At 53.8% G+C, this 57,671-nt stretch carries 40 protein-coding genes, 13 tRNA genes and 3 rRNA genes (2 of these 56 running past the window's edge); 41 read left to right on the forward strand and 15 right to left on the reverse strand.

What is annotated here, in order from left to right; translation table 11 throughout:
* Positions 1 to 365, forward strand: the 3' portion of a protein-coding gene (locus tag NST26_RS03545; protein WP_340978556.1) for a hypothetical protein. 208 nt of this gene lie to the left of the window's left edge; the window shows 365 of its 573 coding nt (coding positions 209–573); its start codon lies off the left edge, out of view; its stop codon occupies positions 363 to 365.
* A 137-nt stretch (positions 366 to 502) separates the two neighbouring features.
* Here the strand turns inward: NST26_RS03545 and NST26_RS03550 are convergent, their stop codons facing one another.
* Entirely contained in the window at positions 503 to 2,041 is a 1,539-nt protein-coding gene (locus NST26_RS03550) for an acyl-CoA synthetase (RefSeq protein WP_209875536.1), read from the reverse strand.
* A 281-nt stretch (positions 2,042 to 2,322) separates the two neighbouring features.
* Here NST26_RS03550 and NST26_RS03555 point away from each other — a divergent pair, with 281 nt between their 5' ends.
* Both NST26_RS03555 and NST26_RS03560 read left to right on the forward strand, forming a co-directional pair.
* Entirely contained in the window at positions 2,323 to 2,880 is a 558-nt protein-coding gene (locus NST26_RS03555) for a GNAT family N-acetyltransferase (RefSeq protein WP_209875231.1), read from the forward strand.
* Between the two features lie 107 nt (positions 2,881 to 2,987).
* Entirely contained in the window at positions 2,988 to 3,704 is a 717-nt protein-coding gene (locus NST26_RS03560; protein WP_340978557.1) for a hypothetical protein, read from the forward strand.
* Positions 3,705 to 3,803: 99 nt separating this feature from the next.
* On the opposite strand, the gene NST26_RS03565 is transcribed toward NST26_RS03560, so the two are convergent.
* On the reverse strand, positions 3,804 to 3,929 hold the full coding sequence (locus tag NST26_RS03565) for a DUF4023 family protein (protein ID WP_076081926.1): 126 nt from the start codon (positions 3,927 to 3,929) through the stop codon (positions 3,804 to 3,806).
* Between the two features lie 396 nt (positions 3,930 to 4,325).
* Between NST26_RS03565 and NST26_RS03570 the strand changes: the two genes are divergently transcribed.
* The 18 genes from NST26_RS03570 (at position 4,326) to NST26_RS03655 (ending at position 13,713) form a co-directional block, all read left to right on the forward strand.
* Positions 4,326 to 5,886 (forward strand): 16S ribosomal RNA (locus tag NST26_RS03570).
* Between the two features lie 235 nt (positions 5,887 to 6,121).
* A 23S ribosomal RNA gene (locus NST26_RS03575) occupies positions 6,122 to 9,048 on the forward strand.
* 145 nt (positions 9,049 to 9,193) lie between these two features.
* Positions 9,194 to 9,310, forward strand: a 5S ribosomal RNA gene (gene rrf, locus NST26_RS03580).
* The 16S, 23S and 5S rRNA genes sit together here with 13 tRNA genes alongside, the layout of an rRNA operon.
* A 51-nt stretch (positions 9,311 to 9,361) precedes the next feature.
* Positions 9,362 to 9,437 (forward strand) — tRNA-Asn (locus NST26_RS03585).
* A 3-nt stretch (positions 9,438 to 9,440) separates the two neighbouring features.
* A tRNA-Ser gene (locus NST26_RS03590) sits at positions 9,441 to 9,530 on the forward strand.
* A gap of 37 nt (positions 9,531 to 9,567) precedes the next feature.
* Positions 9,568 to 9,642: transfer RNA gene (locus NST26_RS03595), tRNA-Glu, on the forward strand.
* A gap of 20 nt (positions 9,643 to 9,662) precedes the next feature.
* A tRNA-Val gene (locus NST26_RS03600) sits at positions 9,663 to 9,738 on the forward strand.
* A gap of 32 nt (positions 9,739 to 9,770) precedes the next feature.
* Positions 9,771 to 9,847, forward strand: a tRNA-Met gene (locus tag NST26_RS03605).
* Positions 9,848 to 9,851: 4 nt separating this feature from the next.
* Positions 9,852 to 9,929: transfer RNA gene (locus NST26_RS03610), tRNA-Asp, on the forward strand.
* A 95-nt stretch (positions 9,930 to 10,024) separates the two neighbouring features.
* Positions 10,025 to 10,099: transfer RNA gene (locus tag NST26_RS03615), tRNA-Gln, on the forward strand.
* Positions 10,100 to 10,125: 26 nt separating this feature from the next.
* Positions 10,126 to 10,201 (forward strand) — tRNA-Lys (locus NST26_RS03620).
* Positions 10,202 to 10,217: 16 nt separating this feature from the next.
* A tRNA-Leu gene (locus tag NST26_RS03625) sits at positions 10,218 to 10,301 on the forward strand.
* Between the two features lie 7 nt (positions 10,302 to 10,308).
* A tRNA-Gly gene (locus NST26_RS03630) sits at positions 10,309 to 10,383 on the forward strand.
* Between the two features lie 10 nt (positions 10,384 to 10,393).
* Positions 10,394 to 10,470: transfer RNA gene (locus tag NST26_RS03635), tRNA-Arg, on the forward strand.
* A 132-nt stretch (positions 10,471 to 10,602) separates the two neighbouring features.
* Positions 10,603 to 10,676 (forward strand) — tRNA-Pro (locus NST26_RS03640).
* 17 nt (positions 10,677 to 10,693) lie between these two features.
* Positions 10,694 to 10,764, forward strand: a tRNA-Gly gene (locus NST26_RS03645).
* A 977-nt stretch (positions 10,765 to 11,741) separates the two neighbouring features.
* Positions 11,742 to 12,695 (forward strand): helix-turn-helix transcriptional regulator, encoded by a 954-nt coding sequence (locus tag NST26_RS03650; RefSeq protein ID WP_036731198.1) that lies wholly within the window; start codon positions 11,742 to 11,744, stop codon positions 12,693 to 12,695.
* 175 nt (positions 12,696 to 12,870) lie between these two features.
* Positions 12,871 to 13,713 (forward strand): hypothetical protein, encoded by an 843-nt coding sequence (locus NST26_RS03655; protein ID WP_051478491.1) that lies wholly within the window; start codon positions 12,871 to 12,873, stop codon positions 13,711 to 13,713.
* 195 nt (positions 13,714 to 13,908) lie between these two features.
* Here the strand turns inward: NST26_RS03655 and katA are convergent, their stop codons facing one another.
* Both katA and glgP read right to left on the reverse strand, forming a co-directional pair.
* Positions 13,909 to 15,363 (reverse strand): catalase KatA, encoded by a 1,455-nt coding sequence (gene katA, locus NST26_RS03660; RefSeq protein ID WP_340978559.1) that lies wholly within the window; start codon positions 15,361 to 15,363, stop codon positions 13,909 to 13,911.
* Positions 15,364 to 15,711: 348 nt separating this feature from the next.
* Positions 15,712 to 17,328, reverse strand: coding sequence for an alpha-glucan family phosphorylase (gene glgP / locus NST26_RS03665; RefSeq protein WP_340978560.1), 1,617 nt, complete (start codon positions 17,326 to 17,328; stop codon positions 15,712 to 15,714).
* Between the two features lie 292 nt (positions 17,329 to 17,620).
* Between glgP and rbsK the strand changes: the two genes are divergently transcribed.
* The 6 genes from rbsK to NST26_RS03695 all read left to right on the forward strand — a co-directional run bounded on the left by rbsK (position 17,621) and on the right by NST26_RS03695 (position 23,189).
* Positions 17,621 to 18,559, forward strand: coding sequence for a ribokinase (gene rbsK / locus NST26_RS03670; RefSeq protein WP_340978562.1), 939 nt, complete (start codon positions 17,621 to 17,623; stop codon positions 18,557 to 18,559).
* Positions 18,560 to 18,922: 363 nt separating this feature from the next.
* The gene (aroD, locus tag NST26_RS03675) at positions 18,923 to 19,687 is read left to right on the forward strand and encodes a type I 3-dehydroquinate dehydratase (protein WP_340978563.1); all 765 of its coding nucleotides are present in this window, start codon (positions 18,923 to 18,925) and stop codon (positions 19,685 to 19,687) included.
* A 173-nt stretch (positions 19,688 to 19,860) separates the two neighbouring features.
* Positions 19,861 to 20,553 carry a response regulator transcription factor gene (locus tag NST26_RS03680; RefSeq protein ID WP_340978564.1) on the forward strand — a complete coding sequence of 231 codons (693 nt, stop codon included), beginning with the start codon at positions 19,861 to 19,863 and terminating at the stop codon, positions 20,551 to 20,553.
* Positions 20,550 to 21,917, forward strand: coding sequence for a sensor histidine kinase (locus NST26_RS03685; RefSeq protein WP_340978565.1), 1,368 nt, complete (start codon positions 20,550 to 20,552; stop codon positions 21,915 to 21,917). The genes NST26_RS03680 and NST26_RS03685 overlap by 4 nt, the downstream gene beginning before the upstream one ends.
* On the forward strand, positions 21,914 to 22,516 hold the full coding sequence (locus NST26_RS03690) for a PepSY domain-containing protein (protein WP_340978567.1): 603 nt from the start codon (positions 21,914 to 21,916) through the stop codon (positions 22,514 to 22,516). The genes NST26_RS03685 and NST26_RS03690 overlap by 4 nt, the downstream gene beginning before the upstream one ends.
* A 112-nt stretch (positions 22,517 to 22,628) precedes the next feature.
* Positions 22,629 to 23,189: a PepSY domain-containing protein gene (locus NST26_RS03695; RefSeq protein ID WP_340978569.1), complete on the forward strand. Its 561-nt coding sequence runs from the start codon at positions 22,629 to 22,631 to the stop codon at positions 23,187 to 23,189.
* Between the two features lie 78 nt (positions 23,190 to 23,267).
* On the opposite strand, the gene NST26_RS03700 is transcribed toward NST26_RS03695, so the two are convergent.
* Complete coding sequence (locus NST26_RS03700; protein WP_340978570.1) at positions 23,268 to 24,032, reverse strand: MerR family transcriptional regulator; 765 nt, start codon at positions 24,030 to 24,032, stop codon at positions 23,268 to 23,270.
* Positions 24,033 to 24,275: 243 nt separating this feature from the next.
* Positions 24,276 to 25,028, reverse strand: coding sequence for a 3'-5' exonuclease (locus tag NST26_RS03705; RefSeq protein ID WP_340978571.1), 753 nt, complete (start codon positions 25,026 to 25,028; stop codon positions 24,276 to 24,278).
* Positions 25,029 to 25,241: 213 nt separating this feature from the next.
* On the opposite strand from NST26_RS03705, the gene NST26_RS03710 reads away from it, so the two are divergent.
* The 6 genes from NST26_RS03710 (at position 25,242) to NST26_RS03735 (ending at position 38,245) form a co-directional block, all read left to right on the forward strand.
* Positions 25,242 to 25,661 carry a hypothetical protein gene (locus NST26_RS03710; protein ID WP_340978572.1) on the forward strand — a complete coding sequence of 140 codons (420 nt, stop codon included), beginning with the start codon at positions 25,242 to 25,244 and terminating at the stop codon, positions 25,659 to 25,661.
* A 13-nt stretch (positions 25,662 to 25,674) separates the two neighbouring features.
* Positions 25,675 to 30,660 carry a DUF4132 domain-containing protein gene (locus tag NST26_RS03715; protein ID WP_340978573.1) on the forward strand — a complete coding sequence of 1,662 codons (4,986 nt, stop codon included), beginning with the start codon at positions 25,675 to 25,677 and terminating at the stop codon, positions 30,658 to 30,660.
* A gap of 611 nt (positions 30,661 to 31,271) precedes the next feature.
* Positions 31,272 to 33,383 (forward strand): LuxR C-terminal-related transcriptional regulator, encoded by a 2,112-nt coding sequence (locus NST26_RS03720; RefSeq protein WP_340978575.1) that lies wholly within the window; start codon positions 31,272 to 31,274, stop codon positions 33,381 to 33,383.
* Positions 33,384 to 33,670: 287 nt separating this feature from the next.
* Positions 33,671 to 35,242, forward strand: a complete 1,572-nt coding sequence (locus NST26_RS03725) for a methyl-accepting chemotaxis protein (protein ID WP_340955969.1) — start codon at positions 33,671 to 33,673, stop codon at positions 35,240 to 35,242.
* Positions 35,243 to 35,256: 14 nt separating this feature from the next.
* On the forward strand, positions 35,257 to 35,685 hold the full coding sequence (locus NST26_RS03730; protein WP_340978576.1) for a chemotaxis protein CheW: 429 nt from the start codon (positions 35,257 to 35,259) through the stop codon (positions 35,683 to 35,685).
* A gap of 34 nt (positions 35,686 to 35,719) precedes the next feature.
* Complete coding sequence (locus NST26_RS03735) at positions 35,720 to 38,245, forward strand: chemotaxis protein CheW (protein ID WP_340978578.1); 2,526 nt, start codon at positions 35,720 to 35,722, stop codon at positions 38,243 to 38,245.
* Here the strand turns inward: NST26_RS03735 and NST26_RS03740 are convergent.
* From NST26_RS03740 to NST26_RS03750, 3 genes are read right to left on the reverse strand one after another with little or no spacing between them, the layout of a single operon-like run.
* Entirely contained in the window at positions 38,208 to 38,948 is a 741-nt protein-coding gene (locus tag NST26_RS03740; protein ID WP_340978579.1) for a spermidine synthase, read from the reverse strand. The genes NST26_RS03735 and NST26_RS03740 overlap by 38 nt on opposite strands.
* Positions 38,926 to 39,051: a hypothetical protein gene (locus NST26_RS03745; RefSeq protein ID WP_268748485.1), complete on the reverse strand. Its 126-nt coding sequence runs from the start codon at positions 39,049 to 39,051 to the stop codon at positions 38,926 to 38,928. The genes NST26_RS03740 and NST26_RS03745 overlap by 23 nt, the downstream gene beginning before the upstream one ends.
* 17 nt (positions 39,052 to 39,068) lie before the next feature.
* Positions 39,069 to 40,421 (reverse strand): MATE family efflux transporter, encoded by a 1,353-nt coding sequence (locus NST26_RS03750; RefSeq protein ID WP_340978580.1) that lies wholly within the window; start codon positions 40,419 to 40,421, stop codon positions 39,069 to 39,071.
* Positions 40,422 to 40,554: 133 nt separating this feature from the next.
* Here NST26_RS03750 and NST26_RS03755 point away from each other — a divergent pair, with 133 nt between their 5' ends.
* Positions 40,555 to 41,253 carry a TetR/AcrR family transcriptional regulator gene (locus tag NST26_RS03755; protein WP_340978581.1) on the forward strand — a complete coding sequence of 233 codons (699 nt, stop codon included), beginning with the start codon at positions 40,555 to 40,557 and terminating at the stop codon, positions 41,251 to 41,253.
* A 75-nt stretch (positions 41,254 to 41,328) separates the two neighbouring features.
* Here the strand turns inward: NST26_RS03755 and NST26_RS03760 are convergent, their stop codons facing one another.
* The 5 genes from NST26_RS03760 to NST26_RS03780 all read right to left on the reverse strand — a co-directional run bounded on the left by NST26_RS03760 (position 41,329) and on the right by NST26_RS03780 (position 47,923).
* Positions 41,329 to 42,828, reverse strand: a complete 1,500-nt coding sequence (locus NST26_RS03760) for a response regulator (RefSeq protein ID WP_340955959.1) — start codon at positions 42,826 to 42,828, stop codon at positions 41,329 to 41,331.
* Between the two features lie 50 nt (positions 42,829 to 42,878).
* A complete protein-coding gene (locus NST26_RS03765) occupies positions 42,879 to 44,690 on the reverse strand; it encodes a sensor histidine kinase (RefSeq protein ID WP_340955957.1) in 1,812 nt (603 codons plus the stop codon).
* 25 nt (positions 44,691 to 44,715) lie between these two features.
* A complete protein-coding gene (locus tag NST26_RS03770; protein WP_339253713.1) occupies positions 44,716 to 45,549 on the reverse strand; it encodes a carbohydrate ABC transporter permease in 834 nt (277 codons plus the stop codon).
* A 2-nt stretch (positions 45,550 to 45,551) separates the two neighbouring features.
* Complete coding sequence (locus NST26_RS03775; RefSeq protein WP_340955951.1) at positions 45,552 to 46,445, reverse strand: carbohydrate ABC transporter permease; 894 nt, start codon at positions 46,443 to 46,445, stop codon at positions 45,552 to 45,554.
* Between the two features lie 125 nt (positions 46,446 to 46,570).
* Positions 46,571 to 47,923, reverse strand: a complete 1,353-nt coding sequence (locus NST26_RS03780; protein WP_340955950.1) for an ABC transporter substrate-binding protein — start codon at positions 47,921 to 47,923, stop codon at positions 46,571 to 46,573.
* 195 nt (positions 47,924 to 48,118) lie between these two features.
* Between NST26_RS03780 and NST26_RS03785 the strand changes: the two genes are divergently transcribed.
* On the forward strand, positions 48,119 to 50,743 hold the full coding sequence (locus tag NST26_RS03785; RefSeq protein ID WP_340955949.1) for a beta-mannosidase: 2,625 nt from the start codon (positions 48,119 to 48,121) through the stop codon (positions 50,741 to 50,743).
* A gap of 437 nt (positions 50,744 to 51,180) precedes the next feature.
* Here the strand turns inward: NST26_RS03785 and NST26_RS03790 are convergent, their stop codons facing one another.
* The gene (locus NST26_RS03790; RefSeq protein WP_340955948.1) at positions 51,181 to 52,098 is read right to left on the reverse strand and encodes a DsbA family protein; all 918 of its coding nucleotides are present in this window, start codon (positions 52,096 to 52,098) and stop codon (positions 51,181 to 51,183) included.
* Positions 52,099 to 52,218: 120 nt separating this feature from the next.
* On the opposite strand from NST26_RS03790, the gene NST26_RS03795 reads away from it, so the two are divergent.
* The 6 genes from NST26_RS03795 to NST26_RS03820 all read left to right on the forward strand — a co-directional run.
* Positions 52,219 to 52,563 carry a winged helix-turn-helix transcriptional regulator gene (locus NST26_RS03795; protein ID WP_340955945.1) on the forward strand — a complete coding sequence of 115 codons (345 nt, stop codon included), beginning with the start codon at positions 52,219 to 52,221 and terminating at the stop codon, positions 52,561 to 52,563.
* A 121-nt stretch (positions 52,564 to 52,684) separates the two neighbouring features.
* Positions 52,685 to 53,179 carry a CYTH domain-containing protein gene (locus tag NST26_RS03800; protein ID WP_209877087.1) on the forward strand — a complete coding sequence of 165 codons (495 nt, stop codon included), beginning with the start codon at positions 52,685 to 52,687 and terminating at the stop codon, positions 53,177 to 53,179.
* Positions 53,180 to 53,278: 99 nt separating this feature from the next.
* Positions 53,279 to 54,667: a threonine synthase gene (gene thrC / locus NST26_RS03805; RefSeq protein ID WP_340955940.1), complete on the forward strand. Its 1,389-nt coding sequence runs from the start codon at positions 53,279 to 53,281 to the stop codon at positions 54,665 to 54,667.
* Between the two features lie 679 nt (positions 54,668 to 55,346).
* The gene (locus NST26_RS03810; RefSeq protein WP_340978583.1) at positions 55,347 to 56,333 is read left to right on the forward strand and encodes a Gfo/Idh/MocA family protein; all 987 of its coding nucleotides are present in this window, start codon (positions 55,347 to 55,349) and stop codon (positions 56,331 to 56,333) included.
* A 49-nt stretch (positions 56,334 to 56,382) separates the two neighbouring features.
* On the forward strand, positions 56,383 to 57,258 hold the full coding sequence (locus tag NST26_RS03815; RefSeq protein ID WP_339253732.1) for a radical SAM/SPASM domain-containing protein: 876 nt from the start codon (positions 56,383 to 56,385) through the stop codon (positions 57,256 to 57,258).
* Positions 57,259 to 57,376: 118 nt separating this feature from the next.
* Positions 57,377 to 57,671 carry the 5' end (the start) of a response regulator transcription factor gene (locus NST26_RS03820; RefSeq protein ID WP_036731256.1) on the forward strand. Its footprint extends 380 nt past the window's final position, so 295 of the gene's 675 nt are visible here — the first part of the coding sequence; the start codon lies at positions 57,377 to 57,379; its stop codon lies off the right edge, out of view.

The following is a 57,671-nucleotide window of genomic DNA, read 5'->3' on the forward strand; positions in this document are numbered from 1 at the left end:
CGGGCTACCGGCTGATTCATATCGGGGAATACGGCCATGAAGTGAAGATACTGTCAGGGATTCTGCAGGAGAAGGGATATACCGGCGGTGGAACCGTGTTGCCGCTGCTGACCAACTATGGAAGTGATTATATCTGCTATTACCGCTCTGAAGAAGGGGTGGAGCGGATCTGCGATCTGCTGCACGACTACGGCGATTTGGTGGTAATGTACGATTCGCCGGAGAAGTTTCTGGAGACGCTGTGCGAATTCTATAAGCAGGAGGTCTACTTTCTGGATGAGGAAGGCTACCTGGACTGCGATCTGGTAAAAGAAGGCGAAGTAGGCACAGCGCTCAACCCGGAGGCGGAATATTGGTCCGAGTAAGGTACGCACTGCACGCTTAGGCGTCCAAAAACACAAAAATCCCCGTCCTGCATCACTGTAGGAACGGGGATTTTAAGGTTCTAAGCTGGTGGGGAGAGCTACCTGCTTGCAGTACTCCCTTGACTGAAGAGCTTCTGCTACTGGTTAGCCTTCTTCTCCTGCTCACGCAGCTCGATTCTGCGGATCTTCCCGGAAGTGGTCTTCGGCAGATCCGTAATGTATTCGATTTTGCGCGGATACTTGTAGGGAGCGGTCTGCTCCTTGACATGGGCTTGCAGCTCTTTGGTCAGCTCCGGTGTTCCGGCATGGCCGTCCTTGAGTACGATAAAAGCCTTAACGACCGACCCGCGGATTTCATCCGGGCTTGCGACCACGGCACATTCCTTAACGAGGGTATGCTTCATTAGCGCCTCTTCGACCTCGAACGGCCCGATCGTGTAGCCCGAGCTGATGATGATGTCATCGCCGCGCCCCTCGAACCAGAAATAGCCGTCCTCATCCTTGCGCGCCCGGTCGCCGGTGACGAAATACTCTCCATGTGAGCAGTTCGCTTTGCGCTCGGGATCTTTATAGTAGTTCTGGAACAGAGCAGGCATGCTCAGATGTACGGCGATATCACCGACCACTCCGGCCGGCAACGGATGTCCGTCCTCGTCGATCACCTCGACAATGCCCGGAGCAATCGATTTGCCCATGGAGCCGACCCGGATCGGTTCATCCTTCAGCGCTGCGATGATGAGTGTGCTCTCTGTTTGTCCATAGCCGTCACGGATTGTAATATTGAAGTGTTGCTGGAATGTATGAATGACTTCCTGATTCAGCGGTTCACCGGCGGATACGGCGCAGCGCAGATTGGACAGATCGTATTCTGCCAGGCCCTCAGTCTTCGCCATCAGGCGGTATTCAGTCGGAGTGCAGCATAATACCTGAATCTTCTCGTCTTGCAGCAGCTGCAGGTAGCGCTCCGGATGGAAGGCTCCGTTATAGACGAAGCCAGTGGCCCCGTTGCCGAGTACCGTCAGGAATGGACTCCAGATCCACTTCTGCCAGCCCGGTGCGGCTGTAGCCCAGACCGTATCTGATTCACGGATATCGAACCAGAGGGAGGAAGTGATCCGCAGATGGGCATATCCCCAGCCATGCGTGTGAACTACTGCTTTGGGATTGCCGGTGGTTCCGGAGGTATAGGCCAGAATGGCGATATCATCGCGGCGGCTGGCAACCGTAGGGTAAGAATCAGCTTGTCCTTCCATTAGACCTTCCAGGTCAATCCAGCCTTCTTCAGCCTCAGCCTCACCGCTGGAGACGGACAAGCGATAGTCCAGTGCGGGCAGATCGTCGGAGATTTTGTTCACTTCTCCGGTAACCTCAGACCAGACAATAACAGCCCGCGCTTCGGAATGGCGTAGCCGGTACGAGAGATCCTTCGCCCGCAGCATTTCAGACGAAGGAATAACAGCCAGTCCCAGCTTCAGGCAGGCCAGATATATCGCATAGGCGATGATGCGGCGGGGGACCATGACCAGGACCCGGTCGCCTTGCGTAAGTCCGAGACCGGCCAGTCCGCCGGCGAGACGGTTAGCCTGAGCCATGAGCGCACCATAGGTGATTTGCTCCAGGCTGCCATTTTCATGTAACCATTTAATTGCAAGCTTATCTTCAGGATGCTGCTCCATTTCCGAAGTGAGATTGTAGAATTCAGGTGCGATCCAACGTTGATTATCCAAATGAACCTCTCCTATATAAGTGTGATGATGTATCTGTTGACTACAGTATAGCACGTTCTCCTAGTACCAGATGCTAATCGGCTCATAGGGAAGCGGAGAATGTTCTGTGACAGTCTTTATTTTGAAGCATCTTGATGCATACAGAATCCCTGAAGGTATTTTTAACCGGATAAGGGAACCATACATTAGAGCCCTTCACGCAGCGAAGCGGCAGAAAGCAGGCCATTGCAATGGACGAGAATACAGTAATCGATGAGACATTTATTAATGAAGGAAGTATTAGTGAAGCAGAATTCAATGAAATATTCGCTATCATGGAAGCCTCTTTTCCGGTAAGTGAGCTTAGAACCCGCAGCGGGCAGCAGGCTTTGCTGGATCAGCCGAATTATCATCTGTATACCAGCAAGGATACGGAGGGGCAGATACTGGCTTTTCTGGCGGCATGGGAATTACCCGAACTGCGGTTCATCGAGCATATTGCCGTGAATCCCCAGCGCCGGAGCGGAGGGATCGGCCGCAAGCTGATGAGCAGCTACCTTATGCGTTCGGACAAGCCGGTGCTGCTTGAGGTAGAGCCGCCGGACGGGGAGCTGGAGCAGAGAAGAATCGGATTCTATGAGCGGCTGGGCTTTTACCTGAATCCCTATGACTATATGCAGCCGCCGCTGCGTACGGGGCAAGCCGATCTTCCGCTGCGCATTATGACCTACCCGGAGCCGGTGACGATGAAGGAGTTCCTCCATTTCAGAGATGTTTTGTACACAGAGGTGTATGGGGTGAGCATTTGAATTACTTCTTTACAATCCGGATACAAGTTAGAAACAAGTTAATGGTTTAATAAGTCTATAGCAAGGAACACGCACAACAACATCACAACTAAGGGAGACGATATTCAATGAAAAGCAAAAAAATGATCATAGCAACGATGGTATTCGGAATGGCCGTTACAGGTTCAGCAGGGGTCTACGCAGGAACGAACATGCAGAAGATCAGCGCTTATCTTAATCACGGAATCGGGTTCAAAGTGAACGGAGCGGCCTATACCCCAGTCGATAACAACGGCAAAACGATGGCGCCAATCACTTATAAGGATACAACGTATCTTCCGGTCCGGGCGATGGCAGATGCACTGAAGGTGCCGGTGACATTCAATGCCTCCACGAATGAAGTTATCCTTGGGACTGGAACAGGGGCCATAGCGCCTGATAATGGTTCATCTGTGAAGCTGACGGCGGTACAGTACAGTGCAGCGCAGAAGGAGCAGATCGCTAAGGCGTTTGCGAACTTCCAAGGTTTTGAGACAGCCTATGCCCCGACACAGATGGTCAGCGGAGATGCCTTCCAGAAGGTTGCGGGCGGCGATGACGGCGTAAGCTTCCTGTTTAATAAAATGCGTGTAAATGTCTCGCCGCGTGACTATTCCGATGGTTACGACAGCACTACAGTGAAGCTCTCCAATGGAACAGAAGCGAAATGGTACACTCCTTCGGATACGCCAATGCTGACCTTCAAGCTCGCAGACCGTTTTGTAACCATCAGCTCCGCTGACAAAGCTCTTAGCAAAGCACAAATCGAGAAAGTGGCTGTAGGCGTAACGAAACTAAGCAAATAATTAATACTGCTTCTATAGAATAGAATGCAAAAGGGATGTCCGCAGAGCCGTAACTGGCCGCTCAGACATCCCTGCTTTGTTTTGAAATGCTTGTCACTGTTATTTGTTAGAGCTATGCTGTTTATTGGCCAGTCTTGCTCCAGGAGTTCCTTTACCGCGTTTTCTGTTCTTTAGCGCTTTACGCTGATTCTCCTGGAATTTCTCCACGAATTCATGAGTGTCCATAACAAATCCCCCTAGAAGGTTAGATGACGTAGGCTTGAGGCTTCCAAGCATACGTTTAGATATTCGGTTATTCTCTCCATTTGCGGTGAATATCATTCTAAACTTATGGTTGAAAAAATGCTTGCAATGAATATCTATCCGTGATATATTCTATTTCTGGCCGCGAAACATCAACGCCTGGCTCGAACAAGAAGTTAAAAAGAGCTTGCATTGATCGGCTGGATGTGATATATTATAAGAGTTGCTGGTGACGAAAAAAACGACACTAACAACGAGCTTGATCTTTGAAAACTGAACAACGAGTGAGTATCGGAGATCGCTTCGGCGAGATCCAAAAATGAGAATGTAAATTCTCGTCAGATGTTTCAAAATGAGCAATCGCTCTTTCTAAATACCAATTTGGAGAGTTTGATCCTGGCTCAGGACGAACGCTGGCGGCATGCCTAATACATGCAAGTCGAGCGGAGTTTGAAAGGAAGCTTGCTTCCTTTCAAACTTAGCGGCGGACGGGTGAGTAACACGTAGGCAACCTGCCCTCAAGCCTGGGATAACTACCGGAAACGGTAGCTAATACCGGATGATTTCTTTTTTCTCCTGAGAGAAGAATGAAAGGCGGAGCAATCTGCTGCTTGGGGATGGGCCTGCGGCGCATTAGCTAGTTGGTGGGGTAACGGCCCACCAAGGCGACGATGCGTAGCCGACCTGAGAGGGTGAACGGCCACACTGGGACTGAGACACGGCCCAGACTCCTACGGGAGGCAGCAGTAGGGAATCTTCCGCAATGGGCGCAAGCCTGACGGAGCAATGCCGCGTGAGTGATGAAGGTTTTCGGATCGTAAAGCTCTGTTGCCAGGGAAGAACGTCCGGTAGAGTAACTGCTGCCGGAGTGACGGTACCTGAGAAGAAAGCCCCGGCTAACTACGTGCCAGCAGCCGCGGTAATACGTAGGGGGCAAGCGTTGTCCGGAATTATTGGGCGTAAAGCGCGCGCAGGCGGTTATTTAAGTCTGGTGTTTAAACCTTGGGCTCAACCTGAGGTCGCACTGGAAACTGGGTGACTTGAGTACAGAAGAGGAAAGTGGAATTCCACGTGTAGCGGTGAAATGCGTAGATATGTGGAGGAACACCAGTGGCGAAGGCGACTTTCTGGGCTGTAACTGACGCTGAGGCGCGAAAGCGTGGGGAGCAAACAGGATTAGATACCCTGGTAGTCCACGCCGTAAACGATGAGTGCTAGGTGTTAGGGGTTTCGATACCCTTGGTGCCGAAGTTAACACAGTAAGCACTCCGCCTGGGGAGTACGGTCGCAAGACTGAAACTCAAAGGAATTGACGGGGACCCGCACAAGCAGTGGAGTATGTGGTTTAATTCGAAGCAACGCGAAGAACCTTACCAGGTCTTGACATCCAACTAACGAAGCAGAGATGCATCAGGTGCCCTTCGGGGAAAGTTGAGACAGGTGGTGCATGGTTGTCGTCAGCTCGTGTCGTGAGATGTTGGGTTAAGTCCCGCAACGAGCGCAACCCTTGACTTTAGTTGCCAGCAGGTTGAGCTGGGCACTCTAGAGTGACTGCCGGTGACAAACCGGAGGAAGGTGGGGATGACGTCAAATCATCATGCCCCTTATGACCTGGGCTACACACGTACTACAATGGCCGGTACAACGGGAAGCGAAGCCGCGAGGTGGAGCCAATCCCAGCAAAGCCGGTCTCAGTTCGGATTGCAGGCTGCAACTCGCCTGCATGAAGTCGGAATTGCTAGTAATCGCGGATCAGCATGCCGCGGTGAATACGTTCCCGGGTCTTGTACACACCGCCCGTCACACCACGAGAGTTTACAACACCCGAAGTCGGTGGGGTAACCCGCAAGGGAGCCAGCCGCCGAAGGTGGGGTAGATGATTGGGGTGAAGTCGTAACAAGGTAGCCGTATCGGAAGGTGCGGCTGGATCACCTCCTTTCTATGGAGAATCGTCTTCTGCAATGAAGACATTCAAATCTTAAATCTAGCCGGTCGGCTAGTTACTCACTCGTTGGTCAGTTTTGAGAGTTTAAGCTCTCATCTTTAAACTTGATCCTTGAAAACTGGATACCGAAACGAATTTGCGTTTTAGAACATCTTTTAGCTGAAACTTGTGTAAGCAAGTGGAAATAGTTATTAGTTGCTACCGTGATTTTCCTAACGGAAAACACATTGGTTAAGCTACTAAGAGCACACGGAGGATGCCTAGGCGCCAGGAGCCGACGAAGGACGTGGCGAACAACGAAACTGCCTCGGGGAGCTGTAAGCAAGCTTTGATCCGGGGGTGTCCGAATGGGGAAACCCAGCTGTGGTAATTCGCAGTTACTCATTTCTGAATACATAGGAAATGCAGAGGCAGACCAGGGGAACTGAAACATCTAAGTACCCTGAGGAAGAGAAAACAATAGTGATTCCGTCAGTAGCGGCGAGCGAACGCGGAACAGCCTAAACCAAGGGGCTTGCCTCTTGGGGTTGTGGGACGTCTCACATGGAGTTACAAAGGAATAGAGTAGGCGAAGAGGTCTGGAAAGGCCCGCGATAGAGGTAAAAGCCCTGTAGCCTAAACTGTGTTCCCTCCGAGACGGATCCCGAGTAGTGCGGGGCACGTGAAACCCCGTATGAATCCAGCAGGACCATCTGCTAAGGCTAAATACTACCTGGCGACCGATAGTGAAACAGTACCGTGAGGGAAAGGTGAAAAGCACCCCGGAAGGGGAGTGAAATAGAACCTGAAACCGTGTGCTTACAAAAAGTCAGAGCCCTCTTTATGGGTGATGGCGTGCCTTTTGTAGAATGAACCGGCGAGTTACGTTTAACATGCAAGGTTAAGGTGAGAAGCCGGAGCCGCAGCGAAAGCGAGTCTGAATAGGGCGACTGAGTATGTGGACGTAGACCCGAAACCGTGTGATCTACCCCTGTCCAGGGTGAAGGTGCGGTAACACGCACTGGAGGCCCGAACCCACGCATGTTGAAAAATGCGGGGATGAGGTGGGGGTAGCGGAGAAATTCCAATCGAACTCGGAGATAGCTGGTTCTCCCCGAAATAGCTTTAGGGCTAGCCTCGGTGAATGGAGTGGTGGAGGTAGAGCACTGATTGGGTGCGGGGCCCGCAAGGGTTACCAAGCTCAGTCAAACTCCGAATGCCATTTACTTCTTGCCGGGAGTCAGACAGTGAGTGCTAAGATCCATTGTCAAAAGGGAAACAGCCCAGACCATCAGCTAAGGTCCCCAAGTGTGTGTTAAGTGGGAAAGGATGTGGAGTTGCACAGACAACCAGGATGTTGGCTTAGAAGCAGCCACCATTGAAAGAGTGCGTAATAGCTCACTGGTCGAGTGACTCTGCGCCGAAAATGTAACGGGGCTAAACACACCACCGAAGCTATGGCTAGATGCTTTGCATCTGGGGTAGGGGAGCGTTGTATGTAGGTTGAAGGTGTACCGTAAGGAGCGCTGGACAGCATACAAGTGAGAATGCCGGTATGAGTAACGAAAAGATCAGTGAGAATCTGATCCGCCGAAAGCCCAAGGTTTCCTGAGGAAGGCTCGTCCGCTCAGGGTAAGTCGGGACCTAAGGCGAGGCCGACAGGCGTAGTCGAAGGACAACAGTTTGAAATTACTGTACCACCGTAATCCGCTATGAGCGATGGGGTGACGCAGGAGGGTAGTGACGCGGACTGATGGATGTCCGTCTAAGCAGTGAGGCTGGTGTGCAGGCAAATCCGCACATCATTAAGGCTGGGCTGTGATGGGGAGCGAAAATTATAGTAGCGAAGGTCATGATCTCACACTGCCAAGAAAAGCCTCTAGTCAGGAGAAGGTGCCCGTACCGCAAACCGACACAGGTAGGCGAGAAGAGAATTCTAAGGCGCGCGGAAGAACTCTCGTTAAGGAACTCGGCAAAATGACCCCGTAACTTCGGGAGAAGGGGTGCCTCGGTAGGGTGAATAGCCCGAGGGGGCCGCAGTGAAAAGGCCCAAGCGACTGTTTAGCAAAAACACAGGTCTGTGCGAAGCCGCAAGGCGAAGTATACGGGCTGACGCCTGCCCGGTGCTGGAAGGTTAAGGGGAGCGGTTAGGAGCAATCCGAAGCTGTGAACCGAAGCCCCAGTAAACGGCGGCCGTAACTATAACGGTCCTAAGGTAGCGAAATTCCTTGTCAGGTAAATTCTGACCCGCACGAATGGCGTAACGACTTGGGCGCTGTCTCAACGAGAGATCCGGTGAAATTTTAATACCTGTGAAGATGCAGGTTACCCGCGACAAGACGGAAAGACCCCATGGAGCTTTACTGCAGCTTGATATTGAATTTGGGTACGATCTGTACAGGATAGGTGGGAGCCGGTGAGGCAGGAGCGCAAGCTTCTGCGGAGGCGCCGTTGGGATACCACCCTGATCGTATCTAGGTTCTAACCTAGTGCCCTCATCGGGTACGGGGACCGTGTCAGGCGGGCAGTTTGACTGGGGCGGTCGCCTCCTAAAGAGTAACGGAGGCGTTCAAAGGTTCCCTCAGAATGGTTGGAAATCATTCGCAGAGTGCAAAGGCATAAGGGAGCTTGACTGCGAGACCTACAAGTCGAGCAGGGACGAAAGTCGGACTTAGTGATCCGGTGGTACCGCATGGAAGGGCCATCGCTCAACGGATAAAAGCTACCCTGGGGATAACAGGCTTATCTCCCCCAAGAGTCCACATCGACGGGGAGGTTTGGCACCTCGATGTCGGCTCATCGCATCCTGGGGCTGAAGTAGGTCCCAAGGGTTGGGCTGTTCGCCCATTAAAGCGGTACGCGAGCTGGGTTCAGAACGTCGTGAGACAGTTCGGTCCCTATCTGTCGTGGGCGCAGGAAATTTGAGAGGAGCTGTCCTTAGTACGAGAGGACCGGGATGGACGTACCGCTGGTGCATCAGTTGTTCCGCCAGGAGCATGGCTGAGTAGCTACGTACGGACGGGATAAGCGCTGAAAGCATCTAAGCGTGAAGCCCCCCTCAAGATGAGATTTCCCAGTATGTAAGACCCCTTGAAGACGACGAGGTAGATAGGTTGGAGGTGGAAGTGCAGCAATGCATGGAGCTGACCAATACTAATCGGTCGAGGGCTTATCCAAAAGTTACCCCAAAAAGTGAAGATGAAGCTGACGAAGCGGATTCCGAGTACTTTCCGGGGGCCCCGTAAGAAGGGCAAACGCAGATTCGTTTCGGATTCAGTTTTCAGGAATCAAATTCCTGAAGCATTTACGCTGTAAATGCCCGTTTGGTGGCGATAGCGGAGGGGTTCCACACGTACCCATCCCGAACACGACCGTTAAGCCCTCCAGCGCCGATGGTACTTGGACCGAAGGGTCCTGGGAGAGTAGGACGCCGCCAAGCGGACCATCCACACACATTGTGGTATTTTTTTTGCCCTGATTGGTTACATATTCCCTGATAGCTCAGTTGGTAGAGCACTCGACTGTTAATCGAGTTGTCACAGGTTCGAGTCCTGTTCGGGGAGCCATATGGAGAGGTGTCCGAGTTTGGCCGAAGGAGCACGATTGGAAATCGTGTAGGCGCCACAAGCGTCTCGAGGGTTCGAATCCCTCTCTCTCCGTAGCGTTACTTTTCATTGAATACTTTTTACACAGCATGGCTCGTTGGTCAAGGGGTTAAGACACCTCCCTTTCACGGAGGTAACATGGGTTCGAATCCCATACGAGTCACCATTTTTTTGGAACTGATACATGGAGGCTTAGCTCAGCTGGGAGAGCATCTGCCTTACAAGCAGAGGGTCGGGGGTTCGAACCCCTCAGCCTCCACCATCTATCTTAACCGAATAGATTTTGTTCAATGACGCGGGGTGGAGCAGCCCGGTAGCTCGTCGGGCTCATAACCCGAAGGCCGCAGGTTCAAATCCTGCCCCCGCAACCAATTTGGAACCGTGGTGTAGTTGGCCTAACATGCCTGCCTGTCACGCAGGAGATCGCGGGTTCGAATCCCGTCGGTTCCGCCATTTTAATTGGTATTAAGACATGAGGGATTGAGCATCCTATATCTCGAAGTATAGAGTATCCATCCGATTCCGTAGTATTTTGCTAATTATAATATTGGGGATTAGCCAAGCGGTAAGGCAACGGACTTTGACTCCGTCATTCATAGGTTCGATTCCTATATCCCCAGCCATCTTTTTTGGATTGTTTCTCTTATGAGAGCCATTAGCTCAGTTGGTAGAGCACCTGACTTTTAATCAGGGTGTCGAAGGTTCGAGTCCTTCATGGCTCACCATTTTCTTGTAACGTGTGCGCGTGTGGCGGAATGGCAGACGCACCAGACTTAGGATCTGGCGTTTCACGACGTGGGGGTTCAAGTCCCTTCACGCGCACCATGTTTTTGCGGACGTGGCTCAGCGGTAGAGCATCGCCTTGCCAAGGCGAGGGTCGCGGGTTCGATTCCCGTCGTCCGCTCCATATAGATTTTGCGCCCTTAGCTCAGCTGGATAGAGCGTTTGACTACGAATCAAAAGGCCGGGAGTTCGAATCTCTCAGGGCGCGCCATATATTGCTTCATTGAATTATCTAAGTGTCCGTCAGATTCGAACGAGTTCGTTGGAGCATAAGCTTCGATAGCACAACTTCGCAATCGGATGCGTAGCATCCGTATCTCTCAGGGTGCGCCATTTTTATTAACGGGATGTAGCTCAGCTTGGTAGAGCACCTGGTTTGGGACCAGGGGGTCGCATGTTCAAATCGTGTCATCCCGATATTTCATTTCACCTATGCGGGTGTAGTTCAATGGTAGAACTTCAGCCTTCCAAGCTGATAGCGTGGGTTCGATTCCCATCACCCGCTTATATCTGTATCACGTGAGTCCGTCATCCCTATGGGGAAGGCGGACTTTTTTTGCTATTTGGAAATGTATGCGAAAAACAGAACACATTGGGCTGATATAAGTGCGCGTGTCCCATTGTATGCGAAAGTCCGAATACAATCGCTCCTTTGCGATGAAAGGATGGGGCCCCATGCTCCACAGCTCGTAACATTGTTTAGAATTCCTGCAAGAAATGCAGCAATACTGCCCAATAGAAGCGACCGATGCTGAAATCCTGCAAGAAATGCAACAAAGCCAGCGCTAAGTTGCTCTAATCACCGGAATTCCTGCAATTGATGCAACAATATAGCGTAGCCCGTAACATTTTTAGAGAAATCCTGCAAGATATGCAACAATGCGGCTCAATTCAAGCGGTCGGTGAGAGAAAATGCTTAGAATTGGTAAGAGATAGGAGGTGGAAGCATCGCCATTATCGCCATTAAAGTAAGAAACAAATCAGAACGTGTGCGGAAAACCGAATACATTTGCTGCGGAGGAACTAAACGGGGCGGATGTATGCGAAAAACCGAACACAATGTGATTCAGGGAAGGCGAAGGGGGCAAGTGTGTGCGGAAAACCGAATACATTTGCTGCGGAGGAGCTAAACGGGGCGGATGTATGCGAAAAACCGAATACATTTGGACTGGGAGCGCCATGAAGGCCGAATGTAATCGAAAAACCGAACACATAGAAACCAGAATATCTGTGAGCCAGAGCGCTAAGGGCTGTAGTTGTCAAACGGCCGCCAGAAGGCAGAGAGATGGAGAAAAGTGAGCTTCGTATACGAGTGTATAGAGGCACCAGTAGTATCATTCAGCCGCTAGGGTGATTTGTTGTAAGGGCTGGAATGTTGCAATAGTATGGGAGGGCGTTATGTTTCTATAGAACTGATATAGTATAACTATTGGACTATTGGATCATAGGCAACACTTACTTGGAAGCTGAGGAGCATTTGTTATGACAGACAAAGTAATACGGATTTTCAGAATTATTAACGCCATTCAGTCGAACCCGGGGATTACCGCAGCAGACTTGGCCTTTAGGTGCGAGGTGAATATTAGAACGATCTACAGGGATCTTGAGGTGATCAGCCACTTTGCACCGGTTACGAATGAGGGAAGAGGCACGGGCTATCGGTTCATGGGCAAATTCTTTTTATATCCGCTGGATTTCTCGGAGCAGGAGTCGCTGGCGTTCTCTTTGCTGCCTTCTGTGCTGAATCCGGATAGAATCCCGCCGGGTTTTCATTCTGCTTATGACAAGGTGATGGGGACTCATCTGAAGGAGAAATCGCGGCAGAATGGTCTGCTGGAGAATATCGCGGATATTATTCAAATGGGTACCCCTGCCTACCGCAAGGAGAGCCGGAACTTCCTGCAGCCGCTTATTGGAGCCATTCTGGAGCAGCGCAGCATCCGGACGGTATACCACTCGCAGTCACGCAACGCCACTACAGCGCGGAAGATTGATCCTTATTATCTGATCCCGCGGGATCAGCGCTTTTATCTGATTGGCTATTGCCATCTGAAGGGCGCAATTCGTACGTTCCGGATCAGCCGGTTTGAGCAGGTCGAGATGACGGCTTCCACTTTTGATAAGGGAAATTTCAATATTAAAAAATATCTGAAAAATACCTGGTCGATCAACCGGGGGACCCGGAATGTCACGTTCAAGGTACGGTTCGATCCGGAGGTGGCGCGTTACATTAAGGAAGAGGAGCTGTTCGTACAGCCGCGGATGAGCGAAGAATGCGATGGAACGCTGCTGTTCGAAGTCACGGTTAATAATGAGAAGGAGTTCATCAAGTGGATTCTGCAGTATGGCCCGAATGCTGAGATTTTGGAGCCGGAGTCGGCCAGGGAGCGCTTGAAGGAGCAGCTGGAGCAGTGGCTGGATGTGTATCAGCAGTAGCCGCAGACTACAATATTACATAATATGGAATAAAAATGTCGAAAAGGTTAGATTGAATAGCTCAACTGGAGAATAAAGGCTTTTTTAGAGATATATATGTCGGGAATGAATTGACCGGAGCGGTGAAGCAGGTTATTATTGGAATATAATGGAATGATAGGAGGCAAGATAGAAATTGCTGGAACTGGATGGGATGAATGAAGACTCTTTGACAGACATGCTTAAAGTCTCGTTCTCATGGGAGAACTGGACGGCAATTCTCGAGATTTCAGACAAGCTCTTTGAACTTGCAGTTCTAACCTACGGCTCCCATCGACAGGGTGCAAAGAAGTATTATTTGAAAAAAAATATAGCGTATTATCTCGGTTACAGTGCGTGCATGAAGGGGATTGCCTATCAAAAGCTCGGTAACCTCGCTGAATCAAGAAAGTGTATAGGCTTGTATTCGGATTTGAGTTGGATCACGGATGTGGATCAGGAAGCTGCCGTAGAAGTGGAATACTACAGGAACATTGCGATTGCCAACACCTTCGTCATTGATCTGCTGGAAGGAAAGGTTGAAGTTCTCCCTGATTATGTTGAATTCATTCGTACAGGGGACCAGGAGGAACTGCTTGCCTGCTTGATTACTGTGCTGGAATCGGCCATTAAGTACAACTTTTCTATCGACTGGGTACTGGATGAATTCAATGAGCCATTGAAGGAACTAAGCTGCAGAGAGAAGCAGGAAGATATCAGATACTACATAGACTACATGCATCTTAGTGCAATTTATTTGTATAAAAGGGAGAAAATTCATGATGCAATTAATCTGACTCTCTATATTTTGGTAATAAGTAGTAAACTTTATGACGGGACAGGCTTTAGGAAGATTGTGTCGTTTTATGAACATATCCGAAGCCATGCGACCGCAGAACAACAAGAATCTTATCAAAATGTAATGAAAAATATCTTAGAGAGGGAGTTTTTAAAAGATGAAAAAGGCGATCTCGTTATTAACAGCCGTATTGCTGATTAGTGCAAGCGTAGTGGTAACAACGGCAAGCGCAGGCGGCCACTTATCCGCATCCTCTGGCAATATCTCTATTAACAATCACGGAGCAGGCCACTAGTCTAAAATCTCTCTGTCTCATGAATCTGGAAATATAAGCTGCATATCATGCAAAAAAGGGGTAAGCGACGATGCTTATCCCTTCTTTGCTGTGGATAGAGGTTACTCTGTTACAGCCAAACCCAGTCCTTCTGCAATTCGCCGGCCAAACTCCGGATCGGCTCGGTAGAAGTGGCCAATCTGGCGGAGCTTGATCTCCTCGGACTCCACTGGAGTCATCGCGCCGACAATATTGCTCACGAGCCGGGCACGCTCCTCTTCACTGAGCAGACGGTACAGGTCACCCGGCTGAGTGTAGTGATCGTCATGGTCATAAGACACGCTGTCCGCCTGGCCGGAGACTTCAAAAGCAGCCGCTTTATGCGGCGCTGACTCGGTTGCCCCGCCGGAGCTGTTGGGCTCGTAGTAGACGGAGCCTCCCCCGTTATTCGTAGCATTCATCGCGCCGTCGCGCTGATTATTGTTGACCTCTGCGATAGGCCGGTTAATCGGCAGGTGGTTATGGTTCGCTCCTACCCGGTAGCGGTGGGCATCCCCGTATGCGAACAGGCGGCCCTGAAGCATTTTATCTGGAGAAGCTTCTATGCCTGGAACGAACGAGCCGGGGGAAAAGGTAGCCTGCTCCACTTCGGCGAAGTAATTCTCAGGATTGCGGTCCAGCACCATGCGGCCTACCTCAATCAGCGGATAATCCTTCTGCGACCATACCTTGGTTACATCAAATGGATCGAAGCGGTAGGTGTCGGCATCCTCCACAGGCATAATCTGGACATGCAGCCTCCAGGCCGGGAAGTCTCCAGTATCAATGGCGTTGAACAAATCCTCTGTATGATAATCCGGGTTCTCCCCGGCTAGCTGTGCAGCCAGCTTAACATCGAGGTTCTTGACGCCCTGCTCTGTCTTGAAGTGATATTTCACCCAGACGGCTGCACCTTCGGCATTCACCCACTTGAACGTATGGCTGCCGAAGCCATGCATATGGCGGAGAGTAGCCGGGATGCCGCGGTCGGACATCAGAATCGTCACCTGGTGCAGAGACTCGGGGGAGAGAGACCAGAAGTCCCAGACGGCATTAGGGTTCTTCAGATGGGTCTGCGGATGGCGCTTCTGGGTATGGATAAAGTCCGGGAACTTGATGGCATCACGGATGAAAAAGACAGGCGTGTTATTGCCGACCAGGTCGTAGTTGCCTTCCTCAGTGTAGAATTTCACAGCAAAGCCGCGCGGATCGCGCACCGTATCGGATGAACCCAGCTCCCCGGCTACGGTAGAGAAACGGATGAACATCGGGGTGCGTTTGCCGACGCCCGACAAGAAGGCAGCCTTCGTATATTGGGAGAGATCATTGGTGACTTCAAAATAACCATGGGCACCGGCGCCTTTGGCATGAACGACACGCTCAGGCACACGCTCACGGTTGAAGTGGGCCAGCTTCTCCAGCAGATGGACATCCTGCAGCAGCACGGGGCCACGGGCACCGGCGGTCATTGAATTCTGGTTGTCACCTACGGGGGCGCCCCAGCTTGTCGTTAGCTTGTTGTTATGGTTTGTGGTCATGAACACAATCACCTCGTATAGGATTTGATTTTAGAATAAGTATAAATATTATAATAGCAAGAATTTAAATAAAATCAATCCTTTTTTATAATTATTATAATTAAGTGTATGCGGGAGAAGATAGATTCATGATATGAGCGATGGTCTGCGGGTGAGAAATAAAGCTCCATTAAGAGCAGCGTGAAGATGGGCATAATGAGGCCGGCTGAAGCTACAAGTAGCGGTATGGGAAATGTCAGGAGGGCCTAAAAAACTCCCGCCCGCAGCAGCGGACAGGAGGGGGATTCGTGAACAGTAACAGAGCATCAGCAACTGGATGCGGGTGACAGGAGCAAAAACTACTGTAAGTTAGATTGGGATATACATACGGTTATAGTATTCATCCAGCATGCGCTTGGTGGCGAACTCGGTGCGGGTGGTCTCGATGCTGCGGTGCATCATCTGCACCCACTTGGCCTGATTCTCATAGAAGACCGGGAGGACGCGGTTCAGAAGGGTCTCGTACAGTGCATCGCTGTCATGCTGGTCAAGCACCGCAAAGTCGGTAGTCTCGAAGCCGTCGCCGATCTGCCAGCCGTTCTCGCCGTCGATGCAGGCCTCCGGCCACCAGCCGTCCAGGATGGAGCAGTTCAGAACGCCGTTCATGGCGGCCTTCATCCCGGAGGTTCCGCTGGCTTCGAGCGGTCTGCGCGGATTGTTCAGCCAGATGTCAGAGCCGCGGGTCAGCTGGGCTCCGATGGTCATATCGTAGTTCTCCAGGAAGACTACGCTCTTCGGATATTTGCGCATCATGGCTACAAGGTTGCTGACGATCCGCTTGCCGTTGTCGTCCAGCGGGTGCGCCTTGCCGGAGAATACAATCTGAATCTTGCCGCTCTCCAGGTACGGCTCTATAATGTCCGGCTGGGAGAAGATCAAGTCACTGCGCTTGTAGGGAGCGGCGCGGCGGGAGAACCCGATCAGCAGATGCTCTGGATTCAGGGCGATCCTGGAGCGTTCTTCGATGAAGCTGATCAGCTCCTGCTTGATCTCCTTGTGGACGGCCCACAGGTCGCCGCCCTCCTCAAAAGCACGGGTCATCCGCTCATCTACCCAGGTAGGGGTGTGAATCGCATTGGTGATGCCGATGATCTCGGATCTGCCGGCGACTTCCTTCCACATCTTGTTGGCAGTATCGGCATGAAGCTGGGCGACCGCATTCGAGATCCGCGACAGCCTTAGACCGGCGACGGTCATATTGAACGGCTCCCCGCCAATCCGCTCCATCTGCGCCCGGGTTAAGCCATTAAAGGCCCCCATGTACTCCAGCCGGTCCAGCGGATGGGTCTCGTTGCCTTCCTTAATCGGTGTATGTGTAGTGAACACAACCTCTTCCCGTGTAGCCTTCCAGGCTTCTTCAAAGGTACTGCCGCCGGACATCTTCTCCCGGATCAGCTCGATTGCAGCGAGCGCCGCATGTCCCTCGTTGAAGTGATAGACATCGATCTTAATTCCTAGAGCGCGCATGGCTTTGACGCCGCCGATGCCCAGCACGATCTCCTGGGCAATCCGCTCCTCCCCGAACCAGCCGTAGAGCTGGCCGGTAATCCAGGCATCACTGTTCTCCGGGATATCGGTGTCGAGCAAATAGAGCGGACGGTTACCGAAATGGTCGGTTCTCCACACTTTGCAGACCACATCGGTCTTTCTGACTTTTACCGTGACCTTGACACCCGTATCTTCCAGGAAGTCGTACACATAGTTGTGGTAAGAGTCGTAGGGGTTACCGTCCGCATCAATCTTCTGGTCCGTGTAGCCCTGTTTCCATTTGAGTCCGATGGGGATGATGGGTGCCCCGATATCCTGCGCGCCCTTGATGTAATCTCCGGCCAGAATGCCGAGGCCTCCGGCGTACATTTTGAAATCGGAATGCAGTCCATACTCCATGCTGAAATAAGCAACTGACGGTAAGTGGTTCTCGCTCAAGTGATAAGCCTCCTAAATGCGATTTAGATAATAACGAGTTGCTGCAGGCTGTATCTAAGATGCAAACGTTTGCTCAATGAGGCAGGACGGGCTCTGGAAGCGATTGCACCATCATTCTAGCATATTTATCCTTAAAAAGCACAGCGGAGTTTCGGTGACAACTGGCTGCCTGCGGAGCCGATAAATAAAATTTGATAAACCTGCTGGAAGGCCATAAGATAAGGGGAGTAAAAATGTACAAGCTTCATCTAAACCATAAAGCAAACAATAAACCAAGTGGTGGTGTAAAGGATTGAGTATAGTCGTAATTGGAAGTCTGAATATGGATATGGTCGTGCGGGCAGAGCGCGCGCCAGAGGCGGGTGAGACCCTGTTCGGTCAGGGGTTCGCTCTGTCTCCGGGCGGAAAAGGGGCGAATCAGGCCGTTGCGGCGGCCAGGCTGGGCGCGGATGTGACGATGATCGGCAGAGTGGGAAAGGATGCTTTTGGCAGCGGGCTGATGGAGATTATGGAGCAGGAGCGGGTTCATACCGAGTATATCTCACAGAGTGAATCCCAGGCTACAGGGGTGGCTTCCATTGTGGTCGACGGGTCCGGTGAGAACCGGATCATCGTAGTGCCTGGCGCGAATGTGGAGATGAAGCCGGAGGATATTGAAGCACTTGAGACAGTGATCAGCGGAGCCGGGATCGTGGTGATGCAGCTGGAGACGGATCTGGCGATGTGCGGGGCTGCGGCAGTCCTGGCGTACCGGCATGGGATTCCGGTGATTCTTAATCCGGCTCCGGCCCAGCCGCTGAGCGATGAGCTGCTGCACCATATTACCTACCTGACTCCGAATGAGACAGAGGCGGGGATTCTGGCCGGTATCGCTGTGGAGAGTGTGGAGGATGCAGAGCGTGCGGCCCGGATAATGCTGTCAAAAGGGGTACGGCACGTCATTGTAACGCTGGGCTCCAAAGGAGCGCTAATCGTGGATGCTGCCGGAAGCCGGCATGTTCAGGGGTTCCCTGTGCAAGCGGTAGATACGGTGGCAGCCGGAGATTCCTTCAACGGGGCGCTGGCCTGGCAGCTGACCTGCGGCAGGACGCTGGAGGAAGCAGTCCGCTTCGCCAATGCAGTCGGTGCGCTGGCGGTGGGCAAGACGGGGGCGATTGCTTCTCTGCCCAGACTGGAAGAGGTGGAGCAGTTCCTGCGGACAGCTGCTAATGCAGAGCCACAAGACCTGTAGATCCCAGTAGATTCCGTGTGTGATAGAGGAAGCAGATGGTATATAAGACGCACTAAGAAATTAACGAAAAGCAAAAAGAAGCGGAGGGGAAATTTGGAACTGTAGGAGCGGTAGCGTCCGCCTGAAAGCTTTCCGAAGGAAAGCTCGCATCGTAAGCATCAGCTAATCAACGGATTTCAACCGCGAGTAGCGGATTAAATCAAGAAATCTGTTGACGGGCAGCGGCCGGAAGTCCAAATGTTCACCGCAGCGACGACCAAGCTTCGAGTTCAAACCTTAAGTGCGTTTTATATAACAGACAAATTCAGCGGGGAGCGTCAGAGGAAGCTCTGACGCTCCGGGTCCGCTAAGGAGCTGACACGTTTGAGCGGTACAGTAACCGTCAAGAATATAACCCTCGGAGAAGGGATGCCCAAAATCTGTGTTCCGCTGGTCGGAACGACGCGGACGGAGTTGCGTGAAGAAGCTGAGGCGCTAATCGCACTGGCGCCGGATGTGGTGGAGTGGCGCAGTGATTTCTTCACGGAGGTGGAAGATATTAATGCAGTGACCCAGGTGCTGGAGGACATCCAGCGCCTGCTGCCGGAGATTCCGCTGATCTTCACCTTCCGCAGCGCCAGGGAAGGCGGCGAGAAGGAAATCTCCACAGCCTATTACTTCCAGCTGATCCAGGCGGCGATAGAGAGCGGGCTGGTGGATATGGTGGATGTGGAGCTGTTTCAAGAGGAAGCAGAGGTCCGCAGACTGATTGCAGCAGCGCATGCGCAGGCGGTGTTCGTGATTGTCTCGAATCATGATTTCCACGGGACGCCGTCCGAGGAGGAGATTGTCTCCCGGCTGCGCCGGGCGCAGGAGCTGGGCGGCGATCTGCCCAAGATTGCCGTAATGCCGCAAGGTCCAGCCGATGTGCTGACCTTGCTGGCGGCGACGAACCGGATGCAGGAGCAGTATGCGGACCGTCCGATCATTACGATGTCGATGGCCGGGGAGGGCGTGATCAGCCGGCTGGCCGGAGAGATCTTCGGCTCGGCGCTGACCTTCGGTGCGGCGCATAAGCCTTCGGCACCGGGGCAGGTGGCAGTTGCCGAGCTGCGCGGTGTGCTTACGCTGCTGCACCGCAGCTTGTAGCGGCTGCCGGTACAGACGCAGCAGGAATGGGGATAGACAGGGTGTTTCCGGCCGGGATTACGGTGGAAGCACCCTTTTGCATATAGAGAGATAGCAAATAGCGGGCGGAGTTTGAAAGTGTAGCTGCCCATGCCCTACAATGGAGGCAATCAAGTAGAAGGGGCGGAGCGCCGATGACAGAATTGATTCTGGTTGTGGAGGATGAGGTGAGAATTGCCCGTCTGCTGCAGATAGAGCTGGAATGCGAGGGATACCGTGTGTCCATTGCCGGGAGCGGCCATCAGGGGCTGGAGATGTACCAGGAGCAGCAGCCGGATCTGTTATTGCTGGATGTGATGCTGCCTGGATTCAGCGGCATAGAGCTGCTGCGGCGAATCCGGGCGGGTGATTCCGATACGCCGGTGCTGCTGCTTACAGCCAAAAGCTCGGTAGAGGATAAAGTATCAGGCCTGGACCTTGGGGCCAATGATTATATTACGAAGCCGTTTCAAATTGAGGAGCTGCTGGCGCGTGTCCGTGCTGCGCTGCGGCTGGCCTCGGGGCGGAGGAGAGAGGAAGCCGTCAACCTGCTGATGGCAGATGATCTGGAGCTGAACGAAGCTACGCGGGAGGTGAAGCGGGCAGGCCGGAGCATCGAGCTGACTCCCCGGGAGTTCGACCTGCTGGTCTACCTGCTGAAGAATAAGCGCCAGGTGCTGAACAGGGAACAGATCATGGCTGCCGTCTGGGGGTACGATTATTACGGCGATACGAATATTGTGGATGTCTATATCCGCTATGTCCGCAAGAAAATCACGCTGGACCACCAGCCTGAATTGATTCATACCGTGCGGGGCGTTGGTTATGTGCTGAAGGATGCCCCATGAAGCTGCGGAGCACCATTCATCTGTATTCCAGCGTGCTGTTTGCCGTGCTTCTTGTCCTTATGAATCTGTTCATCTACGCCGTGTTCAGCCGGATGTCACTAGACAGCCAGCTCGGGCAGGCTTCTGCCGAGACGGTTAGAATCGCTGCCGCGATTAGAAAAGCCGGAGACGGGGTAACGGCACCGGAGCTGCTCCGGGCTTATGTGCCGGTGGAGGGAATGCTGCGGCTGCTCTCTGCGGACGGTAGCGGACCGGCGCCAGTCACCTCAGTCTCCGGGCAGGAGATCAGCCGGGTGAAGCCGGTCTACCATTCCGGGAAGCAGGCGGAGCGGGTCCGGGTGGACGGACGCTTGTACGCGTTCGTAAGCATTCCCGTCATCTGGACGGACGGGAACGTCCTGAATCTCCAGATGACCAAAAGTCTGGAGAGCACGATGGATACGCTGCGGGTGCTGCGGCTGGTCCTGGCCGGGGCTGCGCTTGCGGCGCTGCTTCCGCTGCTGCTCTCCAGCCGCCTGTTGTCGGGCCTGATTATGCGGCCCATCGTGCAAATGACGGCGACTATGCGGGAGATTCAGCGCAGCGGGAAATTCCGCAGGCTTCCGCTGGAAGCACACTCGAAGGATGAGCTGGTGGAGATGGGGCATACCTTCAACGAAATGATAGGCCTCCTGGAGAGTAATTATGTGAAGCAGGAGAAATTTGTGTCGGATGCCTCCCATGAGCTGCGCACACCGCTGACGGTTATTGAGAGCTATGCCAGTCTGCTGAAGCGTAGAGGGCTGGATCACCCGGAGCTGTTTGATGAATCGGTTGAGGCCATACACTCCGAAGCTGTGCGGATGAAGGAAATGACGGAGCAGCTGCTATTGCTGGCAAAGCACCCGGAGCAGTGGGATCTGGAGCTGAAGGTGATAGATCTGGAGGAGCTGGCCCGTTCTTCGGCGAAGGCTTTTCATAATGCGTACGGGAGAGAGGTCACGGTTCAGGTCAAGGGGCCGGCTGAGGGCTACAGCGATGAAGCGAAGCTCCGGCAGTTGCTGTTCATCTTCCTGGACAATGCCCGCAAATACAGCGATGAGCAGATAACCGTGCGTATTGAGGCTTCCGGGCAGGAACGGATGATTGTGATTACCGACCGCGGCATTGGAATTCCGCCGGAGGAGCTGCCGAAGATATTCGACCGTTTCTACAGAGTGGATGAGGCGAGAACCCGTGAGAATGGAGGGGCAGGCCTGGGGCTGTCGCTTGCCGCAGAGATCGCGGGGGCGATCGGAGCGGAGCTGTCCATGGATAGTACGGTAGGCCTGGGAACCTCGGTGACGATCCGTATGGCTGCGGACCGCAGGGGAGGTGGACAATGAACCAGCATCCAAGGAACAAGAGCAAAATGTACAAGGCAGTCATAGGTATGGTTGTCTTCCTGTTGCTGGCTTGGGTTGCCTTCTGGATATTCGGGAAGGATTCGGAGCCGCTGTTATCCAGAGATCAGGCGGAGCAGGCCGTGCTGAACGAATATGCCGGTAAGGTAGAGAGTCTGAAGCTGCAAGCTGGAGCTTATGTAGCAGAGCTTCAGACGGAGCAGGGACGGTATGAGCTGAAGCTGGACGGGGTTAGCGGCGAGATTCTCTCCATCGTGCTGTTGAAGCGCGCGGACGAACCGGCGGTGCAGCCTACGTCTGCCGCTACTCCAGCGCCATCTGGAGGAGCTGAGGCTACCCCGTCACCAGCACCTACCCCGGCGGCGCAGAGCGTAGTCTCCGAAGCGGAGGCTGTCAGGCTCGCTCTGCTTGAGGTACCGGGGAAGCTGGACGATGTGGATACGGGAATCGATGCGGCGGGCGCTTTTTACCTAGTGGAGATTCATACTTCAGACGGGCGTGAGGCCGTAGTTCAGGTCAACGCAATCTCGGGTCATATTATGTCTGTGACCTGGGAAGAGCCGGATGGGGAGGATTCCTAGGTTATCTGTTTTTTTCTCAGCGAATTCTAATGTTACTCCCGCTGTTCTCTCAGATTGTAGCGTTATAGTTACTACATGAAGCAGCGAAGAATGAACTTAGGAGGCGTTAACATTGAAGACAAAGATATGGAGCAGTATCACGGCGGCAGCACTTATTCTCGGTGGCGCTTATGGTATAGGCGAGCTGAAGGGCAGTACGGCTGAAGCAGCCGCAGCAGTGAAGCGTCAGAGCACAACGTTGATTAGTGTAAGCCAAGCCGAGCAGATTGCCTTGAAGGCAGCTCCGGGACAGGTGGAGAGCATCGATCTGGAGAAGAAGGCCAGCGGCACGTATTACGATATCGAAATTCAGCAGACCAAGCAGGAAATAGATGTCCGGGTAGATGCCTATTCGGGAAAAGTGATCAGCCTGCGCAAGGATGCAGACAATGATGACTCTCATAAGGCAGCTCCGGCCTCAGGCGGGAAGATGATTACCGCAGGCAAGGCGGCTGAGGCAGCCCAAGCTGCTGTGAAGGGGACGGTCACCGAGATTGATCTGGACCGGGACCATGGAGGAGCTGTCTACGAGGTTGAAATCAGGAACGGGCAGGTCAAGACAGAAGTAGGTGTCGATGCGTATACTGCCAAGGTTGTGTACACCGATACCGATTCCGACGAGGATGATGATTGAGCTGGAATAACGTTTCAGCATAAAAAAGAGAGGCAGCCGTTAATCCGGCTGCCTCTTTGCTATGCCAAACGATTACGTCTACTGCTTCGCTCCAGTATACACATGCACCGCATCCCGCAGGAATGCGGCCATCCCCGGGCGGTGCTGGTCGTAATAAGCGGTGAAGCGCTCATCCTGGACATACATCTGGGCGACACCGGCATGGGCTTCCTTGGTGTACGCATCCCAGTAGAAGCTTAGCCACTGGCGGTGCAGATCGGCGGCCTTTTGCGCCAGTTCGCTTGCCGGGTTACCTTCCACCATCGCCTGCTCCAGTGACGCGAACATATCGGCCTCCAGCTGTTGAAGGGCAGCGTACTGCTCCTCCGTCATATGGCTGAGCTTGCGGTTCGACTGCTCCACAGCTTCCGCGCCGTATTGCTCCCGGATCTCCTGGCCGTACTTCTGCTCGTTATCGTCAATCAGCTTCTGCTTGAAGCCTGTGAATTTCTCCTGATTGCTCATTATACTTCTCCCTTCTGTGTGTGCAATGGTCTGCTCGACGTTCGCGATGAGCCGGTCCAGCTGCTGTCTCCGCTGAAGCAGCTGGTCATGGTGCTCGCGCAGGGCGCGGGCGCCGTCGAAGGAGGGCGAATGGACAATATCCCTGATCGCCTCAAGGCTAAGTCCCAGCTCCCGGTAGAACAGAATCTGCTGCAACAGGTCTACCTCGGCCTGGCCGTAGATCCGGTATCCCGAGGAGCTGATTCTGGCCGGCTTCAGAATGCCGAATTCATCGTAATACCGCAGGGTCCGTGCACTGATCCCCGCGAGTGTCCCCAGCTTCTGCACCGTATATTCCATGGTCCTATCTGCCTCCAATCTGTCTTGGCGTATACAGCAGAGAACGGGTTCAAGGCGTTCCCGCAGGGTAAGCGGCCGCTTACAGATCTAACTGTACACTTTAACGTAACGGCAAGGTCAACTCTTTATTTGGTAGAATAACCGGACAGAGGGGCGGGTAACCATGGGTGCTGGAAAAGCAAACAGCGGCAACCGCCCGGGCTATGCCTCGGGAGATTGCCGCTGCTGTGCGCGGGTAGGGGTCTATTTCTTGCCAAGCTGGGCGGTGAAATACGCCTTAAGCTCTGCCAGCTTCCGGGGGTCCGCCAGGGCATCCTCCGCAGGGAAATAATGCTCGGCCACCAGCTCCCAGGTAGGGACGATTTTCTGGGCGGTCATCGCTTTGATAGCGATCTTAACCGTCTTGCGTTCCCTGGCGTTCGAGAAGGTATCGACATAATGCTGCGACCGCCCGAAGTCCAGCTCGTTGAAGACTGCGCGGAAGATCTCCGCCGTCATCTTGGCATCGTCCAGCGCGCGGTGGGCGGAGCCGGAAGGCTCCAGGCCGAAGAGGGCCATCGCCCCTTCGACGCTGATGTCGTTACTGAGGCCGCGGGCGCGCAGGACGCCCTTGAGCAGATCGAAGTAGGTGGCCTCCATCCAGTAGGCATCATCCATCTTGTGCATCCGCACATCCTGGATAATCCGCTTCATATCCTCGCCGCCCCAGGTTAAGAGCAGCACGCCGTCAGCACTCTGGTCAAGCCACGCTCTGAAGGCGGTAATGACCTTCGGGAACCGGCTGGCGACGTCGATATCCTCCTGGGGGATGCCGGTTTTTTTCTTGATGAATGAATTCAGGGTGGAGAAGTATATGGGTCTGATTAAGGCTGAGAATTCATCCTTAACCTGCAATGAAGCGTCTAACCGGACCGCTCCGATCTCAATGACCTCCATGGGATGCTCGCTGGCAAATTTGCGGCCGTTGAATTCGATGTCCAGAATAATATAATCCACAGGTAATGCCTCCGTTTCAGTGACTGGCGCCAAGATTGCCCGGAAATGCGCCGACCCTTCTATTTTAGCAAAAAAAGCGCTGTACAGATACCGGATGCCCTGTATCCGCACAAATTTGAATTTTCGGCCGGGGGAACGGGTTGATATCTGCAAAATTGGGTAATGAACAAGATAATCTGTCGAATAGAGCTATTGAGATAAGGAGGGAAGGCCATGAAGCTGTATGTAACCGTCAAAAGCCTGGGGAAACGCAAGGCGGTGCTGGAGCGGAAGGAGCTGCTGCTTGCGTCCCGTCCGCAGACGCTTCGCGCACTGATCTCGGAGATTGTAGCCGGGCAGGTGCAGGCGATGCGGGAGCGCCAGGAGCAGGGGGAGCTGATCCCCTACCTGACCGCAAGTGAAATTGCGGAGCAGGGCGATAACGGCAAGGTCGGGTTCGGCACAGTGTACGGTGAGACGAAGCCTGAGGTTGAGCAGGCTACGGCAGCGGCACTGCTTGCTTTTGAAGACGGATTGTATAAGGTGTTCGTGCAGGAGGAGGAATGCTCCGCGCTGGATGAGCCGCTGAGGCTCGAAGAGGGCGATGAGCTGACGCTGATCCGGTTCACGATGCTGGCAGGAAGATTATGGTGAGGGAGATGACAGGATGAAGTTCGGAAATGCAGAGTGGGAGACTCAGTGGTACGAAGAGATCGAGAGTAAAGCGAAGGGGCTCAAAGGGGAAGGCGCAGAGCTTGCACCTCTGCTGGCCGAGTTCAGCAAGACCCGCTACCTCCATGAAGGGGAGGATTCGCTGGACCGCTTCATGGCTATACTGGAAGCGCGTGCAGACGCTGCCCGGAGTGATTTTGCCGGTTACTGGGAGCCTCTGTTCCAAGTCATGCAGCAGCTGTACAGCACACATACTGTTGAGCTTGCCCGTTACATAGTTAATCATGCGATGGAGTACCCTTATGCCATAGGGTATCTGCGCCGGCCGTTCCGTACCCGGGAGGTTCAGCCGCACCGGCTGCAGATTCTCCGTAAAATCAATGCTCTGATCTATATGGAGATGGTTGAATTCTCGCTGCCGGAATATTTCAAGGGCAATCTGGATAAAGACTACAGTACCTCCTACCGTGTGGATGTGGCTGTTCCGGATGTAGTCGCCTATGAGCTGGACCGCGGCGGCAGCGGCATGGAGGATCTACTCAAGGAAGCCGTATATGGAGACAACCAGGCGGCGCAGCTTAGTCACAGTATGCTGAAGGGTGTATTCCTCAGCCACAATCAGGCGGCTATGCATATGGTAGGTGAGCTACTGGTCGCTGCCCGTCTGCAGGAGGGGCTGCGGCAGTCCATTGTCGAGCGGATGGATGAGGGGACGATAGAGAACAACCTCTATATGCTGAAGGTGATTCTCGACAATGATCTCGTGCGCTACAGTTCGGTGGTTCGTGCCCTGGGCGTATGGACAGGCATGGGCCTGGAAGCGCAGAACCAGCGGGTGGCGAAGCAACTGGTGGAGGGAGCCTATCAGGTGCTGACGGATGAAGCGCTGCGCGAGGAATGGCTGACCAGTGAGAATGCCAACCATGTCTACCTGGGCTTGTGGGGGACGGCTGTGTATGAAGAGAACGCGCTGATCGGCAAGGTTGACGTTCTCATGGAGCAGGGACAGTTGTACCAGAAGATTGTAGCCCAGTATGTGCTCTCGAACAGCCAGAACCAGGAGGTCCGCCTGCGCAGCGCCCGGCAGCACCTGAACGGGCAGGAGCCGGAGCTGCTGTACTGGATTCTGATGAACTACAACTACGATTATGACCGGATGTGGAGAGGGCCGAAGGATAACGGTCCAAGAATCGAGGTCAGAACCAGCCCCCAGCTTGCGGATAAAAGCGAGCGGCAGCGCGACTTCAGCCTGCTGAAGGCCATCTTCCTGAATCCGGACAGCCGGGAGCAGAGCGGTCCGTCCAAGGTGCTGGACTTCGTGCAGATTAACTATACCCGTGATCTGCCGGTACAGAAGATGCTCTATCTGATCTCCTATGACATGGACCCGGCCTGGGTGAACGAACTGCTTGCCTATAAGGACAAGCTGAGCCCGGATATGCGCGGGGAGCTGCTGAACTACTTCGTGCAGGATGCAGAGGATGCTGTGCAGCGCGAATTCATCTTCGCCAGCCTCTCCGACAAAAGCATGAAGAACCGCGAGCTTGCGCTGAAGCTGGCGCAGGAGCTGACCCTGACGGAGGATGAGCTGCTGATGGCCGAAGGGCTGCTGAAGCTCAAGACCGGCACGCTGCGCCAGAGCGTCACCCTCATGCTGCTGAATCAGCCGGAGGAAACGCTGGAGGCTTCCATCCGCAGGCTCGTGCAAGGCAAGAATGCCTTGCAGCGGCAGGCGGGGCTTGAGATTATGACGGTGCTGTTCGAGGATGAAGAGCGGCAGGCGCTGTTCGAAGCCGTGCGGCCGCTGGCGGAGGAGCTGGTGAAGCCTTCTGACCAGGAGCGTGAGCTGATCGGAAGGCTGAGCCGGAAGAACGAGTATACCAAGGCGAACGGCTTCGGCTTGTTCGATCCGAAGTTGACGGAGGAGTGGCTGGCTCAGCGGCCGGCAGCGGACGGATTCGAGTGGGATCAGGTGTTCAAGCTCTCGCTGGAGCAGATCAAGAAGTTTCTTAAGGAGCTGGACAACACCGTTCACAAGCACCGCGATGTGGAGTATGAGGTCGAATACTACAGCGGATATAAGGATACGCTGCTGATCGGGACCAATCTCAGACCGCTGCAGGGGTACTTATTTAACGATGAGGAGAGTGGCAAATCGGCTCTCGGGCAGTACCCGCTGCATGAGGTATGGGCTGAATATTGGGACAAGAGCGGCTGGAGCGCCCGGGATCTGATGGAGCTGAACTTCTATATGAGCCTGGAAGAGCTGGATGAGACCCTGGATAACTATGACGGTTATGATACGATGGGCATCGATGACGATGAACTCAGCAAGCAGAAGCTGCTGTCCGGCTGGCGTAAGGAGTTCGCGGCTAAAATCTACCCGCTGGAGCAGCTCGAGGCTGTGATGAAGCTGGTGGACAAGCTGAAGTACAGATGGCAGGTGGAATCGCTGCTGGATGCGTTCCGTGCCGACCACAAGAGCCCGGAGAGCTTCCGGTTGGTAAATGGTGCGGTGAATGCCCTGGTGGCTGCCTTCCCGGAAGAGAAGCTTGCGGCGGACTGGCCCTTCCTCTCGGTTCTGGCTGATCCTTGGATCGATATGGTCCAGAAGCTGTGGAAGGGACCGGAGGAGTTCAAGGAGATGTTCCGTACCTGCTACAGGTTCGAGAGGATCAGCGGCGGCGAAGAGCGGGACAGCATCATCGGGCTGAAGCACTATGTCGAGGCCTTCACTGGTGGCATCATCCGCGAGGAGACGCTGCTTAAGGAGCTGCTGCTGAGTACGGATGCACGTAACCATATGAGTTGGATCAGTTCACGCAGATACGATTGGATTGAGAACAGTCCAGAGATGGTTGCACTGCGTACACGGATCATCGACCGTCTGCTGGCGGTTGAGCTGGGGCGTGGCGACCTGCCGACCGAAGTGACCGGCATGACGATGGGGCTGCAGCGGATTGAGGGCCTGGAGTATTGTATCCGTATCCTGTCAGGGCTGAACAAGGATACCTTCGTGCGCGGGTACGTGTATGGCTATGGCAACAATATTACGAAGAAGGAATCCTTCAGCCATCTGCTGAAGGTATGTTATCCGCGTGAGGGCGATAATGCGGAGCTGCTGAAGACCTTGCTGCAGGAGTACAAGCTGTCCGATCAAAAGCTGCTGGAAGCCGCCATGTATGCCCCCCAGTGGATAGAGATCATTGCCGGATACCTGGGCTGGGAAGGGCTGCGCAGCGGGGCCTGGTACTTCCATGCCCACATCAACGAGAGCTTCTCGGCCGAGAAGGAGACAGTGGTGGCGCATTACTCGCCGATCACCCCGCAGGAGTTCAATGACGGTGCCTTCGATGTGAATTGGTTCCAATCAGCTTATGAGGCGCTTGGCCAGGAACGCTTCGAGCTGCTATATGATTGTGCCAAATATATCTCCGCCGGTGCGAACCACCGCCGCTCCCAGCTGTTCGCCGATGCTACGCTCGGCAAGCTGAGCCTGGAAGAGATGAAGGAATCGGTAGAGCAGAAGCGGAATAAAGAGCATCTGCTCAGCTACAGCCTGATTCCGCTGAAGGCAGACCGGGAGAAGGATATCCGCGGGCGGTATGAATTCATCCAGCGCTTCCTGGCGGAGAGCAAGCAGTTCGGCGCACAGCGCCGTGCCAGCGAAGGCGCGGTGGCGCAGATTGCGCTCGGCAACCTGGCGCGCAATGCCGGATATGCCGATGTCACCCGCCTGATCTGGGATATGGAAGCTCGTAAGCTGGACGACTATGCCGCGTACTTCGAGCCTTATGCGCTGGATGACGAGACTTATGTCTCGCTCAGCATCGACGAGGAAGGGCAAAGCGATGTTGTGGTGACCAGCAAGGGCAAGGCGCTGAAGTCGGTGCCCGCGCGCTTCAAGAAGCATGAGCGGATCGAAGCGCTGAAGGAGGCCAAGAGTGACCTGACCGGCCAGTTCCGCCGCGCCCGCGCTGAGCTGGAGCGGTCGATGGCGTCCGGCGGCACCTTCACGCCGGGTGAGATCGCGGGGCTGAGCCGGAATCCGGTGCTGGCTCCGCTGATCAGCAAGCTGGTGCTGAAGAGCGGCGATGCGCTGGGGTATTATGATGCGGACCAGGGCGCGTTGGTAAGCCCGGCGGGTGAGCGGCAGGCCGTGGACACCGGGGGGGTGCTGCAGATTGCCCATCCGCTGGACTTCTACCGCAGCGGACAATGGAGCCTGTACCAGAAGGACCTGTTCGACCGTCAGCTCCGCCAGCCGTTCAAGCAGGTCTTCCGCGAGCTGTATCTGCCGAATGAGGATGAGCTGGCCCAGGGCGTGCTGTCCCGCCGTTATGCCGGCCATCAGGTGCAGCCGAGCAAGACAGTCGCCCTCCTGAAGGGGCGGCAGTGGACGGTCAGCTATGAGGAAGGGCTGCAGAAGGTGTTCTATGCCGAGAACCTGATCGTCCGGCTCTATGCCATGGCGGATTGGTTCTCGCCAGCGGATACGGAAGCGCCGACACTGGAGACAGTGCAGTTCTTCGACCGGAAGACCTACAAGGGCGTGCCGCTGGATCAGGTGCCGCCCGTGCTGTTCTCGGAGGTTATGCGGGATGTGGATCTCGTCGTCAGCGTAGCCCATGTCGGCGGCGTCGATCCGGAAGCGAGCCTGACGACCGTCGAGATGCGCCGGGTCATCGTCAGCGAATCGCTGCGGCTGCTGAAGATTGAGAACGTCCGGCTGGACGGCAATTATGCGCGGATTGACGGTACGCTCGGCGAGTATGCCGTGCATCTGGGCAGCGGCCAGGCATACAAGCAGGCCGCGGGCGCCCTGTCCATTATTCCGGTGCATTCCCAGCACCGTGGGCGGTTGTTCCTGCCGTTCCTGGACGAGGACCCGCGCACAGCGGAGGTCCTCTCCAAGGTCGTGCTGCTGGCCGACGACACGAAGATCAAAGACCCGCAGATTCTGTCGCAGTTGAGCAGATGAGATGCTGGGCAATAAGCGGTAAGGGGCTAAACGTCTGCTTAGCCAGAGGATACATGGCACCGGTGCTGGAAATATAGCACCGGTGTTTTTTTGTGCGGAGGAGAGAAGGTGCCTCTTATGGCTGAGGGAGGGTTCGTGTGCCGAATGTATGCGAAAAACCGAACACAATTTGCAGGTTGGGGTGGGTGCGGTCGGAATGTAATCGAAAAACCGATCACATTTTGCTGGCGAGGGGTGATTGGTCGGAATGTAATCGAAAAACCGATCACATTTTGCTAGTGAGGGGCGAGTGGGCGGAATGTAATCGAAAAACCGATCACATTTTGCTGGTGAGGGGTGCCTGGACCTAATGTAATCGAAAAACCGATCACAATTTGCAGGTTGGGGTGGGTGCGGTCGGAATGTAATCGAAAAACCGATCACATTTTGCTAGTGAGGGTGCGTTTGCCAAATGATATCTGTCAATCGGCCGGATGATATTTTTTCGCAATTGCGCATTTTTGTATTTGGATTCTTGGACTATAATGCTACGTTTGTAGAATGAAAGGGAGAAAAAGCAGGGAATCAGTGAGGCTATGGCGAATTTTGGAGGGGAAAGTGAGGAATAAGCAATGAAGAACAAGCTCCGCCGAAATCTGCAGTCTTTGCAAGACGCATACGCATCATTATGCGGATTGACAATTATTATTACCGATCAAGCGGACAAACGAATAACAGAACCCTCCGGCTTAACCGAGATGGCATCTCTGTTGTTCGGTTCTCCTTGTGCAACCGCTGAACATGCAATTGCGAATCTGCTGGAAAAGGTCAGGAATGTATCGAAAACTATTGTCTATGAGACCCGCTCCGGGCTGAAAATGCTGGTTACCTCCATCGGGCTCAGTAAGCAAAGGCCCTATTATATTCTGACAGGCGTCTGGGTGGACGGTTGTACGAAAGAGCTGATTACCGGAAGGATTCATGAAACCGTTCCCTCCGGGGAATGGGAGGACTGGATTCAAGCTCTGGATAAGGTGCCGGTATTGGATCAGGAGGGCGTCGCCCGGATTATCAGCCAATTGGACATACTGGCTGATACCGTGCAGGCTCTGCTTGAACGGGAGCAGGGCGGAGAATATTCTGCGTATGACCTGCAGCTTATGAATCTGATTTATCTGCTGGACCCGGCAAGCCCGGAGTGGCTGCAAGGAATACTGGGCATTGTGGTGCGTATTCTTGGAGTAGAATTTGCGGGCTATGCCATGAATGCAGCAGACGGGGACCAATTCACAGTGGTGGAGACAACCGGTATGCCTAAGGATAACTCCCTGCAGGGGGCTTCTTTTTTTTACGGTGAGGGATTTCTGGGACAGGTGGGGCTCTCCAAGCAAATGGGGTACTGGAGGAATGCTGACCGCGATCTCCGGATTTCTTTTTTTGCTGCCCATGGGGTTAGGCCTAAGGTGTTAATCTGCTATCCCATCAAATACAAGGACAAGCTGTATGGGTTATTGTATGCCGGAGATCCGGCCCGCCCGGAGCTGACGGAGGAGCAGGCGGATATGGGCATGCTGGTGGCCCATCAGCTCGCTGCTTCTATGTATCATATGGAGAGCGAAGCGCTATATGAACGTCAAAAGAAGAGGCATGATACCTATAAAGAAATTGTCCAAGGGATTCTGGTTACTCAGGATAAGGAGGATTACCTGCAGCTGTTCATTGAGTTTTTCCAGCAGCAGCTAGGCAGTCCGTTCATGTGCTTGTTATTACATACGCCTGACGAAGCCGGACTGAGGATCTATTCTTCCTCTTCTGCTCCGAATGAGCTGTACACCGTCTACGCAGAAGATGCTGAACAGATCTATTTCGCTGACGGGATACCGGGGTTCAATCTGCTGAACAAGCCGATCCGGCGTGAATGGAAGAGCTGGCAGCTGGTAGAGCATCCTATGGTATTTGAACAAAGGCTGCTGGGGTTATTCACGGTCCAGTTCAGAGATGAGGGGCAGCGGCGGGAATATGAAACGATTTTTCATATGACCAATGTGCTGCTAGTGACCAAGCTGCTTGTGCAGCAGCCTGGCGCTGTGCCCTCCGGGGAGGACATTATGCGGCTGTTACGGGATACATTGCTGACGCAGGAGCCGATAGCGCATAGCAGAGCTGCGGAGATTCAAAGACTTGCACAGGACTTGCTGGAGCCGTTAAGTCACTCTGCGGAAGAGATGGAATGGATTGGCCAGGCCGCGCTCCTTGCTCCATATCCTATAGGGCTGCTGATCAAATACCTGGGTGATATTCCTGCTGTATGTGTTTTGCGCCATATGCACTATTACCTGACGGATTACAATGGGCAAGAGGATGTAGGAGAAAGTTCCCATCTGTACTTGGCGAAGGTCTTGCTTATGCTCACGAAGTATACGGAGCAGGGCGGCAGGCAATGGAAGGAAACACTTCCTATACCCGTGCCCGAGCCACTTATGCGTTCCTTTGAGCAACTGATAGCTCCTCCGCCGGTTGCAGTGCAGCAAGAGGGAGGCGTACGTTTTACTACCCGGGAAAACGATATCCTGGATGGTCTGCTGACAGGCCTCAATAACAAGCAAATTGCGGAGAAACTGTTTATCAGTACGCATACTGTCAAGAATCACATAACCAAAATCTACGAGAAGCTTGGTGTGCATAGCAGATCACAGGCGATCTCGCAAATATATCAAGCGACCGGCAAAAAAGATTCTTTATAAAAGCAATGATTACGCAGCATGTAAGCGTACATTGCTTTTTTTGTGCAAATATAAGAATTTATGGGTTTCACGCTATACATTATCCTTCTATTCCTCGCTGAAACGGTACCGTCCTTTAAAAGGACGGCAAAGCCGTTTCCACTTGATAAAGGAAAGAAGGCCTGTAGAAAAAAGGAAGATTATGTCGAAACTTAGGAACCAATGGCGATAGGCGCAGAGGCCTTACGTTATACATAATAGGGGAAGCTTTGTAGGCTCGACAAAATACATATTGAGGAGTGCTTCATTTGAAACTAAACATCCGCACCAAATTGTTGGGAGGCTTTCTGGTTATTGTAGCGTTGCTTATATTTATCAGCGGGCTATCGATTATGAAAATGGCGGGCATGAACAGCAACTCTGTACAGATGCAGAGCTACAACTTCCCCGCGCTCGTCAACATTGCTGAGATCCGGACCGAGCTGTACAAGCTGCGCGGTGATCTGCTCAAGCTTATCCTCGAAACCGATGATTCGGTGAAGGAGGAGATTCAGGCAGTTATTAAAGCGGATCAGGACAAAATTGCTGACCGGATGAAGGTCTATGGAGAGCTCACACTGAATGCGGATCAACGGGCTGCATTAGAGATCATTAAGCAGAGCGTGGATAACTATAACCAATCCGTACCCAAAGTCAATGAACTGCTGGATAAAGATCAGAATACGCAGGCCTACGGCGTCTTAATCGACGCACTGCCTGATTTGCAGAAGGCTCAGGATACCGCCGATCTGGCCGCCAGTAATGTAATCGAAGGTGCAGATGAACGGATCGACTCTACGGTTGCCAGCTATACCTCGGGAAGATTGATGATCCTGATCATCTCCATCCTTGCGGCACTTGCAGCCATTACGCTGGGCATCGTGATCTCACAGGGAATTGTGGGTCCGGTATCCAAGCTGCTCGCTGCGATGGTCCGCATGGCAGGCGGTGACCTCAGGGAGGAGATTGCGATCAAGAACCGGGATGAGTTCGGCCGGCTGGCTGCAGCAGCCAACGAGATGATTACCAGCCTGCGCAAGCTGATTGGCGGGACGGTCGAAGCGGCGCAAAGTGTCGCGGCCTCCTCTGAGGAAATATCGGCAACCACCGAAGAAATAGCCAGCGGCAGCCAATCCCAAGCCCAGGCGGCGCAAAATATCAATCAGCTGGTTCAGGATCTGACCCGGGGCATCGATGAGGTTGCGAAGAATGCCGAGCAGGCATCGGAGCTGTCGCTGCTGACGCGTCAGGGTGCTGAGGAGGGAAGCACTGCGGTAAGAGAATCCGGCCTTGGTATGAGTAATCTGTCGGAGAAGATGGAGCTGCTTGAGCAGGATTCCCAGAAGATCGGCGAAATTATCGAGGTGATTGATGAGATTGCCGAGCAGACCAATCTGCTGGCGCTCAATGCAGCGATTGAGGCAGCGCGTGCCGGTGAGCAGGGACGGGGCTTCGCCGTTGTCGCCGATGAGGTCCGCAAGCTGGCTGAACGGAGCAGTGAAGCGACCAAACAGATTGCCCTGATCATCCGGGTGATGCAGAAGAATACGGTTCTGAGTGTGCAGGCTGTCAGTGACGTATCGGCCCTGTCCGAGCGTACAGAGCGGCTGATCGATGGTATCGTTACCCGCGTCAATGATACTACCCAGCAGATTACAGGCATCGCTGCGGCTTGTGAGGAACAGGCGGCGCAGACGAACGAGGTGCTGCTCTCGATTGAATCCATTGCGGCCGGAAGCCAGGAATCCGCCGCAGCAGCCGAGGAGACGGCCTCCTCCTCGCAAATGCTCGCCTCCTTGGCGGATGAACTGAATAGCTCGGTGTCGGTGTTCAGATTGTAGAGGGGGAGTAAGCCATGCTGGCTGCACGAACGGAGCAGTACATCATCTTCCGGCTGGTACAGGAGAAGCTGGCCATCGATATCCGGGAGATTAACGAGATTATCAAGATGGAGCCTATCACAGCCGTGCCTAACAGCAAGTCTTTTATTAAGGGCGTAATTAATTTACGCGGCAAAATTATACCGGTGGTAAGTCTGTGCAGGCGGTTTGGCCTGGCAGAATCTCCACCGGATACCCGGTCAAGGATCGTAGTGGTACATTACCGGCAGGAGGCCATAGGGATTATGGTGGATTCCGTAGAAAAGGTGGCTTCCTTTCATGAGGTAGAGCCGCCTCTGGAATCCCATGAAGTGCAGGGCGTGCAGTACATGGACGGGATCGGCATGTGTGCCGGGGAGCTGATCAGCATTCTGAACATCGGGCGTCTGTTAAGTGACGGGTGAAGGCCAACGCATGAAGGCGGGGAGGAGAACTGAGATGAACGAGTTTCATAATATGATGTATTTGGGCGTTTTTCTGGATGAAATGGACGAGCAGCTGCGGTATTTGGATGAGGCCCTGCTCATGCTGGAGAGCAAAGGGTATCAGAATGACATTATTCAGAGGCTCTTCCGGGGCGCGCATACGCTCAAGGGCTCATCTGCGGTCATGGGCTTCAAGCAGCTTAACCGGCTGACGCATCAGATGGAAAGTGTGCTAGAGCTGCTCAGGGGCAGACAGCTGGACGTAACCTCCGAGTTATTGAACATTCTCTTTGATTGCGTAGATTTCATTAAGGAGCTTCGTCAATCCATTCTGAGCGGTGCCCTGGAGGAGGGGGACATCTCAGAGCTGTTGCGCCGGTTAAAAGAGGTGCGGAAGACAGCAGCCGAGTCTCCCGCTCCTGCTGCTGAGGGGCTTCCGCAGGGAGAAGCGGGGCCTGTGCCGGATATGATCTTCGATGATATCCGTAAAGAGCAGATCCAGGCAGCTATAGATCAAGGCTCTGCGGCAATGGCGGTTCATATTCAACTTGCTGCTGAGGAGCCGATGAAATATGTCCGCGCGAAGCTCGTAGAAGCCAAGCTGCGGGAAACGGGCGAGGTTATTGCCACCTTCCCCGAGCTGGAAGCCCTCGAGAGGGATGCGCAGTTCTCCGGTGCTATTGCATATATTCTGCTTACACAGCAGTCCCGGCAGGATATGATGGCCAGTCTGCAGGAAGTCTCACAGATTGAAATTATACATACAGATCCTATTACGAAAGCAAATCTCGACACCTTCACCGAAGGAAAAGAGGCTCGGAAAAATAACGGCTATGCGGCCCAGACTGTCCGTGTGGATGTGGAGCGGCTGGAGGGACTGCTGAATCTGGTAGGAGAGCTGATTATAGATAATACCAGGCTGCACAGTGTCCGTTCCAGATTAAGCGAGCAGTTCAAGAACAACAGTGATGTTCATCTGCTTAATGATATCGCAGGACATTTGAATATGGTCATCAGCGATCTTCAGGAGGGGATGATGAAGACCCGGATGCTGCCGATGGAGCATCTGTTCGGCCGCTTCCCCAGGATGATCCGGGATTTGGCGCAGAAGTCGAACAAGGAGATCGAGTTCATCATTGAGGGCAATGAGACCGAGCTGGACCGCAGCCTCATTGAGGAGATCAGCGATCCTCTGATCCATATTCTGCGCAACGCCGTGGACCATGGGCTGGAGCTGCCGGAAGAACGTGCAGCTCTCTGCAAGCCGCGGAAAGGGACCATTACTCTGCGGGCAAGTCATCAAGGGAACATGATTGTCATTACGGTATCCGATGACGGCAGGGGCATTGATACCGGCAAGGTCAAAGAAGCCGCTGTGCGTAAAGGCTTCGTCACCACTGATGAAGTGAAGCGTATGACGGACAAAGAGCTGGTGATGCTCATTTTCCGCTCTGGCATCTCAACAGCCCGTACGGTCACAGATCTATCCGGCCGCGGAGTGGGCATGGATATTGTCAAAGCACATATAGAGAAATTAAATGGCATTATAGATATTGAGACGGTTCCTGATCAGGGGAGTATATTCACGATCAAGGTCCCGCTGACGCTTGCCATCATCCGTTCCCTGCTGGTTAAGCTGGGGAGCAGTACCTTTGCCATTCCGCTGATTAATGTCATTGAAATATTCAGAATGAAGGCGGAGGATATTGTTACCATTCAGGGGCGGGAGGTCTGCCAGTTCCGCGATCAGGTGCTTCCGCTTGTCCGTCTGCACCATATGCTGCAAGTGGAGGAAGGCGAGCATACGGTGAACGGCCGGCTGTTCGTTGTCATCGTCGGCTTCGCGGATAAGCGGGTCTGTCTGGTAGTAGATCAGACGATCGGCAATCAGGAGATTGTCATCAAGTCACTGGGAAGTTACATAGGCAACGTTTCTTATATCGCAGGCTCAACCATACTTGGCGACGGCCGAGTGGCCCATATCCTGGATATAGGCTCGATTGCAAGGGAAACAGGCTCGGCACACGATGCACTGCTCCAAGAGAACACAGTTACGGCAGGGGATCAGGATAGTCAGAGCGAGAAATATATCACCTTCAAGCTGGAGAAGCTGGATTTCGGGATTCCGATCCGCCAAATGAAGGAGATTGTACCTGTTCCTGAGATTCATTCGCTGGTGTCTGCCCCGGCTCATGTCCTGGGAATGATCAATCTGCGCGGATTGCTGTTCCCGGTCTATGACATACGGCCCAAGCTCGAAATGGGCAGCGGTGAACAGACGGCCGGCTCCCGGATTCTGATCTGCGAGGTATCCGGACAGGAGGTAGGGATATGGGTGGATCAGGTGTCAGCGGTGCAACTGCTCGCAAGGGAGCACATGGATGAGGCGCCGGATCACATTCTCCAGAATCCAGAGGTGCTGGATGCCGTCTATAAAGACAACCATCAGTTTATTCACTTGCTGAATTTGGAGAACCTGCTGGACCTGCACGCCTGCTGCATTACCGGTCCCGTATCACATGACCGATCCCCGGAGTGATCTCGCTGAAGCCGGCCATGTGGCGGGACTGATAGGCAATGGGCCGGGCGCTGGCGGTCATGAGGATATTGCGCAGATCGGCGGTCCCTTCTGCCGGGAGGGCGAAGGTTCTGGTATATGGATACACTTCACGGAGTGTGGTATGAATAGCACTGATGAAGCGGTCATTGCCGCTGCGGCCCATCAGATTCATGATGATCTGGCCGTGTCCGTTCAGCTTGGCACGGGTTAGGCGGAAGAACTCCAGCGTGGTGAAATGAGGCGGCGTCCCGGCAGCGGTGAAGGCATCAAGCAGGATATAGTCATGGCCGCGTTCCGGCGCGGCTTCCAGCAGGCTCCGGCCGTCACCGATCAGGATGTTATCCTGCGTGTAGCCAAAGCGGGTTCTGCTGTATTCCACCACCTTCGCATTCACCTCAGCCACCGTAAAATGCTTCTCTGCGAAATAACCGGCAATCGTACCAATCCCGTGTCCGATCAGGAAGACACGCTCGAAATGCGGATTGCCCGCCTCCATCAGATGAATCATCGCCCGGGGATACTCGAAGATCACCCGGCGCGGATGGTCCAGATCCAGTGCGCCCTGAACAGCTTCCCCCGAGAATTGCAGTACCCGGAACCGTCCGGTCTCACCATATAGCTCGGTTGTATCGTAGACCTCGATGTCCTGAGAGTCGTGTTTAGGATGGGATGGTGCGTGCAAGCGGATCAGACTCCTTCTGCAGATGGGATTCGTTCGTTACAACCTTCATAGTAACATAAAGCAGCCGCAGGAAGGGCTTCCTGCGGCTGCTTGTATTTCTCAAAAGGGGCTTAAGCCCCCTTAATGAACCAAACTCTCCAGTTCGGGCTGGAGCTTGTGCCGCAGGGCGTACAGCATGGCGGCACCGACCAGGAAGGCAGCGGCATCGGCAATGACCAGCGACCACACCACTCCATGGAAGCCATTCGTCCGGTTGGCGAAGAAGAGCACAGGAATCAGTGTGACCCCTTGAATAATCGACATTACGAATGCGGCCGTTCCCTGCGCGGTAGCCTGGAAGATCCCCATGAATAAGGTGGTCAGCCCTGATATGAATAAGGACAAGAAGGTGACATGCAGAATGTAGCTGCCCATTTGAATCATTTGCGGATCTCTGGTGAACAGACCGATCAGATGGTCGGAGATCAGATAGACGACGATGCCGAATACAGCAGCCATGGCGGCCATCGCTTTTACCGTGAATCCGATGGTATGCTTCATGCGCAGCTTATCCGCTGTGAATGAGAAGGCAATGAGCGGCACGACTCCCTCGCACAGGCCCATCAGAATAAACTCGGGGAATTGCAGCAATCTTGAGGATATCCCGTATGCGGCTACAGCCGCATCCCCATATTCGATCAGGAACAGATTGAAGATCAGCGACATGGCTCCCAGAAAGACACTCATAATGAAGACCGGAACGCCGATTTTGAACACATTGCTGAGAATATCCTTGGTGGCCTTGAACCATTTGAAGGAGACTGTGAGGAATTGGCTTTTGTAGCCCATATGGAAGGCATAGTAGGCACTCGCAACCATGTTGGCCACAACCGTTGCCGACGCTACGCCAATTACACCCCAGTGGAGCACGAAGATAACCAGTGCATCGAGCAGGATATTAACCACCACGCTGAGCATCATACCGATCATGGAGACGATGGCTGCACCCTCGGAGCGGACCATATTCTCCAGCGTAAAGAACAACACGACAAACGGCGCGCCAATCAGCATGACTGTGACATAATCCTTCGTGAATCCATAGGAATCCGGCGTTGCCCCCAGACTGTGCAGGATGGGGCCGATCAGCGGCAGGCCCACGGCCATCACGAGGAGGCCAAGCACGATACTGCTGTAAAAGGCGAAGGAAGACACTTGCTTGACTTCATCATATTTGTGCTCACCAAGCAGCCGCGAGATATATGTGCCGCTGCCGATGCCCACCAGATTGCCCAGCGCCATGATGATGGCGAACAGCGGCAGGGTCAAGGCGAGTGCGGTCAGCATGGCCGTATTGTGGAGAGTGCCCAGGAAATAGGCATTCAGAATCGAATAGATGACGTTCATGGATGTGCCTAACATCATGGGCACGGCGAAATGGGCGACGGCTTTGGTGATGGGTGCTTTTTCAAAATAATAAAGGTTTTCGGTATCCATTAGGGATCACTTCTTTCACTGATTTTTGTTAATCTAACGGCGTTAGATTGAACCTTACAGTGTTAGATGATATCATGAACCTAATGGACTGTAAAGCATAAACTTACACTGTTAGATAAAAGGGCGGATAGCGATGAAAAAAGCACAACCTCAAATCTCGGAAGACCGGATTCTGGAAGCTTCGTGGGAGCTTCTCAGGGAGGGGGGAATCGAAAAATTCAGTATGCGGCGTCTGGCGGACCGGCTGGGGATTCAGGCTCCCTCGCTGTATTGGTATTTCAAGAGCAAACAGAACCTCTACCAGCGGCTGGCCAACCACATCTCCAGAGTCATCCTGGAGGAGCACCGCCCGGAGGGCGACTGGAAGGAGCAGCTGACAGCATTTGCGGTAACGGTACGGAGTGTGCTCAGCCGGTATTCCTGCTCTACGCAGCTTATGATGATGACGCTGCCCCACGAGCCGGACATTATCCGGTTCAACAACCGGATGCTGCACTGTGTGGAATCCACGCCGCTTGAGGAGGCGCAGAAGGTGCAGGTGGTCACTACACTTGTGAACTTCGTGTTCTTCTTCGTGCTGGATGATTATGAGCATGAGCGTAATGTCTCCATGATGGCTAAGGAACAGCAGGAGCCTCCGGGCGAGGAACTGCTCCGCCTGATGGACTCCATGAACGAGAAGGAGGTTGGGTTATTCCGCAGGATGTTTAAGAATGGACTGTTCGAGCTGCTGGGGACCGATGGGGCTTTTGAATTCGGCCTGAGGCTGATTCTGCTTGGGACGGAGCAGGTGATTAAGGAGCATGAGCATGGAATACGGAAGAACACTTAACGACAAAATCAAACAATGATATAGATAACAAATAACATATTGCCAGCCCGGGTTGGAGGCTCCAAGGAGTCACCCTCATTCTACCGGTGAGATTCGTTTGAATTCATTCGGTGTTACACCGACAACCTTCTTGAACAGCTTGTTGAAATAAGCGGGATCGGGATAGCCGACTTCAACGCCGATTTCATGGATTTTGAGGTCCGGGGCATTCTTCAGCAGCTGCTTGGCCTTGCGGATACGGATTTCGATCATGTAATCGGTCAGCGTGAGGCCGGTTACCTGCTTGAACAGCTTGCTTAGATAGCTGGGTGTAAGATAGACCATCCCCGCCAGGGTATTCAGATCTGCGTGCTGGTTGTAGTGGGCCGAGATCCAGCGTTTGACCGTCTCAATAGCGGTGCCGGACAGCTCGAGACGCTGGGCGCGGATACTGATCAGGGCGGCTGAGAAGGAGGCTGCGAACAGCGTCTCCATATCTGCAAACCGCATACAGTCCGCAATCTGCTCTTCCAGACTCAGCGCAGCGCCCTTGCGGTAGACCGCCTCGAATTCCGGCAGCTCCTTGCGGGCCAGCGCTTCAATCTCCCGGCAAATGCCGGGAATCTGCGCGGGCGATACACGCTCTTCCGCAAGCCCCGAGAACAGCTGGTGCAGTCCTGCCTGGATGCCCTCGATATTCAGGATTTGCAAATCATGGACCAGCAGATCGCGGTAAGCGGCAACCGGCTCAGCCCTAGTCTTCTCCGGCAGCATCAGCTCGTCCACCGTAGCGTAATACAGCAGCCGGGATTGATACATTCCCTGATCACAGGCCATCCTGGCCTCCAGATAGGCATCCCCGAGCCGGGCAGCGTCCGCATAGGGGCGGCTGATCCCCACATGAAGGATATGCCCTGAGGCGGCAGTGTGCAGATGCTCCCGGATCTCCTGCAGCTGATCCGGTGTCAGCGGCTGCGCAGCGTACCAGACCCAGGCCTGGAGTCCCCGGCGCAGCTCCAGCACATCGAAGCACTCCGGCTTGTGCTGCCGCAGCTGCTCTGCACAGGCCCGGACGGCTTCGGGCGAGTCTCCCTTAAGCAGCAGCACCGAGAAATAAGGTGCGGGCAAATGAAGGCTGGCGAGCAGCAGCCCCGGGGGCTCCGCCATATGCAGGATAGAGAGCAGCATTCCGGTGCGCTGCCGTTCCTCCTGCTCACGCAGCAGCGTGCGCTCCTTGTCCAGCTGGTACAAAATCTCGAACAGCTGCTCTTTATTGATCGGCTTCAGCAGATAATCGACCGCTGAGCTGCGGATTGCTTCGCGGGCATAATCAAATTCCACGAATCCGCTCATTAAGAGGGAACGGACCTGGGGGCGGCTGACTCTAAGCTGCCGAATCAGCTCCAGGCCCCCGGTCTGCGGCATGCGGATATCGGTAATTACAACATCGAACTGGAGGGAAGGCAGCTCATCCAGGAGATGCCTGCCGTCGGCATATGTACGGATAATATGAAATTCAGGGCTCTCCCTGCTGATCATCCGGGCCAGCCCCTCGCGGATCAGGACCTCATCATCTACGATTATTATACGCAGCAAGCCGCTCTCCCCTTTTCCCGAAATTGTGTGCTACAAGATCCCGTTTCCGGTTACTCTTCCTTGTGCAGGCCGGGAAAAATCTCAATCCGCAGAATGACCCGCGTGCCCCGGCCGGCCTCGCTCTCCACGCGCAGTCCGAACGGGCTGCCATAATCCATGCGGAGCCGCTCGTTCACATTGCTGAGGCCAATGCCGAACCGCTCCCCGTCCGCTCCGCAGGCCAAGCTGTCGTTCAGCGTATGCAGTGTATGCTTATTCATGCCTACCCCATCATCCTCTACGCAAAATACAGCCTGATTCCCCTCGGCCCGGCCGGTGATTCGGATCGTGCCCGGACCTTCCTTGGGCTCCAGGCCGTGAAAGACGGCATTCTCCACAATCGGCTGGAAGACCAGCTTAATCACAGGCAAGGGCAGCAGGTTGTCCGGCACCTCAATCTCCAGGCTGAACTTGTCGGGGAAGCGGATCTGCAGCATATCCAGATAATTGCGTGTATGATCCAGCTCTTGCCGGATGGTTACTAGTTCTTCGCTGCGGACAACCCCGTACCGCATTTGTATGCCCAGCAGGTAAGTCAGCTTCGCCACGCGCGGATCATCGCTGCCCTCGGCCAGCATGCGGATGGATTCCAGGGTGTTGTAGATGAAATGCGGGTTGATCTGGTTCTGCAGGGCACGCATATCGGCTTTTTGCTTGCGCTTCTCCGTCAGTGTCACCTCCTCAAGCAGGCCTTTGACCCGGATGATCATGCGGTTAAAATGACTGCCCAGCATGCCGATCTCATCATTGAACCGGGGATTTACCCAGACATCCAGATTGCCGTGCTGCACCTGCTTCATCAGGCGGACCAGAGATTTCAGCGGCTTCGTCAGCGCGTGGGAGATGAAGGTGGCGACAATCAGGGCGAAGGCAATGATGACCAGCGTCGTAAGCATCTGAGCATTCCGGGTCTTCGCTACGGGAGAAAGAATCCTCTCCAGCGGAATGGACACCAGCGTGGTCCAGCCTGTTCTGCGCGATACGGTGTATACCGCAAGGTATTCCTTGCCCTCCAGCGAGAGCTGAAAATGCCCTTCGGGACCCTTCACCTTCTGCAGGAACTGGTCGGTGTAGTCCTCCAGCAGCCGGCTGCTGCCATCTGCCTGCGGGCTGGCATACATGACTCCGCCCCGGTCATCGACAATCATCGTGCTTCCCAGGGTAACGGCATTGACGGGATCGACGATGCCTTTGAACAGGCTGATGCTAATATCGAAGACAATGATGCCGATCTTCTGCAGGGAGCTGACCGAGCTGACATTCCGCAGAACGCTGAATACCTCGCGGCTGTCACCGGCATTCACACGGATCGTATGCCTGCCCTGAATCACGGGGGTTACCCCCTCCCGGGTCAGGCTCTGCCACTGCGCGAGCCGTTCAGCCGGGAACAGCTCGCTTATCCCCGAAGCCTTGTCATAGTAGACCGATCCGTATTTGTCCACCAGGTAGACGGCAACGATCTCTTCCTTCGTATGGCTCAAATAACTCAGGAACATCGACATACCGGTATTCTTGTCCCAGTCGGTATCCTGCTGCTCCAGATAGAACTGGACATCCGTGTTATATAGCGGAAGTGCGGTATAGCGCTTAAGGTCAGCCACATACCGGTCAATAGTGTCCGAGGCGCTGCCGGCCACCTGCCCGGCGCTTGAGGTAGCATTAACCAGTACGGAATGGAAGGTGGAGCGGGACGACAGGTAGCTGACATAGGTGATCGGCAAGGAGATCAGAAATATAAATACTACAATCAGCTTGCGCTCCATGGGCAGGTTGGCCAGAAACAGCCAAAGTGTCCGCGGAAATCTCCGGATATAGGATAACACGGTTGTTGTTCCTTTCCGTACAGCCCTACTTTACCGCGCCGCTCGTTACACCTTCAAAGATATAACGCTGCAGGAAGAAGTAGAGAATGACTGTGGGCAGCAGAATCAGCAGAATCGCCGCACAGATCAGATTCCACTCGCCGGAATTCACCCCCTGAAAACGCATGAGGATCGTCGTAACGACACCCAGACTTTGCTTGGGCATATAGAGGTATGGGATGTACATGTCATTATAAATGCTGATTGTTTTCAGGATAACCAGCGTAGCTGTAGCCGGTGTGAGCAGCGGGAAGATGATCGAACGGTAGATTTTGAACAGGGAAGCGCCTTCGACCATGGCATTCTCGTCGAGATCAAACGGAATATTGCGGATGAACTGCAGATAGAGAATAATTTGAATCACATCGGCCCCGATATAGAGCACAATGGGAGCGCCGAGTGTGTTGTAGAGACCCATGTTTTTGATGATGCCGAAGGTGGCGACCTGGGTAGTGATGCTCGGTATGATGGTGGCGATCAGATAAGCGCCGAACACGACTGGCTTCAGCTTGAAGGAGAACCGGCCGAGTACATATGCCACCATTGTGCCAAACAGAATGTTCAGGGTCAATGTAATTATAATGATAATGAGCACATTGCCGAAGCCGCTGAGCAGGCCGCCGCGCTGGAACACAGCAATGAAGTTGTCAAAGTTAAGGAAGCTGTGCGGCAGAGCCATGGAGCTGCTGCTGTTGAACTCGTCCGTGGATTTGAAGGCGTTGACGATGACGACATAGGGCGGGAACAATACCACGAATACCCCGATCAGCAGTGTGAAGTATTTGAACAGGTCTTTAGGACGGAATCTGAAGGGTTCCATGGCTATTTATCTCCTCCCCGGCTGAGAACAAGTTGTTGGACTAGCAGCACAATGACTACGAAGAAGAGCAGGATGATGCTCATTGCCGAAGCCAGGCCGTAGTTATTGAAGGCAAATGCCGTATCGACCACACGCTGTACATAGGTCTGGCTGGCGCCTGCAGGGCCGCCTTTGGTCAGCACGAACGGCAGATCGAACACTTCAAGCGCACCAGTAACGGTCAGGAACAGATTGAGCTGAATGACGGCTTTCATATTCGGCAGGGTAATTCTCCAGAGCGTCTGCAGAGAGTCGGCTCCGTCAATCTTGGCCGCTTCGTAGATATCGCGCGGGATGGCTTGCAGCGAGGCGATGTAGATGACCATATTGTAGCCCATGAACCGCCAGAAGCCGGTGGAGGCGAGGGAATAGTTCACCAGTCCTTCGGTGCCGAGCCAGCTGGTCTGTCCCAGGCCGCTCAGGCCGATGCTGTTCAGGAATAAGTTCAGCGAGCCGTTAGTCGTGTCGAACACATATCCGAACATGAAGGCGACGGCCACACCGTTCATAATGTAAGGCAGGAAGAGCAGGATGCGAAAAGCATTTCGGCCCCGCAGCCTGCTGTTCAGTACCACCGCGAAATAGATCGCTGCGAGATTCTGCAGAATACCCATGACGAAATAAGCGAAGTTATGGGTGAATACTTTGAAAATATCGGGTGTACTGAATACCTCACGGTAATTGGCGAGGCCGACCCAAGGCTTCTCGGGGCTGTAGCCGTCCCAGTTCGTGAAGCTGTAATAGATCAGCTTGAGCGCCGGATAATATGTGAAAGTGCCAAGGAGGATCAGCGGAATCAGCAGGAAGGAGACAATGATAATCGTCTTCTGCTTGTTGTAGGATAGGGTTCCGAACAATAGGTTGACCTTCTTTCATGTGAGCTCGGCGGGATTGACGACAAAATGGATTATCCGGGAAGGCGATAATCCATTTGTACGTCAGAGGGTACGTCCGGCTGCCTGTGGAAGCAGGGTGAATTGTTTTAGTAGCCGAGGTCTTTCTTGGCCTTGGCCCAGGCTTTGTTCCATTTGTCGAAGACCGTCTGCGGGTCCTTGGCCAGGACGAATTCCTGGGCCATAGCCGGCAGGTCAAGCTGCGCCTTGTTGGTGATTTCTGTAACCTGGGCGTTGTCTACCGTGCCTTCCTGCAGTACTACGCCGGTGGACTGGAATTCCTTAAGCTGGGTCAGCTTGGATTCCCTGCCCTTAAGCGGAGAGATGAAGCCGGCGAAATCCTCATACCCGGAATCTTCAATCATCCATTTGACGAACGCTTTGGCGGCATCGACATTCTTGCTGTTCTTGGCTACGGCATAAAAGAAGTCAGGACTGAGCGGAGCCGTCAATGTACCTGAGTTGTCATAGGGAAGCGGGAAGAAGCCTACGTTGTCGGAGGTGGTTCCGGCGCCGATCACCTGATTGATGACCCAGTTGCCCAGGAAGTACATAGCGAACTTGCCGGAGGCGATATCCTTCTTCGATTGCTCCCAGTTGGTGGAGTTGATGTCTTTCTCCAGATAGCCCTTCTCATTCAGCTCTCTGAGCAGGCTGAGCGATTTGCCGTATCCGTTGTCCATGGTGAACGGTGCATCCTCTGTCAGCTTCTGGTTAGGAAAGTCAGGGTTGCCGGCAATAACGCGGGGGACTGCGTATACCCAGTCGTTAAGCGGCCATTTGTCCTTGAAGTTGGAGGCGAGCGGTACCACGCCTTTGGCTTTGAGCTTCTCGCAGGCAGCCAGGAATTCATCCCAGGTCTTCGGAACCTCTGTAATTCCGGCATCGGAGAATGCCTTCTTGTTGTATACAATACCGGAGGTGGAGTTCCCGGTAGTGATTCCGTAGAGCTGGCCTTCAAAGGCCTTGAAGTCTTTGAAGGTGAGCTGGTCGTTCAGTCCCAGATCATCCAGCGGGGCGAAATATTTCGGCAGGTCGGAGTTGGGAATATTGGGAACGAACATGACGTCAGGCAGCTCGCCGCTGGCCATGCGGACCTTGGCTTGCTGGTTGTAGTCCGTCTGGGAGGCTTCAAATTCTACTTTGATATTGGGATATTTCTCATTAAAGCGTTTCACATATTCGTCATACTCTTTGCCGATCATGTCGGTTCTGTTGGTCAGGAAGATGATCTTGCCGCTGATGTCGGCTCCGCCCGGGGCTGCCGGCTCCGCGGTTGCAGCCGCTGCATCTCCGCCGGTGCTCTCCGGAGCGGCGGTGGCTGCTGCCGGTTCATCTGTGGCTTTTGCGGCATTGCCTTTATTGTTGGAGCCGCAGCCGGTCAGGGATAAAGAGAAAATCATGATAATAACGAAAAATAACGATAATAACTTATTCCTCATTGTTTTGTCCCCTTTTCGTTAAAATGTTAGCGTTTACATCAATATTATAGCGCTAATTTATTGATGTAGAAATGTATTCAATTATTATTTATTGTCTTTATTTGTTCTGTTTCTCCGATTATAATTAAGTTATTGCTAACAATAAGATAACAAAATACAATGATGGCAGCTAAAACAAAACTTTTAGGAGGATTTATGAATCAACAGCAAAAGAACTTGAACCACTGGGAATTCAGAGCCTGCGGAGATGAAGAATGGCTTACGGCTGTTGTGCCGGGAACGGTGCATACGGATCTGCTGCGCAATGGCGTTATCGATCAGCCCTTCTATGGAACGAATGAACATGAGCTGCAATGGATTGATAAAAAGGACTGGGAATACAGAACCGGATTTGTATTAGAAGAGGCATGGCAGACGCTGGCGGTTACGGAGCTGGTGTTCGCCGGGCTGGATACGTATGCTGATGTGTATGTGAACGGCGTTCACGCCTTGTCCGCAGATAATATGTTCCTGTCCTGGACCGTGAATGTGAAGGGGCTGCTGCGGGCGGGTGGGAATGAGATCCGCATCGTCTTCCGCTCGGTGGTGACCGAGGATCTGCCAAAGCTGGCGGCACTGGGCTACAATCTGCCTGCGCCGAATGACCAGTCTGAGTTAGGTGGTCTTCAAGAGCAGCGGATCAGCGTATTTGCCCGCAAAGCGCCATATCACTACGGCTGGGACTGGGGTCCACGATTCCTGACCAGCGGGATCTGGCGGGAAGCTGTGCTGACAGGCCGTAACGTTGCGGCGATTGAGGATTTGTACATTCGCCAGCATGCGGTGAATGAGCAGGAGGCCCGGCTCACAGCAGTGATTGAAGCGGACGCACCGGAAACGTGGAGCGGGATGCTGCGGTTAAGTGCCGAAGGGCAGGAATGGATGAAGGCGGTTACGCTTGTTCCGGGCAAGCAGACGCTAGAGCTTGAGCTGGTGATTGACCGCCCGCGCCTGTGGTGGTGCAACGGCCTGGGCAAGCCGGAGCTGTACCTTTTCCGTGCAGAGCTGCTGCAAGGAGCGGAGGCTGTAGCAGTATCGGAGGTAACGACGGGGCTTCGGGACATTAAGCTGGTGCGTAAGCCGGATGCGCAGGGGGCGTCGTTCCATTTTGAGCTGAACGGGGTGCCGGTCTTCGCCAAGGGTGCCAATCATATTCCGAATGACAGCTTCATCACGGAGGTTACGGAAGAACGTTACCGCCATGAGATTGCCACGGCCGTGGAATCCAATATGAATATGCTGCGGGTGTGGGGCGGCGGCTTCTATGAAGAAGAAGTGTTCTACCGGCTGTGTGATGAATACGGGCTGCTGGTCTGGCAGGACTTCATGTTCGCCTGCAGCATGTATCCGGGCGATGAGGCGTTCCTGAATAATGTCCGCGCAGAAGCGGTATATAATGTCCGCAGATTGCGTAACCACCCTTGTATCGCGCTCTGGTGCGGGAACAATGAGATTGACTCGGCCTGGTCGCAGTATGAGGAGTACATGGGCTGGGGCTGGAAGGAGAAGCTGAATGCTGAGATTCGCCAGAGCTTATGGACTGCCTATGAGGAAATCTTCCACCGGATTCTGCCGGAAGCTGTGGCCGCGAACCATCCGGGTATGGATTACTGGCCGTCCTCGCCGCTGCGCGAACTCACAGGTGGTCAGGATCAGCATGCCACGCGGATTATGGGTGACGGAGATATCCACTACTGGGGCGTCTGGCACGCCAAGGAGCCGTTCGAGAACTATAATCTCAAGGTAGGCCGCTTCATGAGCGAGTACGGCTTCCAGTCCTTCCCGGAGCTGAAGTCGGTGCTGAGCTATGCAGAGGAAGCGGAGCTGGCGCTGGAATCAAAGGTCATGCTGGCCCATCAGAAGAATGGAGCGGGCAATCAGCTGATTAAGGAGTATATGGATATGTATCTGCCGCAGCCGAAGGATTTCCGGGGCTTCCTCTACATGAGCCAGGTGCTTCAGGCCGAGGCGATCCGCATGGCTATGGAGAGTCACCGCCGTAACAAGCCTTATTGCATGGGCACGCTGTACTGGCAGATGAATGACTGCTGGCCGGTAGCTTCCTGGGCGGGCATGGATTATTACGGGCGCTGGAAGGCGCTGCAATATACGGTGCGCCGCAGCTTCCAAGAGGTGCTGCTGTCTGTAGACAGCACGGATGGGGAGAGCGTCAAGGTCTATGGGGTATCTGACCGGCGGGAGGCATTGGACGCAGAGCTGGTTCTGCGGCTGCATGATATCAGCGGCCTATTGCTGCGCGAATGGTCACAGCCGGTAACCCTTGCTGCGGATTCATCGGCTGTGCTCTTCACACTGCCGCTGGCCGAAGTGTTAGAGGGCCGTGAACCGGCCAGTGTGCTGCTGGTGGCTTCGCTCCTGGAGAGTGGGCAGGCGGTGGAGCAGGGGCTAGAGACAAGGCAAGTGCTGGAGCCGGAGACAAGGCAGGTATTGAAGTCTGAGACACGGAAAGTGCTGGAGCGCAAGGAGCATTACTTCGCCCGGGCGAAGGATATTCCGCTGAGCAAGCCGGTCATCACGGTGACAGAGGTACCGGGAAGCAGCGGGCAGAGCTTCACGCTGAGCAGCGATGTGCTGGCGCGGGGCGTGCACCTGACGGTGGAAGAAGAGGGTATCTTCTCGGATAATTACTTCGATCTGCTGCCGGGCGAGCCGAAGACGGTGGAGTTCTCGATTCGGAGCGGGAGCAGCGGCGGAGGGGCAGACTTCACCCCTGCCGCGCCGACAGGACTCGTAGTCCGCTCGATGGCGGATTATATCTAATCACGAACTCTCACGCAGATGAGGATACTTCCGTAACCGTGGACTTGCCTGCAACTGTGATTCCGCCGCAACTGTGATTCTGCCGCAGCGGGGATCCCGCCGTAGCGTGAATTCACCTCTGGAGTCGTGGCTCCCCTGACCCACAGCCGGCTTGCGGACTGACATGACCTTATTTGCTCATAAACTAACCTGATTTCTGTTCTTGCGGACTCAGAAGACTTTATTGTCTTCCGGGCTGGCCGTTTCAAGGCGAAATCGCACGAATAGGGGCCTCTGAGTCCGGATGACAGGGCCAAAACGGCTATTTATGCGGAATAGCGGATTCTCAGTCCGCATGAGCATCAAAATTCAGTATAAAGGCATCATGATTCAGTATAATCCAACAAAGAGCGGTCCCCCGTCATCGGAGGACCGCTCTTTGTTGGATACGGCCGCCTTCAGGCCGGTTCGATGAACATCTCACCCAGGATCTGCCCGGTGCGATATGCATGCTCAGGAAGCGCAGCGGCGGTGAAGGCCGCCACATCCTCTGGCTTGATATCGTACATGGCTTCAATTTCTCTGGAGAAGAGAAGATGTCCTTCCGCAAGCAGCTCAGGCATAGCCGGGACATCAGCAGGAGCAAGAGGCTCAGGGATAAGCTGCTGTAGTGCGTCCACGTAGTTTTGCAGCGTACGGGACCCGACAAGCTTGATGCCTTGGTTCTCTTCATTGACCATGACAAGGGTCGGGAAGCCGCGTACGCCGAGCTGGGCCACCTTCTGGAAATCTTCCTCCAGCAGCTCCTGTGCAGCTTCCTGTCCTGCGGCCTGAACGATCTCATCGCCGGGTAATCCCAGACTATTCACAATATCCGCGAGGACCTCTTCTTCTCCGATATTCCGGTTGAAGACGAAGACGGCTTCTCTGGCGCTCCGCAAGTAGGCCAGTTCCTTCCCCGGATGTCTCTGCTGGATCACCTTGAATACTCTGGAGGGCGGATAAGAGGACATGACCGGATTGTTCAGCCATAGGGTGCCGTCAATGGGCATGCGGTAATGCGCTCCGACTTCCTTCCAGTGACCCGCTACATCGGCTGGCTGCTGTATTCCATTTGCCTTGTCAGCGAAGCCATTCCAACCGGCTAATAATCCGCCCATCAGAGGCTGCAGATCAAAGTACTTGCCATACTGCTGGATAAACCGGTTCAAGGTAGGCTCGATGGCCCAGCAGTGTGAACAGATCGGATCAGTCGCATAATAGAGAGTAACTTTGGGCTGCTGCTGCGGATTGAAATCTATAATTTGTGTATGCTCCTCGTCGCTTACCCCGCATACACCTGTCTTCAGATCACAGATCATAGGATTTGTATTCATAATAAGGGGTTACCTCCTCCGTTTCTACTTGTAGTATGATTATAATATCTGGCATCAGATTAACAAGTACTATTGTTTTTAATACCTGGTATATAAAATATACTAATGGAGGAATCCCCTATGAAATATGAGGTTGACTTAACGCAAATGTGCCCCGCCACCTTTGCTTTTCATGTCATCGGCGGAAAATGGAATTTGCCTATCCTCGCTTTACTGAGCGAAGAGGAGCCGATCCGGTATAACGAACTAAAAAGAAGACTGAACGGCATCACCGGAACAACGCTAACGAACTGCCTCAAGGATCTTATCGACTACGGGATTATCCACCGTGAGCAATATCATGAGGTTCCTCCGCGCGTCGAGTATTCCCTTACTCCCTCCGGGCAGGAATTGGTTCCGTTAATTGAAGAGATCGTGGCTTGGGGAGCGAATAACATTCATGCCTTAGGGGGACAGAAGGTATAGGATTTTTTTCCCGGTGAATCCGTTCCCTCCGGTTGACTTGCGTATGACCCGCCCCTATGATGATAAATAATATGTAACATTAACGCTCGCATAAAGCTCGCACACAGAGGAGAGAAACAGCATGGCTATGGAGATTGAACGCAAATTCCTGCTGCCGGAATACCCGGAGCGGCTGATTGAAGAAGGACAGCTTAAGGTGCTGACCCGTCACAGTATTGACCAGACGTATCTTGCGATTGAGGACGGGCAGGAGCTGCGGGTGCGGAAGATCACGGATCTGGACACGGGTGAGGTTACGTACACGCATACGTTCAAGGATGGCAAGGGCATCAGCCGCCAGGAGATTGAATATTTCATTTCCGCAGGCTTGTATAACCAGATGATTGAGGCTGTGAAGGCGATCCCGCTGGTCAAAACCCGCATTACAGGCGTATGGAACGGTACAACGGTGGAGATTGATCTCTATACCCAGCTGGAGCTTACCGTGCTTGAGGTTGAGTTCGATTCGCTGGAGGAGGCGGAGCGCTTCGCAGCCCCGGAATGGTTCGGCCTGGATGTCAGCACAGAGAAGAAGTACAGCAACAAAACCGTCTGGAAAGAGCTTCAGGGCAAATAGCCCCAGTGAGCCTTAATCTTATAGAATCAGCGGACTTTAACGCGTAAACGTGGTACTATGTACAGTAAATAAAGAGGGGTTCAGGAGGATGAGACGGGTATGGAGTATATAAGCACAAGAGGCAAGGTAGCGGCCAGAGGCTTTATTGATACGGTTCTGATGGGGCTGGCGGATGACGGCGGGTTGATGGTGCCGGCTGAGATTCCGGTGATCTCCCCCGAGAAGCTGGAAGAATGGAGAAGCCTGAGCTTTCAGGAGCTTTTCCTTGAGATTTTCTCCTACTATACGAATGACGAAATTCCTTATGAGGATCTGCGCTCGATGGTCTACACCAGCTATGGTAGCTTCCGCGCTCCGGAAGTAACGCCGCTGCACAAAGTGAGCGATTCCCTGTACGTGCTGGAGCTGTTCCATGGGCCGACGTTTGCCTTCAAGGATGTGGCGCTGCAGTTCATGGGCGAGCTGTATTCCTACATTGCCAAGGTGCGGGGCGAGATTATCCATATTCTCGGGGCCACTTCCGGCGATACCGGTGCTGCGGCCATTCAGGGCGTACGCGGCAAGGAAGGGATCAAGATCTGTATTCTTCATCCGCACGGGAAGGTCAGCAAGGTGCAGGAGCTGCAGATGACCACCGTGGATGACAGCAATGTGCTGAACCTGTCCGTAGAGGGCAACTTCGACGATTGCCAGAAGATTATCAAGGAGCTGTTCGCCGATCTCGACTTCAAGGGACGGTATCACCTGCGGGCGATTAACTCGATTAACTTCGTGCGCATTCTGGCGCAGACGGTCTATTATTTCCATGCGTACCTGCAGCTTCCGGGAAGCGATCAGAAGAAGGTCAACATCAGTGTGCCTTCGGGTAACTTCGGTAATATTTTCTCAGGCTACCTGGCGCAGCGAATGGGTCTGCCGATCCACAAGCTGATCATCGCCACCAATGAGAACAACATCCTCGAACGGTTCGTGGTTACCGGTGAATACAAGCCGGGCAGCTTCACGGGCACCTACAGCCCGTCAATGGATATTCAGGTGGCGAGCAACTTCGAACGCTATTTGTATTATCTGCTGGATGAGGATGCAGAGAAGCTGTCCGGTTACATGGCAGCCTTGCAGAGTGAGGGCGCAATTAAGGTGGAGGGCGAACTGCTGGCCCGGGTACAGGCGGACTTCTCGGCGCTGGGTGTGAAGAACGCACAGTGTCTGGAGATCATCAGCAAGTACCAGCAGGAATCCGGCTATCTGCTCGACCCGCATACGGCGTGTGGTGTAGCGGCGTACGAGAAGTTCAGTGCCCCGGATGAGGTAAGCATTGCTTACGCTACAGCGCATCCGGCCAAGTTCGATGAAGCGATTGCCTTGACCGGCATCAAGCAGGAGTTCCCGGCTCAGATCTCGGCCCTGTTCGAGCAGCCGCAGCATCAGGTCGTGGTCGATCATGATAAGGCGGAGATCGTGCGCCAGCTTGTAGCTTTTTACGGGTAAAATAGGTGCGTGTCCAGTGGGGCCCGCGCAGGATGAAGACAGCCCCCGCCGGGATAAGCGGAGGCTGTTTGCTGTCGCTCGAAATGTGGGACACTGGATAGTGGGCGCGCTGTTTGCTGTAGCTCGTATTGTGAGACACTGGATAGTGTGTACGCTGTGCGCTAGTAGCGTATGTAAAATTGTGGGAATCAACTTAACTAATTGCTTATTGAGGGTTGGGTATGCCCCGTTTAAGGTGCAAGAAGTATGCTTAATTGCAGTATGTACATCTAAATTGCCTGAAGTGCCGCCGAATATCCGTTTAATTGTATTTGGTGCAATTAAAATACGGCTATAACGGGGTTCTCGCTCATTAGGGCAGATTTAGTTGTACAAACTACAGTTAGAAGAGGAAATTCTTCCTGTTTGCTGTTTTTAAATGTACAAACTGCAACTATCCCCGAATGTTCGCACTGCGCAGAGCCATAGTCTACTTGCCCAACTGGCGAACCGCCCCATGCTCCGATGGGCGGTGTTGGACGAATGAAGGTGAATCCTGTGCCTATTCTCAGGTGCTTTTTTTCACAATCGAAATCTAGCGGAATTTGTCGGAAATTACGGTATATAAGTGGACATACCTATCATGGAATGAGAAAATAGCAGTTATAGCTTATATATTTAAAAAAGGACGGGATCATTCATGACTATTCGTTTCGGGGTTGTAGGGACTAACTGGATTACAGACCGCTTTGTGCAGGCGGGACTTGAGAATGAGGAGTTTCTGCTCACGGCCGTGTATTCCCGCACAGAGGAGAAGGGACAGGCTTTTGCCGCCAAGTATGCCGGGGCTTCGATCTATACGGATCTGGAGGCGATGGTATCAAGCGCAGAGGTGGACGCGGTCTATATCGCCAGCCCCAATTCGATGCATGCGGAGCATTCATTGATCTGTCTGAACCATGGCAAGCATGTGATCTGTGAGAAGCCGGCGGCCTCCAACAGCCGGGAGCTGAAGGCGATGATTGAAGCAGCGCGCAGCAATGATGTGCTGTTCATGGAAGCGATGAAATCCACGTTCATGCCGAATTTTGGCGTGGTCCGGGATAACTTATATAAGCTGGGTCAAGTCCGGCGCTACTTCGCGGGTTATTGTCAATACTCTTCGAGGTATGATGCTTACCGCCAGGGGACGGTGCTGAACGCGTTCAATCCTGAATATTCCAACGGCTCTCTGATGGATCTGGGGATCTATTGCTTATATCCGATGGTGGCGTTGTTCGGCAAGCCGGATTCGGTCAAGGCCGTTGGGCTGATGCTCGCTTCAGGTGTGGACGGGGAAGGCAGTATGGTCATGCGTTACCCGGACATGGACGCGGTGGTCATGCATTCCAAGATTGCCGATTCCTATCTGCCTGCTGAGATTCAGGGCGAGAACGGAACGATGGTGATCGACAAGATTAACCAGCCCTATCAGGTCAAAATCCACTACCGCGACGGAACCGTCGAGGAGCTTACGCTCCCGCAGGTGTATGAGGCGATGTACTATGAGATTGAGGAGTTCATTCATCTGCTGAAGAGCGGGCAGCGGGAGAGCGCGACCAACAGCCACGCCAATTCCCTGGCGGTGGCAGAGCTGATGGAAGAGGCGAGAGCCCAGATTGGCCTGCGGTATGCTTCGGATCTCTAGCGTAACGGGCAGCCTGGCCTGCATTATATATTGAAATGGGGAGCGGAACTTGAAGACGTTCAAAAAGGTATACATCGAGATCACAAGCGTCTGCAACCTGGCCTGCAGCTTCTGTCCGCCCACGGAGCGGCAGAAGAATTTCATGAAGCTGGAGACGTTCAACACCATTCTTGATGAGATCAAACCGCATAGCAATCATATCTATCTGCATGTCAAAGGCGAGCCGCTGCTGCATCCGAAGCTGGGCGAGCTGCTGGATGCCGCGCATGCCAAGGACTTCAAGGTCAATATTACGACCAACGGCACGCTGATCCGTAAAGCGGGGCCGAAGCTGCTCGGCAAGCCGGCACTGCGGCAGATGAACTTCTCGCTGCACAGCTTCGACGGCCATGCAGGCTCGGAGAACCGTGAAGGTTATCTTACAGAGATCATCCAGTTCGTCCGGGAGATCTCCGCCCAAGGTGTCATTGTCTCGTTCCGGCTCTGGAATCTGACGGAGGACAACCGGACGAATCTGGAGAAGGAGCGCAACCGTGAGACGCTGGCCCTGCTGGAGGAGGCTTTTGGACTGGGCTACAGGATCGAGGAGAAGGTCGTCCCCGGCAGCGGCGTGAAGATCGCCCCGCGTGTGTACCTGAACCAGGACCACGAGTTCAGATGGCCGGCGCTGCATGAGCCGGAGGATGACGGCAAGGGCTTCTGCCATGCGCTGCGCAGCCAGGCGGCGGTCCTGGTAGACGGCACCGTTGTGCCGTGCTGTCTGGATGGCGAAGGGGTGATCAACCTCGGCAATATTCATGAGCAGCCGTTCTCCGAGATTGTCGAGGGCGAACGGGCGAATAATCTGTTCTATGGCTTCTCGCGCCGGGAAGCTGTTGAGGAGCTGTGCCGTAAATGCGGCTACCGGCAGCGGTTCGGCACCTAGCCGGAGCGCGGAGCCGGAGTGGGGGATGGTGTCGGTGCATACCGGCAAAGCAGCAGGGTGATGCTAATGGGAAGACAGAAATATTTATAAGGCCGGATCATACGAAAAGAGGGAATAGATGCCTACTATACTTGTTGCAGACGACGATGCGAATATCCGCGAGCTTGTCTGCCTATTTCTGCGCAATGACGGATTCGATACCGCTGAAGCGGCAGACGGGCAAGAGGCGCTGGCGGTCTATGCCAGAACGCATGTGGATCTGGTCATCCTGGATATTATGATGCCGGTGATGGACGGCTGGGCGCTATGCAAGGAGCTTCGCAGAGCAGACCCGGAGCTGCCGCTGTTAATGCTGACGGCGAAGGGGGAGACCTGGGAGAAGGTGAAGGGATTCGAGCTGGGAACCGATGATT

The sequence above is a fragment of the Paenibacillus sp. FSL R7-0128 genome (assembly GCF_038002245.1).
Classification (GTDB): Bacteria; Bacillota; Bacilli; order Paenibacillales; family Paenibacillaceae; genus Paenibacillus_AQ; species Paenibacillus_AQ silagei.

What these genes read in the sequence shown, in the direction of transcription:
- NST26_RS03550 (WP_209875536.1), bottom strand. Translation starts at nt 2,041, where the DNA reads ATGGAGCAGCATCCTGAAGATAAGCTTGCAATTAAATGGTTACATGAA.
- NST26_RS03555 (WP_209875231.1), top strand. Translation starts at nt 2,323, where the DNA reads ATGGACGAGAATACAGTAATCGATGAGACATTTATTAATGAAGGAAGT.
- NST26_RS03560 (WP_340978557.1), top strand. Translation starts at nt 2,988, where the DNA reads ATGAAAAGCAAAAAAATGATCATAGCAACGATGGTATTCGGAATGGCC.
- NST26_RS03565 (WP_076081926.1), bottom strand. Translation starts at nt 3,929, where the DNA reads ATGGACACTCATGAATTCGTGGAGAAATTCCAGGAGAATCAGCGTAAA.
- NST26_RS03650 (WP_036731198.1), top strand. Translation starts at nt 11,742, where the DNA reads ATGACAGACAAAGTAATACGGATTTTCAGAATTATTAACGCCATTCAG.
- katA (WP_340978559.1), bottom strand. Translation starts at nt 15,363, where the DNA reads ATGACCACAAACCATAACAACAAGCTAACGACAAGCTGGGGCGCCCCC.
- NST26_RS03680 (WP_340978564.1), top strand. Translation starts at nt 19,861, where the DNA reads ATGACAGAATTGATTCTGGTTGTGGAGGATGAGGTGAGAATTGCCCGT.
- NST26_RS03685 (WP_340978565.1), top strand. Translation starts at nt 20,550, where the DNA reads ATGAAGCTGCGGAGCACCATTCATCTGTATTCCAGCGTGCTGTTTGCC.
- NST26_RS03690 (WP_340978567.1), top strand. Translation starts at nt 21,914, where the DNA reads ATGAACCAGCATCCAAGGAACAAGAGCAAAATGTACAAGGCAGTCATA.
- NST26_RS03700 (WP_340978570.1), bottom strand. Translation starts at nt 24,032, where the DNA reads ATGGAATATACGGTGCAGAAGCTGGGGACACTCGCGGGGATCAGTGCA.
- NST26_RS03710 (WP_340978572.1), top strand. Translation starts at nt 25,242, where the DNA reads ATGAAGCTGTATGTAACCGTCAAAAGCCTGGGGAAACGCAAGGCGGTG.
- NST26_RS03715 (WP_340978573.1), top strand. Translation starts at nt 25,675, where the DNA reads ATGAAGTTCGGAAATGCAGAGTGGGAGACTCAGTGGTACGAAGAGATC.
- NST26_RS03720 (WP_340978575.1), top strand. Translation starts at nt 31,272, where the DNA reads ATGAAGAACAAGCTCCGCCGAAATCTGCAGTCTTTGCAAGACGCATAC.
- NST26_RS03730 (WP_340978576.1), top strand. Translation starts at nt 35,257, where the DNA reads ATGCTGGCTGCACGAACGGAGCAGTACATCATCTTCCGGCTGGTACAG.
- NST26_RS03735 (WP_340978578.1), top strand. Translation starts at nt 35,720, where the DNA reads ATGAACGAGTTTCATAATATGATGTATTTGGGCGTTTTTCTGGATGAA.
- NST26_RS03750 (WP_340978580.1), bottom strand. Translation starts at nt 40,421, where the DNA reads ATGGATACCGAAAACCTTTATTATTTTGAAAAAGCACCCATCACCAAA.
- NST26_RS03755 (WP_340978581.1), top strand. Translation starts at nt 40,555, where the DNA reads ATGAAAAAAGCACAACCTCAAATCTCGGAAGACCGGATTCTGGAAGCT.
- NST26_RS03770 (WP_339253713.1), bottom strand. Translation starts at nt 45,549, where the DNA reads ATGGAACCCTTCAGATTCCGTCCTAAAGACCTGTTCAAATACTTCACA.
- NST26_RS03780 (WP_340955950.1), bottom strand. Translation starts at nt 47,923, where the DNA reads ATGAGGAATAAGTTATTATCGTTATTTTTCGTTATTATCATGATTTTC.
- NST26_RS03785 (WP_340955949.1), top strand. Translation starts at nt 48,119, where the DNA reads ATGAATCAACAGCAAAAGAACTTGAACCACTGGGAATTCAGAGCCTGC.
- NST26_RS03790 (WP_340955948.1), bottom strand. Translation starts at nt 52,098, where the DNA reads ATGAATACAAATCCTATGATCTGTGATCTGAAGACAGGTGTATGCGGG.
- NST26_RS03795 (WP_340955945.1), top strand. Translation starts at nt 52,219, where the DNA reads ATGAAATATGAGGTTGACTTAACGCAAATGTGCCCCGCCACCTTTGCT.
- NST26_RS03800 (WP_209877087.1), top strand. Translation starts at nt 52,685, where the DNA reads ATGGCTATGGAGATTGAACGCAAATTCCTGCTGCCGGAATACCCGGAG.
- thrC (WP_340955940.1), top strand. Translation starts at nt 53,279, where the DNA reads ATGGAGTATATAAGCACAAGAGGCAAGGTAGCGGCCAGAGGCTTTATT.
- NST26_RS03810 (WP_340978583.1), top strand. Translation starts at nt 55,347, where the DNA reads ATGACTATTCGTTTCGGGGTTGTAGGGACTAACTGGATTACAGACCGC.